The 57,671-nt window shown below is 72.9% G+C and carries 43 protein-coding genes and 2 pseudogenes (2 of these 45 only partly in view); 13 read left to right on the top strand and 32 right to left on the bottom strand.

Features of this window, described 5'->3' with window-relative positions; translation table 11 throughout:
- Positions 1 to 2,030, top strand: the 3' portion of a protein-coding gene (locus tag ACF073_RS25530) for an AAA family ATPase (protein WP_392073719.1). 1,081 nt of this gene lie to the left of the window's left edge; only the last 2,030 of its 3,111 coding nucleotides appear in the window; its start codon lies beyond the left edge, outside the window; its stop codon occupies positions 2,028 to 2,030.
- A gap of 76 nt (positions 2,031 to 2,106) precedes the next feature.
- Here the strand turns inward: ACF073_RS25530 and ACF073_RS25525 are convergent, their stop codons facing one another.
- The 9 genes from ACF073_RS25525 to rimP form a co-directional block, all read right to left on the bottom strand.
- A complete protein-coding gene (locus ACF073_RS25525; protein ID WP_392073690.1) occupies positions 2,107 to 3,054 on the bottom strand; it encodes a bifunctional riboflavin kinase/FAD synthetase in 948 nt (315 codons plus the stop codon).
- A 161-nt stretch (positions 3,055 to 3,215) separates the two neighbouring features.
- Entirely contained in the window at positions 3,216 to 7,490 is a 4,275-nt protein-coding gene (locus ACF073_RS25520; RefSeq protein ID WP_392073688.1) for a hypothetical protein, read from the bottom strand.
- A 295-nt stretch (positions 7,491 to 7,785) separates the two neighbouring features.
- Complete coding sequence (gene truB, locus ACF073_RS25515; protein WP_392073686.1) at positions 7,786 to 8,691, bottom strand: tRNA pseudouridine(55) synthase TruB; 906 nt, start codon at positions 8,689 to 8,691, stop codon at positions 7,786 to 7,788.
- Positions 8,688 to 9,146 carry a 30S ribosome-binding factor RbfA gene (gene rbfA / locus ACF073_RS25510; RefSeq protein WP_392073684.1) on the bottom strand — a complete coding sequence of 153 codons (459 nt, stop codon included), beginning with the start codon at positions 9,144 to 9,146 and terminating at the stop codon, positions 8,688 to 8,690. The genes truB and rbfA overlap by 4 nt, the downstream gene beginning before the upstream one ends.
- Before the next feature lie 43 nt (positions 9,147 to 9,189).
- The gene (locus tag ACF073_RS25505) at positions 9,190 to 9,483 is read right to left on the bottom strand and encodes a DUF503 domain-containing protein (protein WP_392073682.1); all 294 of its coding nucleotides are present in this window, start codon (positions 9,481 to 9,483) and stop codon (positions 9,190 to 9,192) included.
- Between the two features lie 207 nt (positions 9,484 to 9,690).
- Positions 9,691 to 12,771, bottom strand: coding sequence for a translation initiation factor IF-2 (gene infB, locus ACF073_RS25500; protein ID WP_392073680.1), 3,081 nt, complete (start codon positions 12,769 to 12,771; stop codon positions 9,691 to 9,693).
- Between the two features lie 149 nt (positions 12,772 to 12,920).
- On the bottom strand, positions 12,921 to 13,217 hold the full coding sequence (locus ACF073_RS25495; RefSeq protein WP_392073678.1) for a YlxR family protein: 297 nt from the start codon (positions 13,215 to 13,217) through the stop codon (positions 12,921 to 12,923).
- Positions 13,218 to 13,308: 91 nt separating this feature from the next.
- Positions 13,309 to 14,295 (bottom strand): transcription termination factor NusA, encoded by a 987-nt coding sequence (nusA, locus tag ACF073_RS25490; RefSeq protein ID WP_392073676.1) that lies wholly within the window; start codon positions 14,293 to 14,295, stop codon positions 13,309 to 13,311.
- A gap of 2 nt (positions 14,296 to 14,297) precedes the next feature.
- Positions 14,298 to 14,819: a ribosome maturation factor RimP gene (gene rimP, locus ACF073_RS25485; protein ID WP_392073674.1), complete on the bottom strand. Its 522-nt coding sequence runs from the start codon at positions 14,817 to 14,819 to the stop codon at positions 14,298 to 14,300.
- Positions 14,820 to 15,037: 218 nt separating this feature from the next.
- Here rimP and ACF073_RS25480 point away from each other — a divergent pair, with 218 nt between their 5' ends.
- The 3 genes from ACF073_RS25480 (at position 15,038) to ACF073_RS25470 (ending at position 17,125) form a co-directional block, all read left to right on the top strand.
- Positions 15,038 to 15,544 carry a hypothetical protein gene (locus ACF073_RS25480; protein ID WP_392073672.1) on the top strand — a complete coding sequence of 169 codons (507 nt, stop codon included), beginning with the start codon at positions 15,038 to 15,040 and terminating at the stop codon, positions 15,542 to 15,544.
- The gene (locus ACF073_RS25475; protein ID WP_392073670.1) at positions 15,541 to 16,032 is read left to right on the top strand and encodes a ferritin-like domain-containing protein; all 492 of its coding nucleotides are present in this window, start codon (positions 15,541 to 15,543) and stop codon (positions 16,030 to 16,032) included. Before ACF073_RS25480 ends, ACF073_RS25475 begins: the two co-directional genes overlap by 4 nt.
- A gap of 193 nt (positions 16,033 to 16,225) precedes the next feature.
- Positions 16,226 to 17,125, top strand: a complete 900-nt coding sequence (locus ACF073_RS25470; protein WP_392073669.1) for an aminoglycoside phosphotransferase family protein — start codon at positions 16,226 to 16,228, stop codon at positions 17,123 to 17,125.
- 111 nt (positions 17,126 to 17,236) lie between these two features.
- Here ACF073_RS25470 and ACF073_RS25465 read toward each other — a convergent pair whose 3' ends face one another.
- The 6 genes from ACF073_RS25465 to dxr all read right to left on the bottom strand — a co-directional run bounded on the left by ACF073_RS25465 (position 17,237) and on the right by dxr (position 24,444).
- On the bottom strand, positions 17,237 to 18,940 hold the full coding sequence (locus ACF073_RS25465) for a proline--tRNA ligase (protein WP_392073668.1): 1,704 nt from the start codon (positions 18,938 to 18,940) through the stop codon (positions 17,237 to 17,239).
- Between the two features lie 74 nt (positions 18,941 to 19,014).
- Positions 19,015 to 19,545: a GNAT family N-acetyltransferase gene (locus ACF073_RS25460; RefSeq protein ID WP_392073666.1), complete on the bottom strand. Its 531-nt coding sequence runs from the start codon at positions 19,543 to 19,545 to the stop codon at positions 19,015 to 19,017.
- A 20-nt stretch (positions 19,546 to 19,565) separates the two neighbouring features.
- Entirely contained in the window at positions 19,566 to 20,414 is an 849-nt protein-coding gene (locus ACF073_RS25455) for a GNAT family N-acetyltransferase (RefSeq protein ID WP_392073663.1), read from the bottom strand.
- A 130-nt stretch (positions 20,415 to 20,544) separates the two neighbouring features.
- A complete protein-coding gene (gene ispG, locus ACF073_RS25450) occupies positions 20,545 to 21,702 on the bottom strand; it encodes a flavodoxin-dependent (E)-4-hydroxy-3-methylbut-2-enyl-diphosphate synthase (RefSeq protein WP_392073661.1) in 1,158 nt (385 codons plus the stop codon).
- A gap of 169 nt (positions 21,703 to 21,871) precedes the next feature.
- On the bottom strand, positions 21,872 to 23,176 hold the full coding sequence (locus ACF073_RS25445) for a M50 family metallopeptidase (RefSeq protein WP_392073659.1): 1,305 nt from the start codon (positions 23,174 to 23,176) through the stop codon (positions 21,872 to 21,874).
- Positions 23,173 to 24,444 (bottom strand): 1-deoxy-D-xylulose-5-phosphate reductoisomerase, encoded by a 1,272-nt coding sequence (gene dxr / locus ACF073_RS25440; protein WP_392073657.1) that lies wholly within the window; start codon positions 24,442 to 24,444, stop codon positions 23,173 to 23,175. Before dxr ends, ACF073_RS25445 begins: the two co-directional genes overlap by 4 nt.
- A gap of 176 nt (positions 24,445 to 24,620) precedes the next feature.
- Between dxr and ACF073_RS25435 the strand changes: the two genes are divergently transcribed.
- Positions 24,621 to 25,079, top strand: a complete 459-nt coding sequence (locus ACF073_RS25435; protein WP_392073655.1) for a lamin tail domain-containing protein — start codon at positions 24,621 to 24,623, stop codon at positions 25,077 to 25,079.
- Here the strand turns inward: ACF073_RS25435 and ACF073_RS25430 are convergent.
- The 3 genes from ACF073_RS25430 to ACF073_RS25420 all read right to left on the bottom strand — a co-directional run bounded on the left by ACF073_RS25430 (position 25,076) and on the right by ACF073_RS25420 (position 30,626).
- The gene (locus tag ACF073_RS25430) at positions 25,076 to 27,013 is read right to left on the bottom strand and encodes an acyl-CoA dehydrogenase family protein (RefSeq protein ID WP_392073653.1); all 1,938 of its coding nucleotides are present in this window, start codon (positions 27,011 to 27,013) and stop codon (positions 25,076 to 25,078) included. The two genes, ACF073_RS25435 and ACF073_RS25430, sit on opposite strands and share 4 nt — an antisense overlap.
- A gap of 153 nt (positions 27,014 to 27,166) precedes the next feature.
- Entirely contained in the window at positions 27,167 to 29,974 is a 2,808-nt protein-coding gene (locus ACF073_RS25425; protein WP_392073651.1) for a LuxR C-terminal-related transcriptional regulator, read from the bottom strand.
- A 190-nt stretch (positions 29,975 to 30,164) separates the two neighbouring features.
- Positions 30,165 to 30,626 carry an Lrp/AsnC family transcriptional regulator gene (locus ACF073_RS25420; RefSeq protein ID WP_392073649.1) on the bottom strand — a complete coding sequence of 154 codons (462 nt, stop codon included), beginning with the start codon at positions 30,624 to 30,626 and terminating at the stop codon, positions 30,165 to 30,167.
- A 225-nt stretch (positions 30,627 to 30,851) separates the two neighbouring features.
- Here ACF073_RS25420 and ACF073_RS25415 point away from each other — a divergent pair, with 225 nt between their 5' ends.
- Positions 30,852 to 31,640, top strand: a complete 789-nt coding sequence (locus tag ACF073_RS25415; protein ID WP_392073647.1) for a DUF6426 family protein — start codon at positions 30,852 to 30,854, stop codon at positions 31,638 to 31,640.
- A gap of 85 nt (positions 31,641 to 31,725) precedes the next feature.
- On the opposite strand, the gene ACF073_RS25410 is transcribed toward ACF073_RS25415, so the two are convergent.
- The 3 genes from ACF073_RS25410 to ACF073_RS25400 all read right to left on the bottom strand — a co-directional run bounded on the left by ACF073_RS25410 (position 31,726) and on the right by ACF073_RS25400 (position 37,148).
- Positions 31,726 to 33,171 carry an aldehyde dehydrogenase family protein gene (locus ACF073_RS25410; protein WP_392073645.1) on the bottom strand — a complete coding sequence of 482 codons (1,446 nt, stop codon included), beginning with the start codon at positions 33,169 to 33,171 and terminating at the stop codon, positions 31,726 to 31,728.
- Between the two features lie 210 nt (positions 33,172 to 33,381).
- On the bottom strand, positions 33,382 to 34,959 hold the full coding sequence (locus ACF073_RS25405; protein WP_392073643.1) for a PucR family transcriptional regulator: 1,578 nt from the start codon (positions 34,957 to 34,959) through the stop codon (positions 33,382 to 33,384).
- Between the two features lie 95 nt (positions 34,960 to 35,054).
- Positions 35,055 to 37,148: an ATP/GTP-binding protein gene (locus ACF073_RS25400; RefSeq protein WP_392073641.1), complete on the bottom strand. Its 2,094-nt coding sequence runs from the start codon at positions 37,146 to 37,148 to the stop codon at positions 35,055 to 35,057.
- 554 nt (positions 37,149 to 37,702) lie between these two features.
- On the opposite strand from ACF073_RS25400, the gene gabT reads away from it, so the two are divergent.
- Positions 37,703 to 39,037 (top strand): 4-aminobutyrate--2-oxoglutarate transaminase, encoded by a 1,335-nt coding sequence (gabT, locus tag ACF073_RS25395; protein ID WP_392073639.1) that lies wholly within the window; start codon positions 37,703 to 37,705, stop codon positions 39,035 to 39,037.
- Positions 39,038 to 39,472: 435 nt separating this feature from the next.
- Positions 39,473 to 39,997: pseudogene (locus ACF073_RS25390) on the top strand (phosphatase PAP2 family protein); the annotation flags it as partial.
- 52 nt (positions 39,998 to 40,049) lie between these two features.
- Here ACF073_RS25390 and ACF073_RS25385 read toward each other — a convergent pair.
- From ACF073_RS25385 to dnaA, 3 genes are all read right to left on the bottom strand, one after another.
- On the bottom strand, positions 40,050 to 41,858 hold the full coding sequence (locus ACF073_RS25385) for a chitinase (RefSeq protein WP_392073637.1): 1,809 nt from the start codon (positions 41,856 to 41,858) through the stop codon (positions 40,050 to 40,052).
- 85 nt (positions 41,859 to 41,943) lie between these two features.
- The gene (locus ACF073_RS25380) at positions 41,944 to 42,402 is read right to left on the bottom strand and encodes a hypothetical protein (protein ID WP_392073635.1); all 459 of its coding nucleotides are present in this window, start codon (positions 42,400 to 42,402) and stop codon (positions 41,944 to 41,946) included.
- A gap of 108 nt (positions 42,403 to 42,510) precedes the next feature.
- Positions 42,511 to 44,331, bottom strand: a complete 1,821-nt coding sequence (gene dnaA, locus ACF073_RS25375; RefSeq protein ID WP_392073633.1) for a chromosomal replication initiator protein DnaA — start codon at positions 44,329 to 44,331, stop codon at positions 42,511 to 42,513.
- Between the two features lie 124 nt (positions 44,332 to 44,455).
- Here dnaA and ACF073_RS25370 point away from each other — a divergent pair, with 124 nt between their 5' ends.
- The gene (locus ACF073_RS25370; RefSeq protein ID WP_392073632.1) at positions 44,456 to 44,632 is read left to right on the top strand and encodes a hypothetical protein; all 177 of its coding nucleotides are present in this window, start codon (positions 44,456 to 44,458) and stop codon (positions 44,630 to 44,632) included.
- A gap of 4 nt (positions 44,633 to 44,636) precedes the next feature.
- Here ACF073_RS25370 and ACF073_RS25365 read toward each other — a convergent pair whose 3' ends face one another.
- Genes ACF073_RS25365 through ACF073_RS25340 form a run of 6 tightly spaced genes read right to left on the bottom strand, consistent with a single transcriptional unit; the run spans position 44,637 to position 51,827 of the window.
- On the bottom strand, positions 44,637 to 46,067 hold the full coding sequence (locus ACF073_RS25365; protein ID WP_392073630.1) for an NAD(P)/FAD-dependent oxidoreductase: 1,431 nt from the start codon (positions 46,065 to 46,067) through the stop codon (positions 44,637 to 44,639).
- Between the two features lie 38 nt (positions 46,068 to 46,105).
- Positions 46,106 to 46,906, bottom strand: coding sequence for an ABC transporter permease (locus ACF073_RS25360; RefSeq protein ID WP_392073628.1), 801 nt, complete (start codon positions 46,904 to 46,906; stop codon positions 46,106 to 46,108).
- Complete coding sequence (locus ACF073_RS25355; protein WP_392073626.1) at positions 46,907 to 47,836, bottom strand: ABC transporter permease; 930 nt, start codon at positions 47,834 to 47,836, stop codon at positions 46,907 to 46,909.
- Positions 47,836 to 48,996 carry an ABC transporter ATP-binding protein gene (locus ACF073_RS25350; protein WP_392073624.1) on the bottom strand — a complete coding sequence of 387 codons (1,161 nt, stop codon included), beginning with the start codon at positions 48,994 to 48,996 and terminating at the stop codon, positions 47,836 to 47,838. The genes ACF073_RS25355 and ACF073_RS25350 overlap by 1 nt, the downstream gene beginning before the upstream one ends.
- Complete coding sequence (locus tag ACF073_RS25345; protein WP_392073623.1) at positions 48,993 to 50,240, bottom strand: spermidine/putrescine ABC transporter substrate-binding protein; 1,248 nt, start codon at positions 50,238 to 50,240, stop codon at positions 48,993 to 48,995. The genes ACF073_RS25350 and ACF073_RS25345 overlap by 4 nt, the downstream gene beginning before the upstream one ends.
- A gap of 51 nt (positions 50,241 to 50,291) precedes the next feature.
- Positions 50,292 to 51,827 carry a gamma-aminobutyraldehyde dehydrogenase gene (locus tag ACF073_RS25340; protein ID WP_392073622.1) on the bottom strand — a complete coding sequence of 512 codons (1,536 nt, stop codon included), beginning with the start codon at positions 51,825 to 51,827 and terminating at the stop codon, positions 50,292 to 50,294.
- 208 nt (positions 51,828 to 52,035) lie between these two features.
- Between ACF073_RS25340 and ACF073_RS25335 the strand changes: the two genes are divergently transcribed.
- Positions 52,036 to 52,590, top strand: coding sequence for an NADAR family protein (locus ACF073_RS25335; RefSeq protein WP_392073621.1), 555 nt, complete (start codon positions 52,036 to 52,038; stop codon positions 52,588 to 52,590).
- Between the two features lie 948 nt (positions 52,591 to 53,538).
- On the opposite strand, the gene ACF073_RS25330 is transcribed toward ACF073_RS25335, so the two are convergent.
- Complete coding sequence (locus ACF073_RS25330; protein ID WP_392073619.1) at positions 53,539 to 54,270, bottom strand: DUF4190 domain-containing protein; 732 nt, start codon at positions 54,268 to 54,270, stop codon at positions 53,539 to 53,541.
- Positions 54,271 to 54,370: 100 nt separating this feature from the next.
- Here ACF073_RS25330 and ACF073_RS25325 point away from each other — a divergent pair.
- The 3 genes and pseudogenes from ACF073_RS25325 (at position 54,371) to ACF073_RS25315 (ending at position 57,605) form a co-directional block, all read left to right on the top strand.
- Positions 54,371 to 55,496: pseudogene (locus ACF073_RS25325) on the top strand (adenosine deaminase).
- A gap of 58 nt (positions 55,497 to 55,554) precedes the next feature.
- Positions 55,555 to 56,238: a glycerophosphodiester phosphodiesterase gene (locus tag ACF073_RS25320; protein WP_392073617.1), complete on the top strand. Its 684-nt coding sequence runs from the start codon at positions 55,555 to 55,557 to the stop codon at positions 56,236 to 56,238.
- Positions 56,239 to 56,444: 206 nt separating this feature from the next.
- Positions 56,445 to 57,605, top strand: coding sequence for a serine hydrolase domain-containing protein (locus tag ACF073_RS25315; protein WP_392073616.1), 1,161 nt, complete (start codon positions 56,445 to 56,447; stop codon positions 57,603 to 57,605).
- Between the two features lie 52 nt (positions 57,606 to 57,657).
- On the opposite strand, the gene ACF073_RS25310 is transcribed toward ACF073_RS25315, so the two are convergent.
- A protein-coding gene (locus ACF073_RS25310; RefSeq protein ID WP_392073614.1) for a hypothetical protein crosses the window boundary here: on the bottom strand, positions 57,658 to 57,671 show its final stretch. Its footprint extends 520 nt past the window's final position; only the last 14 of its 534 coding nucleotides appear in the window; its start codon lies beyond the right edge, outside the window; its stop codon occupies positions 57,658 to 57,660.

Raw genomic sequence — 57,671 nt, 5'->3', positions numbered from 1 at the left:
AGCCGACGGCGGCCCAGGGCCCCGCCGGCGTGCCCGGCCAGCAGCCGCCGTTCCAACCCCAGGCCCCGCAGCCCGCGCCCGCCGCGTGGCACCAGCCGGGCCAGCCCGGACAGCCCGGTCACCCCCACCAGGCCGCCGCGCCCGGCGGCCCCACGCCGCCGAGCGGCTACGGATTCCCGCAGCCCGGCGCCCCCAACCAGCCGACACCGCCCGGTGGTTACGGCTTCCCGCAGCCCCCGGCGCCCCAGCCGAACCCCAACGCCCCGACCCCGCCGAGCGGTTACGGATTCCCGCAGCCCGGCGTTCCCCAGCCGCCGGCGCAGCCGAGCGGTTACGGGTTCCCTCAGCAGGGTGCCCCCGACTTCCCCGCACAGCAGGGTGGTTACGGCTTCCCTCAGCCCCCGCGGACCCCGGGCGCCGCTCCCGCCCCGACCCCCGAAGCGCCTCAGGCCGGGCAGGCAGGGCAGGGGGGTCACGCTCCGCAGGCGCCGGTCGACCCGCGTGCCGGCGCCGCCTGGCCGCAGCCGGTGCAGCACGACCAGCGGCAGCCGACGAACCCCGGTGCGGCGCCGCTCGGTTACACCGCCGCCGTGGAGCTGTCCGCTGACCGGCTGCTCAACAACAAGCGCCAGAAGGCGCGGAGCGGGCGGCCCACGGCGGCCGCCGGCCGGTTCAAGATCGGCGGCAAGAAGGAGGAGGCCGAGCGGCAGCGCAAGCTGGAGCTGATCCGCACCCCGGTGCTGTCCTGCTACCGGATCGCGGTCATCAGCCTCAAGGGCGGCGTCGGCAAGACGACGACCACGACCGCGCTCGGCTCCACCCTCGCGACCGAGCGGCAGGACAAGATCCTCGCCATCGACGCCAACCCGGACGCCGGTACGCTCGGGCGGCGGGTGCGCAGGGAGACCGGGGCCACCATCCGTGACCTCGTCCAGGCCATCCCGTACCTCAACTCGTACATGGACATCCGGCGGTTCACCTCCCAGGCGCCCTCCGGTCTGGAGATCATCGCCAACGACGTGGACCCGGCCGTCTCGACGACGTTCAACGACGAGGACTACCGGCGGGCGATAGACGTCCTCGGCCGGCAGTACCCGATCATCCTGACCGACTCGGGCACCGGTCTGCTGTACAGCGCGATGCGCGGGGTGCTCGACCTCGCCGACCAGCTCATCATCATCTCCACGCCGTCCGTGGACGGGGCGAGCAGCGCCAGTACGACGCTGGACTGGCTGTCCGCGCACGGGTACGCCGACCTGGTCTCCCGCTCCCTCACCGTGATCTCCGGGGTCCGCGAGACCGGCAAGATGATCAAGGTCGAGGACATCGTGTCCCACTTCGAGACACGGACCCGCGGGGTCGTGGTCGTGCCCTTCGACGAGCACCTGGCCGCCGGCGCCGAGGTCGACCTGGACATGATGCGGCCGCGCACGCGTGAGGCGTACTTCCACCTCGCCGCGCTGATCGCCGAGGACTTCACCCGGCACCAGCAGGCGCACGGCCTGTGGACGAGCGACGGCAACCCGCCGCCGGTGGCCGCCCCGCCCATGCCGGGCCACGCGACACCGGGCCAGCCCATGCCCGGCCAGCCCATGCCCGGCCAGCCCATGCCGGGCCAGCCGTACGCCGCGGGCCAGCCGTATGGTGCCGGTCAGCCGTACCCGCAGGTTCCGGGTCAGGGATACCCGCAGGCACAGCCTCAGGGATACCCGCAGGCTCCGGCGCCGGGCTACCCGCAGGGCCAGGGCCAGGGCCAGCCGTACGCCCCGGGGCAGCCCGGACAGCCGGGCCAGCAGCCGTACCCGCAGCAGCAGGCACAGCAGCCACAGCCTGGTCAGCAGCCCTACCCGGCGCAGCCGGGCCAGCCCGGACAGCCCGGACAGCCCGGACAGCCGGGTTATCCGCAGCCCGGCCAGCCGCACCCCCAGGCCCAGGGCCAGCCTCAACCCCAGCATCAGCCGCAGCCGCACCCGCAGCCGCACCCGGGTCAGCAGCCCCCGCAGGCCCCGCAGACCCCGCCGCAGCAGTAGGGCCCCAGCAAGAAGGGCGGCCGGTGCTCATCGCACCGGCCGCCCTTTCGCGCTGTGAGTCTTCGATCCGACGGGGCTACTCGTCCGCCGCCACGATCTCCCGGCAGCGCTTCACGTCCTCGGCCATCTGCTCCAGCAGGGCGTCGAGCGACTCGAACTTCGCCTGGCCGCGCACGTAGGCGAGGAAGTCGACGGCGACGTGCAGGCCGTACAGGTCGAGGCCGACGCGGTCGATGGCGTACGCCTCCACCGTGCGCTCGGTGCCGTCGAACTGCGGGTTCGTGCCGACGGAGATCGCGGCCGGCATGTTCTCGCCCTGCGCGTGCAGATAGCCCGCGTACACGCCGTCGGCCGGGATCGCGGTGTGCGGGAGCGTCTCGACGTTGGCCGTCGGGAAGCCCAGTTCGCGGCCGCGCTGGGCGCCGCGGACGACGACACCCTCCACCCGGTGCGGGCGGCCCAGGATCTCGCGGGCGCCCGCGACGTCGCCCTCGGCGACCAGACGCCGGGTCAGCGTGGAGGAGAACGGCTGGCCGCCGCCCGCCTCACCGGTGACGTACAGGTCGACGACCTCGACGTCGAAGTCGTAGATCTTGCCCTGCTCGGTGAGGAACTCGACGTTGCCGGCCGCCTTGTGGCCGAAGCGGAAGTTGGGGCCCTCGACGACCGCCTTGGCGTGCAGCTTGTCCACGAGGACCTTCACCACGAAGTCGGCGGGCGAGAGCCGCGAGAACTCGGTGGTGAAGGGGAGGATGAGGCAGGCGTCGACGCCCAGCTCCGTCATCAGCTCCGCGCGGCGGTGGTGCGGGGCCAGCAGCGGCGGGTGGCTGCCGGGGCGGACGACCTCGCTGGGGTGCGGGTCGAAGGTGACGACGACGGCCGGTACGCCCAGCTCACGGGCGCGGTCCACGGCGTGCTTGATGATCAGCTGGTGGCCGCGGTGGACGCCGTCGTAGGAACCGATGGTGACGACGCTGCGCCCCCAGTCCTGGGGGATGTCCTCCAAGCCACGCCAGCGCTGCACTGTGACCGCTCCTCGAACCCTTGTCCGTGTCTACCATGACCTCGTTGTGCAGGTCTAAGGGTGCCATGCCGGGTGCCCGGTGCCAGCATCGGCATGGGGGCTGTGACGGGGCGCACGTTCCCGGCGCTGGTCGGGGCGGTGCGCGTACGCTCAGGGCTCGTTCACGCCGGTACGCGTACGCCCGCCAGGTTCTCGATCATGCGGCGGGTGCTGGGTCCCACCACGGCGGCCCAGTCCTCCGGGGCCTCGGTCAGCCAGCGGGCCATCCGGGCGGCGAAGCCGGGCACGTGCCGGCCGAGATCGACCAGGCCCCGGTCGAAGCGGGTGGCTCCCTCGGGTGTGCGGACGAGGAGCGTGCCGGTGCGGTGGATCAGGCCGCGGATCTCCTCCTCCCGACGGCCCCGGCCCCCTTCCCCCTCGCCTCCGCCCTCATCGCCCGGGCGCCCGCCCCCGTCGTTCCCGCCCCCGTCGCCCCCGTCGCCGACGCCCCCTCCCCGCCCGTCCCCGTCCCCGTGCCCGTCCGCGCCTTCCTGTGCCGCCGCGTGCAGGACGGCGTCCAGGACGGCCGGGTCCTGCTCCCGGTCCAGCAGGGCCTCCAGCAGCTCACGGCGGAGCGGGCGGGACGCGGCCGTGCCCGCGGCGGCGAGGACGGTGGCGAGGGCGGCCCTGACCTGCTCGGAACCGCCGTCGAGCAGGCCGGTGACCAGGGGCAGCAGGACCGGGCGTGCGGTGGGGCCCTGTTCCAGGCGGCGGTCGACGTAGCCGGCGACGTGCCCCGCCGTCTCCGGGCGCAGCCGCACCGCCTCGCGGACCAGCACGGCGACCCGGCGGGCGAGGGCCGGGGTGGTGACCTCGGCGAGGCTGCGCAGGGCCGCCCCGGTCTCCGGTCCGCCCGCGTCCGGGGCGTCCAGCCGGGCCCGGAAGGCGTCCAGGACCGGTTCCGGGTGCGTGCTCAGGGCGGGGACCAGGGCGCTCGGCGGGAACTGGGGGTCGCCGTCGGCGAAGTGGCGCAGGGCCGCCGGCAGGTGCCGGTCGCGGGTGTGCGGGTCGCGGACCAGCAGGGCGAGGGCGCCGCCGTGCAGGGTGCAGTCGGCGGGGCGGGCGAGCACGGCGAGAGCGGCGTAGCGCAGCAGCTCGCGGTCGGCCTCCGAGCCGACGTGCGGGGCCGCGCGCAGGCCGAAGGCCACCGCCGCCACCCGGCGGGCGGGGCGCTCGTCGTGCGCCCAGCGGTCGACCGCCCGGCAGAGGGCCGACGGCTCCTCCTCGGCGAGCACGCCGAGGAGTTCGTCGGCACGCCGGTGCGCGCAGGCCACCAGCACCTCGGCGAGGTCGTCGAGGGCGCCGTTCCGGTGCGTGTGCAACAGCGCCTGCGCGGCGGTGGCCACGGTGGCGTGCGGGGTCGCGGGCAGCGGTCGCTCATCGGCGAACCAGTGGGTGAGGAGCGGCTGTACGGCGGCGGGATCGGCGGCGAGCAGTCCGGCGACGGCGTCCAGGTAGCGGTCGCCGGCCGCGGACGGCGCCGGGTCCGCCAGCACGAGCCGGCGCAGCAGGTCGAGGCGCTCGGCACCGGAGACGGGCAGGGCGGTCCAGAAGACGGGGCGGAAATCGGCCGGTACGGGCCTCCGGCCGCGCCGCCAGGCGACGACCCGGTCGGCGAGCAGGCGCAGCACCTCGGTGTACGGCGTCGCGTCCGGAACCTGGAGCAGTGTGCGGGCCAGCAGCCGCGCGGCCCACCAGGAACCCGGCGCCCGGTCCAGTGTGTCGGTCAACTCCCGTAGATGGAAGGAGAGTTGCCCGGGTCCGCGCTCGCGGGCGAGGAGCAGCAGGGCCTGTACGACGGGGCCGACGCGGTGGTGCGGCACCGGGACGGGGCGGTTCGCGCGCGGTTCGCCGGTGCGGTGCACCAGGGCGCGGAGTGCCTCGTCCAGGTCCAGGTGCATGCCCTGGATCCAGTCGGCCAGTTCCTCGTGGGCGAAGCGGTAGCCGGCGCCGGCCGGCACGAGGAGGCCCTCGGTGAGCACGGCGGAGGCCCAGCCGGTGCCGCCGCCGAGCCGGGCCGGGGCCGGGCCCCACGGGAACACCGCCTCGAACGACTCCCGGTCCAGCTCCCCCTGCCCCGGTCCGAGGCTGCGCCGGGCGGCCTCGTGCACCTGCCCGGCCACCCGGGCGGCGAGCCGTCGTACGGCCGTACCGCGCAGCCCGCCGGCGGCAGCGAGGCGGACCGCGATGCGCAGGCACATCAGATCGAGGTGGGCGGCGAACACCTCGTGCCGGTCGACCGGCCGCGCGGCGGGAAGGTCGGGTACGGCCGCCCGGACCTCGGAGTACAGCCGGAGCGTGAGCGGGTGCCGTGCGTCCCGCCCGTCGAGCTCCCCGTCGGGGATCCCGTGGCGGGCGCGGGCCAGCCGCGCCTCCTCGGCGGTGAAGTCGCCGATCCGTACGCAGGGCGGCAGCGGGTCGGCGGAGGTGCGGGGCGCTGTGCCGGGGCGGCCCGGGACCCCGGCCGGCGGGACGAAGAGGACGGGAGGCAGCTCACCGGGGTCGGACGAGGCACGGCGCGGGGCCGCGGGCGGCACCGGGGTGGCCGCCGGCCGGGGCGAGGGCCCGGGGCCCGCGGCGGCCTCCGGCGACTCCCCCGGACCGGCCGGGCCCTGGCGCGGGACGGCGGGACCGACCGGGGCACCCGAGGACCGGGCCGGCGCGTCTTCGTCCCCCGGGGCCCCGGGAGCGGCCACGGTACGCCCCGGCTCACCGCCCTCCTCCTCCGAAGCCCCGGATGCGACCGAGCCCCCGGACCCGGCCGAGACCTCGCACGCGGCCGAGCCCCCGGACCCGTCCGAGACCCGGGAGCCACCCGGCACCCGCCCCCGGCTGTCGTCCCCTCGTCCCTGCCGGTGCCCCTGACACCCCGCCGAAGCCTCTGAAGCGACCGAAGCGACCGAATCCTCTGGCGCCCCCGAAGCCACCGGATCATGAAGCAGCTCTCTGGAAAACACCCACCCCGTGCGCTCCCAGTACTCCTCCCGGCAGGCGATCACCAGCCGCGCGCCGGTCTCCCGGAGCCAGTCGGCGGTGCCCTTGGTCCACGCGGCGAGGCGGTGGGCCAGGACGGGGGGCATCTCCTCGGGGCCGTCGAGGAGGAGCAGCAACGGGCGGCCGGCCCGCGCGGCGAGCCGGGCCAGGTGTGCGGGGGTGAGGTCGCCGAGGTCGGCGGAGCGGACGGAACGGGAGGCGGCCACGATCCGGGCGGCACGCTCCAGGGTGCGCCGGACGGCGTCGGCCACCGAGGTGTCGGTGTCCGCCAGGTCGGCGCCGCGCAGCCACAGCGTGGGAGCGGGCGTCCCGCCCCGGGCACGGCGGGCGGCGAGCGCCGCGAGTTCCGTCGTACGACCGCTGCCCGGCGAGCCCACCAGGCCCAGCACGGGCCGGTCGCCCGCGGTGAACGCGGCCAGCTCCCGGGCGATGTCCGCGCGTTCGACCGGCTCGACGGCGTCCGGGCGCCCGGTGAGCACTCCGGGCGGCCCGTCCTGGCCCACGGAGGTGGTGGTCAGCTGGAGGATGCCGGCGAGGTTGAGGTCGGCGCCGTAGGCCGGCACGGTGGCCGCGTTGCGGGCGAGCAGGGCGGCGAGGGCGCCGTCGGCGGGGCGCAGCGGGACCGCGAAGCCGGCGTCGCGCTGGGCGGTGTGCAGGGCGGTGCCGAGGACGCCGACGACCGCGCCGGTCAGGGCGTCCCGCACCGGCCCGCCGGCCGCGCCGCCGCCCAGCCTGAGCGCGTCCCGGCCCGCCGTGCCGATGGCCAGTTCCAGCGCGTCGTCGAGGAGGTGGAAGCGGTCCGTGGCGGTGTACGTGACCTGGGTGGCGGCCAGGACCCGGGCCTCGCGCCGGCAGCCGGCGACGACGTGGACGTAACTGCCGGCGGCGATCCGCTCCCGCACGGTCAGCGGCAGCGGCTCCACGCCGAGGCCCTCGGTGCGCACCAGGGCGAGGTCCAGGTCGGGCAGCGGGGTGACCGCGTCGGCGTCGACCACGCAGGTGCGGTCGCCGGCGGCGTGCAGCACCAGCCGGGGCAGGCCGTCGACGGTCTCGTGGCTGGTGATCAGGGTGCCCTGGTGGTCGGCGAGGAAGCCGAGGCCGCGCGGGCGGCCGGCCAGGTCCCGGATCCGCACGAGAGCGGCGTCGGCACGGCTGGCGTCGGCGTCACCACCGGTTGCGGCGTCGGTCTCGGCGCGGATGCCGGTGGCGTCGTCGCCGCCCCTCTCGTCCGCCGCCCCCGGCCCGGTCTGCGGCGCTGGGCCGCCGTGCCTGTCCGGCGCGCGCTCGCCCGGTCCGCCGTACACGCCCTGCGCGTACCCGCTCTCCCCGGACGCGCGGTCCTCAGCCGCTCGTTCCTCCCGCCCCCGGCGCCCGCCCGCGGTGCGCGGGCCCCGTCCCGCCATGGCCGTACCTCCCCGCCCGTCCCCGTGCCCTGTCTTCGACGGTAGGCGTGCGGTGATCGGCGGGACAGATCGTGCGGCGAACGCGCCCCCTTCCGCTCCCCCGGTTCACTCCGAGCGCCTGCCCAGTCGGGTGAATAGGCGGAAGCCGCTGGATAACCCTAGGGGTGGGGGAACCGAGGGGGGACCGTGGAGCGGCGGCAGGGGCCACCCCGTGGCCGGCCGCCGCTCCACGGCAGAGTGCCGAGTCGCGCCCGGGTACCCAGCTCGCGCCCGGGTTGCCCGGGTCGCGCGGGACTCAGGCGAAGACGGCCAGGCTCTTGGCCTTGCCCCGGTGCTCCTCGACGAGCGCGAGAAAGGCGCCCTCGGGGTCGAACACGGCCACGGGGCCGGCGCCCGCGTAGGTCTCCGGCATCTCCAGCCGGACGCCGTTCAGCAGCAGCCGGGCCCGCTTGGCGTCGACCTGCCAGCGCGGGAAGGCCACACCGGCGGCCTCGGCGACCGGCATCACGGTCAGCTCCTGCTGGAGCTGCTCCAGCGTCTTCGCCGCGTCCAGCTTGTACGGCCCGACGCGCGTCCGGCGCAGCGCGGTGAGGTGGCCGCCGACGCCCAGGTCGGCGCCCAGGTCGCGGGCGAGGGCCCGGATGTAGGTGCCGGAGGAGCAGACCACCGAGACGACCAGGTCGACCACGGGGGTGCCGTTCTCGGCGACGACGTCCCGGACGTCGTACACCGTGAAGGAGGAGATCGTCACCGGCCGGGCGGGGATCTCGAAGTCCTCGCCCTCGCGGGCCCGCTTGTACGACCGTACGCCGTCGATCTTGATGGCGCTGACCTTGGACGGCACCTGCATGATGTCGCCGCTCAGCTTGGCGATGCCGGCGTCGACGGCGTCCCGGGTCACCTTGGAGGCGTCGGTGGACGAGATGATCTCGCCCTCGGCGTCGTCGGTGAGCGTGTTCTGGCCCAGGCGGATCGTGCCCAGGTACTCCTTCTCGGTGAGCGCGAGGTGCCCGAGGAGCTTGGTGGCGCGTTCGACCCCGAGGACCAGGACGCCGGTCGCCATCGGGTCGAGGGTGCCGGCGTGGCCGACGCGGCGGGTTCTGGCGATCCCGCGCATCTTGGCGACCACGTCGTGCGAAGTGAAGCCCGACGGCTTGTCGACGATGACGAGGCCGTCGGGCGTGGTGTGCTTCTGGGTCATTCGGGGGCGTCGCCGTCCGTGTCGGTCTCGTCGTCGGCCGGCTTCCTGTAGGGGTCGGCGCCCGCCGCGTACGAGGCGCCCGTGGCCGTCTCGCGTACCTTCTGGTCGGACTGCCGGGCCTTGTCGAGGAGGTCCTCGATGGTCCGGGCGGTGTCCGGCAGGGCATCCGCGACGAAGGTCAGGGTGGGGGTGAACTTCACCCCGGCCGCACGGCCCACCTCGGAGCGCAGGACGCCCTTGGCGCTCTCCAGGCCCGCCGCAGCGGCCAGCCGCTCCTCCTCGTCGCCGTAGACCGTGTAGAAGACGGTCGCCTCCCGCAGGTCACCCGTGACGCGGGTGTCCGTGATGGTGACGTGCGAGCCGAGCCGCGGGTCCTTGATCCCGCGCTGCAGCTTCTGGGCCACCACCTCTTGGATGAGGTCCGCCAGCCTTTTCGCCCGAGCGTTGTCGGCCACTGGTCCGTCTCCCGTTCTTTCTTCTCTTGCTCGTGTTCTGTGGTCAGTCGTCGTCGCCGTGGAGCCGCCGCCGCACGGACAGCAGTTCCACCTCGGGGCGGGCGGCGACCAGCCGCTCACACCGGTCCAGTACGTCGGTGAGGTGCGCCGTGTCGCCGGAGACCATGGCCACGCCGATGATCGCTCGCCGGTGGAGGTCCATGTGATCCACCTCGGCCGCGCTCACGGAGTACTTCCGCTGGAGTTCGGCGACGATCGGGCGGACGACGGAGCGCTTCTCCTTCAGCGAGTGGACGTCGCCGAGGAGGAGGTCGAAGGACAGAGTCCCCACGTACATGTGTGTATCCGGTTCACCCGCCGGTACGGGATCGATGGCCCCGGGTCCGTGTGGCCGGGGACATCAAGAACCGTACAACGAAGGGGCCCGCACGCTCGACGGATATTACGCTCCGTGGAGGGTGCGGACGGACCGCGAACGGTCCGCAAACGCCGCACCGGCCGACGGGACCGGAAGAGTCCCGTCGGCCGGCACGAACCGTGGGTGTCACACCCGCGGCTTCTCCCGCATCTCGTACGTCGCGATGACGTCGTCGACCTTGATGTCGTTGAAGTTTCCGAGGTTGATACCGCCCTCGAAGCCTTCGCGGATCTCGGTGACGTCGTCCTTGAAGCGACGCAGACCGGAGATGGTGAGGTTCTCCGCGATGACCTTGCCGTCGCGGACCAGACGCGCCTTGGTGTTGCGCTTGACCTCGCCCGACCGGACCAGGACACCGGCGATGTTGCCCAGCTTGGACGACTTGAAGACCTCGCGGATCTCCGCCGTACCGAGCTCGACCTCTTCGTACTCCGGCTTGAGCATGCCCTTGAGGGCCGCCTCGATCTCCTCGATCGCCTGGTAGATGACCGAGTAGTACCGGACGTCCACACCCTCGCGCTCGGCCATCTGCGCCGCGCGGCCGGCCGCGCGGACGTTGAAGCCGATCACGATGGCGTCGGAGCCCATCGCCAGGTCGATGTCGGACTCCGTGACCGCACCGACGCCGCGGTGCAGGACGCGGATGTCGACCTCTTCGCCGACGTCCAGCTGGAGCAGCGAGGACTCGAGGGCCTCGACCGAACCGGAAGCGTCACCCTTGATGATCAGGTTCAGCTGCTGGACCTCGCCGGCCTTGAGCACCTTGTCCAGGTCCTCCAGCGACACGCGGCGCGTGCGCTTGGCGAACGCGGCGTTGCGCTCACGGGCCGCGCGCTTCTCGGCGATCTGACGGGCCGTACGGTCCTCGTCGACCACCAGGAAGTTGTCGCCCGCACCCGGGACGTTGGTCAGGCCCAGGACCTGGACCGGCGTCGACGGGCCGGCCTCGGCGACGTTGTTGCCGTTGTCGTCGAGCATGGCGCGCACGCGACCGTAGGCGTCGCCCACGACCATCGTGTCGCCGACCCGCAGGGTGCCTCGCTGGACGAGGACCGTCGAGACGGCACCGCGGCCGCGGTCGAGCCGGGACTCGATCGAGATGCCCTGCGCGTCCTGGTGCGGGTTGGCCCGCAGGTCGAGCGAGGCGTCCGCGGTGAGGATCACGGCTTCCAGCAGGGAGTCGATGTGCAGACCCTGCTTGGCGGAGATGTCGACGAACATGGTGTCGCCGCCGTACTCCTCGGCCACCAGGCCGTACTCGGTCAGCTGACCGCGCACCTTGGTCGGGTCGGCGCCCTCGACGTCGATCTTGTTGACCGCGACGACGATCGGGACGTCGGCCGCCTTGGCGTGGTTGAGCGCCTCGACCGTCTGCGGCATGACGCCGTCGTTGGCCGCGACGACGAGGATCGCGATGTCCGTCGACCGGGCACCACGGGCACGCATGGCGGTGAACGCCTCGTGACCCGGGGTGTCGATGAAGGTGATCTTGCGCTCTTCGTCGTTGACCTCGGTCGCGACCTGGTAGGCACCGATGTGCTGGGTGATGCCGCCGGCCTCGCCCGCGATGACGTTCGTCTTGCGGATGGCGTCGAGCAGTCGGGTCTTTCCGTGGTCGACGTGACCCATGACGGTGACGACCGGCGGACGGACCACGAGGTCCTCCTCGCCGCCCTCGTCCTCGCCGAACTCGATGTCGAAGGACTCGAGCAGCTCGCGGTCCTCCTCCTCCGGGCTGACGATCTGAACCGTGTAGTTCATCTCGCCGGCGAGGAGCTGGAGCGTCTCGTCGGAGACGGACTGCGTGGCCGTGACCATCTCGCCGAGGTTCATCATGACCGCGACGAGCGACGCCGGGTTGGCGTTGATCTTCTCCGCGAAGTCGGTGAGGGACGCACCGCGCGACAGGCGAATGGCTTCGCCGTTGCCGCGAGGCAGCATCACGCCGCCGACGGACGGGGCCTGCATGGCCTCGTACTCCTGGCGCCTCTGCCGCTTCGACTTGCGACCGCGACGCGCGGGACCGCCGGGACGGCCGAAGGCGCCCTGCGTGCCACCACGGCCACCGGGACCACCGGGACGGCCACCGAAGCCGGGACGGCCACCGCCGCCGGCACCGGGACCGCCGCCGAAGCCGCCGCCACCGCCGGGACGACCGGCGAAGCCGCCGCCACCGCCCGGACGGGCGCCACCGCCGCCACCGGGACGACCGGCGAAGCCGCCGCCGCCGGGACGACCGGCACCGCCGCCGGGACGACCCGCACCGCCGGGACCGCGACCGCCGCCACCGGGGCCGGGACGCGGGCCGGCAGCGGGACGCTGCGGCATCATGCCGGGGTTGGGACGCGGACCGGCCGGGCCGGGACGCGGGCCACCCTGCGGACGGGGCATACCGGCCGGGGACGGACGGCCACCGCCGCCGGGAGCCTGCGGACGCGGACCGCCGCCCTGGGCGCCGGGCGCCTGCGGACGGGGAGCGCCGCCGGGACCGCCGGGGCCGGGGCGCGGACCGCCCTGCGGACGCGGGGACTGCGGGCGGGCCATACCGGCGTTGCCGCCGGAGGTGAAGGGGTTGTTACCCGGACGCGGACCGGCCGGACGGCCACCCGGACGCGGCGCGGAGGCACCGGGACGCGGGGCGCCGCCCTGAGCGGCGGGACGCTCGGGACGCTCGGAACGCTGGCCCTGGCCGGGACCGCCGGGGCGGGCACCGGGCTTCGGGCCGCCGGGACGGGCGCCGGGGCGCGGGCCCTGGGCGGCCGGAGCCTGCGGGGCCGGAGCCGGGGCGGCCGGCGGAGCGGTGAACTCCGGGGCGGCCGGCGCCGGACGCGGCGCGGGCTTGGGACCCGGCACCGGACGCGGGCCGGGGGCCGGCGCGGACGCGGCGGGCTCCGAGGAGGCGGCCGGCTGCGGGGCAGCGGGCGCCGTCGGAGGCTTGGGAGCCGGCGGCCTCGGGGCAGCCGGACGTGCCGCCTGCACCGGGGAGGGCGCGGCGGGCTTGGGGGCAGCCTTGCGCGGGGCGGGCTTGCCGGCGGACTTGCCGTTGCCACCGCCCTGGAAGGCGTCGGTCAGCTTACGTACAACCGGCGCTTCGATGGTCGAAGACGCCGAACGGACGAATTCACCGAGTTCCTGGAGCTTGGCCATGACGACCTTGCTCTCGACACCGAACTCCTTGGCGAGTTCGTAGACCCGGACCTTAGCCACTTCGCTCCTTTGAGGTCCGGGTTGAAGCCGGACCGTCGCTAGTTCATGGGCGTACTCATCGCGTACTCATCGAGTGCTCATCGCAATCTCGACCTGCTTTCGACTCGCGAGGTACCAGGGCCGCAACGGGGACTTCCGCGCGACACGTCTTACGGCGTTGCCTGCTCGGCAACTGTTGTCTGCTCGACGTAACGACGCAACGCCTTTGTGTCGAGCGTTCCCGGGGCGCGCAGTGCCCGCGAGAACGCCCGGCGGCGTACCGCCTGGTCGAGACAGACCAGGGCGGGGTGCACATAGGCGCCCCGGCCGGGCAGCGTACCGCGAGGATCGGGGGCGCATGCGTCCTCGATCCTCACGATCCGCAGGAGATCGTTCTTGGCCGCCCGCTTCCGGCACCCCACACAGGTGCGTTCAGGGCATGCTCCGGCGTGCGTCCGGCCAGACACAGTTAAGTCTACCTCCCCGTACCGACCTCACCCCTTTGGGGCAAGAATCGAACGGCTGTTGTCGTGATCTCAGCGACAGATGGTCCGGAATCTATTCCCCGGACTGCTCCGTGTCGGGCCGGATGTCGATCCGCCAGCCGGTCAGCCGGGCGGCGAGGCGGGCGTTCTGGCCCTCCTTGCCGATCGCCAGCGACAGCTGGTAGTCCGGCACCGTCACCCGGGCGGACCGCGCGGCCAGGTCCACGACCTCCACCTTGCTCACCCGAGCGGGTGACAGGGCGTTCGCGACCATCTCGGCCGGGTCGTCCGACCAGTCGACGATGTCGATCTTCTCGCCGTTCAGCTCGCCCATCACATTGCGCACCCGGCCGCCCATGGGGCCGATGCAGGCGCCCTTGGCGTTCAGGCCCGAACGGGTGGAGCGAACCGCGATCTTGGTGCGGTGGCCGGCCTCGCGGGCGATGGCGGAGATCTCCACCGAGCCGTCGGCGATCTCCGGCACCTCCAGGGCGAAGAGCTTCTTCACCAGGTTGGGGTGCGTGCGGGAGAGGGTCACGGACGGGCCGCGGACTCCCTTGGCCACCCGGACGACGTAGGACCGCAGCCGCATGCCGTGCTGGTACGTCTCGCCGGGGACCTGCTCCTGCACCGGCAGGATGGCCTCCAGCTTGCCGATGTCCACGAGCACGTTCTTCGGGTCGCGGCCCTGCTGGACCACGCCGGTGACGATGTCCCCCTCGCGCCCCGCGTACTCGCCGAGCGTCGCGTCGTCCTCGGCGTCGCGCAGCCGCTGCAGGATCACCTGCTTGGCGGTGGTGGCGGCGATACGGCCGAAGCCGGACGGGGTGTCGTCGAACTCGCGGGACTCCTGCCCCTCGGCCAGGTCCTCCGGGTCCTCCTTCGCCCACACGGTCACATGCCCGGTCTCCCGGTTGAGCTCCACGCGCGCGTGTCGGCGGCTTCCCTCGGTGCGGTGGTAGGCGATGAGGAGGGCCGACTCGATCGCCTCGACCAGCAGGTCGAAGGAGATCTCCTTCTCCCGCACCAAGCCCCGCAGGGCGCTCATGTCGATGTCCACGGCTACGCCTCCTCCTCTTCCTTCATGTCCTTCTCGCTGTCCTTGCTGTCCTTGCGGTTGAACTCGACCTGCACCCGCGCCTTGGCGATCTCCGGGAAACCGAGCCTGCGGGCGGTGGGCTTGCGGCCCTTCACCCCGGGCACCTCGACGTCGATGCCCTCGTCGTCGACCGCCAGGATCCGCGCGACCACCTCGTCACCCTCCGTGAGCTGGAACTTCACCAGCCGGTCGGTGGCGCGCACGTAGTGCCGGTGCTCGGTGAGGGGACGCTCGGCGCCGGGGGTGCCGACCTCCAGGTCGTACGCGTCCTCGCCCATCGCGTTGGTCTCGTCCAGCTTCGCCGAGAGCGCACGGCTCACATCGGCGATCGCGTCCAGGTCCGCTCCGGTGTCGGAGTCCACGACGACACGCAGCACTCTCTTGCGTCCGACCGAGTCGACGGCGATCTCTTCGAGATCCAGCCCCTGGGAGACGACGAGCGGTTCCAGCAGCTCGCGCAGCCTCTCGCTCTGGGTGGTGCTCATCCGGGTGACTCCTCGGCCGCGTGTGCTGTTGTGGGATGGGTCGCGTGTCTGGTCAAAGGGTATCCGGTCGCAGGGAGTGTTGCCGTCCACCTGTGGCCGGGCGGTGCCGGTGAGTGGTGGGCGCGGGGCGCGCGGGTACGGTGATCACGGGCGTGCCGCTCACCGGCTGTTCTTCCGTCGCCCCTGCCCCTTCGCACGAGTTCCCGAGGACGTCCGCAGTGCCGTATCCCTCACCGCAGCGCGCCCGCTCGGGGCCGCGCAGAAGATCCCTGCTCGTCTCGGCGGCCGGCGCCGCCCTGCTGGCGGGCTGCTCGGCCGGTCCGGGCTCCGGCGAGGCGGGCCCGTCGGCCGCCGGCGCCGCACGCGCGCGTGCGGCCCGGGACAGCCGGGGGCTGCTGGAGCGCTACGACGCCGTGCTGGCCGCGCATCCGGGGCTCGCGGAGCGGCTGCGCCCGCTGCGGGCGCAGGTCGCGGCCCACGCGGCGGCCTTCGAGGAGGGCGCGACGGCCACCGGCACGCCCACGGCCACGGCGCCGGCCTCCGCCGCTCCCGTCCCGGCCGCCGAGAAGGACGCCGTCGCCGGTCTTGCCGCCGCCGAGCGCGACCTCGCCGGCCGGCGGGCGAAGGACCTGCTGGAGGTGCCGGGCGAGCTGGCCCGGCTGCTGGCGTCGGTGGCGGCGGCCGGGGCCGCGCACGCGTCCCTGCTGACGGAGGGAGCACGGTGAGCGACGAGACGGCACAGGCCGAGGTGACCGCCCTGCAGGCGGCGCTGGCGGCGGAGCACGCGGCGGTGTACGGGTACGGGGTCGTCGGCGGGCGGATCGGCGAGCGGCGCCGGGCCGAGGCGCGGGCGGCGTACGACGCCCACCGGGCGGGCCGGGACGCGCTGGTCCGCGCGGTGCGCGAGCTGGGCGCCACCCCGGTGGCCGCGAACGCCGCGTACGCGCTGCCCTTCCCGGTCCAGGACGGGTCCGCGGCGGTGCGGCTGGCCGCGCGGCTGGAGGAGCGGCTGGCCGGGGTCTACTCGGATCTGGTGCGGGCGACGACCGGCGCACGGCGGGCCGACGCGGCCGGGGCGCTGCGGGAGGCCGCGGTGCGGGCGGTGCGCTGGAGCGGACAGAGCGTAGCCTTCCCTGGGCTCGCGGAGCGCTCCGGCGAGCAGACGGGCGCGGCCGGGACCGCCCCGTCGGCCACCGCGTCGGCGTCGCGCTAGGCGCCGTCGGGCGCCGGTGCGGCGGGATCGCGCGTCGGCGCGCGTCCGGCGGACCGTGGAACGGGCCCGTGCCGCCGGACGGCGGGGCGGGGACTCGGCGGGGACCGCACCGGGCAGGCGCCGGGGAAGGACGGCCGGCACAAGGGCCGGACGGGACGACGGGACAGACCCGACAGGAAGGAACGACTCGCGCATGGCTTTCGAACCGCCGCAGCGCCTGGTGCGTGCGCTCGGTGAGGCGGCACCGGCCGGGGACGACTGGCTGGCGCGGCTGCCCGAGGCGGCCGGAGAGGCCGTCTCCCGGCGCGAGTTGACCGTCGAGCGGGTGCAGGTGCCGGGCGGCCGGAGCAGCCTGGTGGTGCTGGTGCGCCGGGCGGACGGCACCCCGGCGGTGCTGAAGCTGGCGCCGCCCCGGGCCCGCCCGGAGAGCGAGCGGGCGGCGCTGGCGCGGTGGGCCGGTTTCGGCGCCGTACAGCTGCTGGAGACCGGTGCGGGCGACGGGGCGCTGCTGCTGGAGCGGCTGCACCCGGACGTGTCGGTGCGCTCGCTGCCGGAGGCGAAGGCGCTGCTGGAGGCGGCGGGGACACTGCGCAGGCTGTGGGTCGAGCCGCCCGCCGGGCCGGTCTTCGAGACGGTCGCCGAGCGCACCGGGCGGCAGGCGCAGGCGATGCGGGCCGGCGCCGGGACCGCGCCGGAGGCGGCCCCCCTGGTGGAGGCGGCGCTCGCCGCCCGCGAGGAGCTGCTGGCCGAGCCGCCGGAGCGGCTGCTGCTGCACGGCACGTTCCGGCAGAGCAAGGTGCTGGCCGGGGAGCGGATGCCGTGGCTCGCGGTGGGCCCGGACCCGGTGGTCGGCGAGTGCGCCTTCGACCTGGCGCGGCTGGTCCGTGACCGGGTGGAGGACCTGATCGCGGTGGCCTCCGGGCCGTCCACCACCCGGCGCCGGATCAAGCGGCTCGCGGAGTCGCTGGAGGTCGACCAGGAGCGGCTGCGCGGCTGGACGCTGTTCCGGGCCGTGGAGTCCGGGGTGCGGGCGCTGCGGGTGGGGCGCCCCAAGGACGCGGAGCTGTTGCTGGAATTCGCCGGGTGGCTCTAGCCGGACAGCCCCGGCGGGCCCGCCCGGCCGCACTCCGGCACCCGGCGGGAAACGCCGGGACCGGACCGCCGCCCCTCGCCGGGCGGTGCGGTCCGGTCCGTGCGCGAGCGGTCAGGCGGTGAGGCGGGCGATCGCTTCCTCGACCGTCAGCTCCTCGCGCTCACCGGTCTTGCGGTCCTTCAGCTCCAGCACACCGTCACCGGAGCGGCGCCCGGCCACGAGGATCTGCGGGACGCCGATCAGCTCGGCGTCGGTGAACTTCACGCCCGGGGAGACCCCGGCCCGGTCGTCCACCAGGACGCGGACGCCCGCGGCGGCGAGCTTGTCGGCGACGTCCAGCGCCAGCTCGGTCTGGAGCGCCTTGCCCGCGGCGACGACGTGCACATCGGCCGGGGCGACCTCCTTGGGCCAGCACAGGCCCTGCTCGTCGGCGGTCTGCTCGGCGAGCGCGGCGACGGCGCGGGAGACGCCGACGCCGTAGGAGCCCATGGTGACGCGGACCGGCTTGCCGTTCTGGCCGAGGACGTCGAGCTTGAGGGCGTCGGCGTACTTGCGGCCCAGCTGGAAGATGTGGCCGATCTCGATGGCGCGGTCCAGCTTCAGGCCGGTGCCGCACTTGGGGCAGGGGTCGCCCTCCTGCACGACGACCACGTCCACGTACGTGTCGACCTCGAAGTCACGGCCGGCGACGACGTTCTTCGCGTGCGTGTGCTCCTTGTTGGCGCCGGTGATCCAGGCGGTGCCGGGGGCGACGCGCGGGTCGGCGATGTACGTCACCTTCTCGCCCAGGCCCTGCGGGCCGACATAGCCGCGGACCAGGTCGGGGCGCTCGGCGAAGTCCGCCTCGGTGACCATCTCGACGGCGGCCGGGGCGAAGTGCGCCTCGACCTTGTCCATGTCGACCTCGCGGTCCCCGGGCACGCCCACGGCGACGATCTCGCCGTCCACCTTGACCAGCAGGTTCTTCAGCGTGGCGGAGGCGGCAACGCCGAGCGAGGCGGCGAGGGTCTCGATGGTCGGGGTGTCGGGGGTGGGGATCTCCTCCAGCGCGGGCACGGCGGAGCCGTCGACCGGCTTCAGCGTGTAGGTGATCGCCTCGGTGTTGGCGGCGAAGTCGCAGGTGGGGCAGTCGGCGAAGGTGTCCTCGCCGGCTTCGGCCGGGGCGAGGAACTCCTCGGACTTGGAGCCGCCCATGGCGCCGGCGGTGGCCGCGCAGATGCGGTAGTCGAGGCCGAGGCGCCGGAAGATGCGCTGGTAGGCCTCGCGGTGCAGGGCGTAGGAGGCGCCGAGGCCCTCGTCGTCCAGGTCGAAGGAGTACGAGTCCTTCATGAGGAACTCACGGCCGCGCAGGATGCCGGCGCGGGGGCGGGCCTCGTCGCGGAACTTGGTCTGGATCTGGTAGAGGATCACCGGCAGGTCCTTGTAGGACGTGCACTGGTCCTTGACCAGGAGGGTGAAGATCTCCTCGTGAGTGGGGCCGAGGAGGTAGTCGCCGCCCTTGCGGTCCTTGAGCCGGAACAGCTCCTGGCCGTACTCGTCCCAGCGGCCGGTCGCCTCGTAGGGCTCGCGCGGCAGCAGGGCGGGAAGGGTGACCTCCTGGGCGCCGATGGCGTCCATCTCCTCGCGGACGATCCGCTCGACGTTGGCGAGGACCTTCTTGCCGAGGGGCAGCCAGCTCCAGATGCCGGCGGCCGTGCGGCGGACATAACCGGCGCGGACCAGGAGCTTGTGGCTGAGGACCTCGGCGTCCGCCGGGTCGTCGCGCAGCGTCTTCGCCATCAACTGGGACATGCGCTGGACCGGTGCGTTGGCCATGGTTCTCGTACTCCTGCCAGATAAGGGTGATGGCATAGGAGGTTAGCCGGGCTCGCTGTGCCGGTGGAAATCGGTTAGCGGCGGCGCAGCGGCAGCGGGGCGCCCATCACGGCGTAGGGCCGCGGCGCGCTCGGGAAGTGGACCTGGCGGGCGAGGTCGACGTAGCCGAGGGCGTGGTAGAGGCCGCGGGCGGGGCTCTCGGTGTCGATCGCGGAGAGGATCGAGCGGGGTTCGGCGGCGGTGTCGGTGATGGCGGTGATCAGGCGCCGGCCGATGCCGCGGTTCTGGTGGTCGGGGTGGACGTGCAGTTCGGTGATGACGAAGGAGTCGTCCAGCCAGTGGTCGTGGCCGCCGGCCCGGAGGTAGGGCTCGACGACGGTGGACCACCAGTGGGTGCGGCTGTTGGGCATGCCGTAGACGAACCCGACCAGCCGGCCCCGGCTGGTGGCGCCGAGCGCCCGGGCGCCGTTGTACTGCATATGGCGCTGGACGATCTGACGGCGTACGGCGACTTCGTCGGGGCCGAGCCCGAAGGCGACGGCCTGGACCGCCAGAGCCTCGTCGACGCGGGCTGCCAGATCCAGGGGGCCGATGGCGAGGTCCATGCCGGGAGCGTACAGGGGCCTCAGAACAGAACGCTCATGAAGGCTCCGACCTCTTGGAAGCCCACCTTGCGGTACGTCCTGCGCGCCGCGGTGTTGAAGTCGTTGACGTAGAGGCTCACCACGGGGGCCACGTCCGCGAGGGCGTAGCGCAGCACCGCCGCCATGCCGGGTGCCGCGAGGCCCTTCCCCCGGTACTCGGGGGCCACCCACACCCCCTGGATCTGGCAGGCCTGGGAGGTGGCCGCGCCGATCTCCGCCTTGAACACGACCCGGCCGTCCTGGTCGACCCGGGCGAAGGAGCGGCCGGCGCCGACGAGTTCGGCGACCCGGGCCTGGTAGAGCAGGCCGCCGTCGCCGGCCATCGGGGAGACGCCGACCTCCTCGGTGAACATCGCCACGCACGCCGGCATGATCGTCTCCATCTCGTCCTTGCGGACGCGACGGACGTACGGGTCGGGGGCGGGGGCGGCCGGCATCCGGTCGGTGACCATCAGCGGCTGGTGGGAGCGGACCTCCCGGGCCGGGCCCCAGTGCGGTTCCAGCAGCCGCCACAGCTGGGCGGTGGCGGCGGCGGGGCCGACGATGGAGGAGCAGCGGCGGCCGGCCCGGCGGGCGCGGTCGGCGAAGGCGCGGACCGCGCGCGGGGTGGCGCAGATGGGGACGAGGTTGGCGCCCGCGTAGCAGAGGGACGTCAGCATGCCGTCCTCGTACCAGCCCCACATCTCGCCGCCGAGCCGCCAGGGGTCGAGGCCCGCGATCCGGACGCGGGCGGTCACGAAGGCGTTGACGACCGGCTCGCGGTCAAGGACGGCGAGCGCGGCGTCGAGGTCACTCGGTTCGAGCACCCGGGAGGTGGTCTGCGTCAACACGTACGGGGCCTCAGGCTGGGGGTTCTGCTGATCTCCGCACTATAGCCGCGCTGCTTTGGCGGTGCGTCCCTGAGTTCCGGGGCCGGGAACGCGGGGGATGGGGCGCGGTTCCCCGCGCCCCCCTGGACGGTCAGCCCGCCACCGACACCGACGGCTCGCCCGAGGCGATGCCGTCCGCCTCCATCTGCTCGGCCAGCTTCATGGCCTCCTCGATGAGGGTCTCGACGATCTTGGACTCGGGGACGGTCTTGATGACCTCGCCCTTGACGAAGATCTGGCCCTTGCCGTTGCCGGAGGCGACGCCGAGGTCGGCCTCGCGGGCCTCGCCGGGGCCGTTGACGACGCAGCCCATGACGGCGACGCGCAGCGGGACCTCCATGCCCGTCAGCCCCGCGGTGACCTCTTCGGCGAGCTTGTAGACGTCGACCTGGGCGCGGCCGCAGGACGGGCAGGAGACGATCTCCAGGCCGCGCTGCTTGAGGTTCAGCGACTCCAGGATCTGGAGGCCGACCTTGACCTCCTCGGCGGGGGGTGCCGACAGGGAGACGCGGATGGTGTCGCCGATGCCCTCGGAGAGCAGGGCGCCGAAGGCCACGGCGGATTTGATGGTGCCCTGGAAGGCCGGGCCGGCCTCGGTGACGCCGAGGTGGAGGGGGTAGTCGCAGGCGGCGGCGAGCTGGCGGTAGGCCTCGATCATCACGACCGGGTCGTTGTGCTTGACCGAGATCTTGATGTCGCGGAAGTCGTGCTCCTCGAAGAGCGACGCCTCCCACAGCGCGGACTCGACCAGGGCCTCGGGGGTGGCCTTGCCGTACTTCTGGAGCAGGCGGCGGTCCAGGGAGCCGGCGTTGACGCCGATCCGGATCGGGGTGCCGTGGTCCTTGGCGGCCTTGGCGATCTCCTTGACCTTGTCGTCGAACTGCTTGATGTTGCCGGGGTTGACCCGGACCGCGGCGCAGCCGGCCTCGATGGCGGCGAAGACGTACTTCGGCTGGAAGTGGATGTCCGCGATGACCGGGATCTGCGACTTGCGGGCGATCGTCGACAGGGCGTCGGCGTCGTCCTGCGTGGGGCAGGCCACCCGGACGATCTGGCAGCCGGAGGCGGTCAGCTCGGCGATCTGCTGGAGGGTGGCGCCGATGTCGGACGTGCGGGTGGTGGTCATCGACTGGACCGAGACCGGCGCGTCTCCGCCGACCGCCACGCTTCCGACCTGGATCTGCCGGCTCTTGCGGCGCTCGGCGAGCTTGGTCGGAACGGACGGCATGCCGAGAGAAATCGCAGTCATCTGCTGTGCAACCCCAAGTCGTGGATCAAGGTCCGGTCCCGTGAACGGCGGGCTCCAGGCTTCGAGATTACGTCACCGGCCCCGGCGTCAGCACATCCCTCTCGTAAACCCACACGAAGGAAGGCGGCCCGGAACCAGAAGGTTCCGGGCCGTCTGGGACGTCCGGCGGCTAGGAGATCTTGACCGGGTTGACCACGTCGGCGATCAGCACCAGGACGGTGAAGCAGACGAAGATCCCCGCCACCACGTACGCCACCGGCATCAGCTTGGCGACGTCGAACGGACCGGGGTCGGGCCGGCGCAGCACCCGGGCCAGGTTGCGCCGCAGCGACTCCCACAGGGCGCCGGCGATGTGACCGCCGTCGAGCGGGAGCAGCGGGAGCATGTTGAACAGGAACAGCGAGAGGTTGAATCCGGCGAGCAGCATCACGAACATCGCCATCTGCTGGGAGGCGGGGATGTCCAGGGTGGCGATGTCGCCGGTGATGCGGGCCGCGCCGACGATGCCCACCGGGGAGTCCGGCTCGCGCGGGCCGTCGCCGAAGGCGGCGTCCCACAGGGCCGGGATCTTGCCGGGGATCGCGGCGAGGGAGTCGACGGCGTCGCCGACCCGGTCGGTCATCCAGGTGACGGAGTCGCCGAAGTCCAGCTTCACGACGCCGGTGGCGGCGCTGAAGCCGAGGAAGCCGGCCTTGACGTACTTGCCCTGGACGTAGGTGCCGCTGGAGTCCTTCTTGGCGACCAGGTTCGTGGCGATCTTCGCGTGCAGGGTCAGCTGCCTGCCGTCCCGTTCGACGACGATCGGCACGGTCTTGCCGGCGCTGTCGCGGATGAGGTCCGAGAGGGTGTCCCAGTCCTTGGTCGGCCGGCCGGCGAAGGCGACGATCCTGTCGCTCTTGCGCATGCCGGCGGCCTGGGCCGGGGAGGCCTTGTCGGACTTCTTGCAGGTGTCGCGGTTCTCGCTCTGGGCGATGACGCAGGGCGAGACGGAGGCGACGGTGGTGGTCTGCTGCTGGACGCCGAAGCCCATGAGCACGGTGAAGAACAGGGCGACCGCGAGGACCAGGTTCATGAAGGGGCCGGCGAACATGACGATGACCCGCTTCCACGGCTTGCGCGTGTAGAACATGCGCGTCTCGTCACCCGGCTTGAGCTCCTCGAAGGCCGCCGAGCGGGCGTCCTCGATCATGCCGCGCCACGGGGAGGTGGAGCGGGCGGAGACCCGGCCCTGGTCGTCGGGCGGGAACATGCCGATCATGCGGATGTAGCCGCCGAGCGGGATGGCCTTGATGCCGTACTCGGTCTCGCCCTTGTCGCGCGACCAGACGGTCGGGCCGAAGCCGACCATGTACTGCGGGACGCGGATGCCGAAGAGCTTGGCCGTGGACAGGTGCCCCAGCTCGTGCCATGCGATCGAGACGAGCAGACCGACCGCGAAGACCGCTATGCCGAGGATGAACATCAAGGTCGTCATGCACGCGCCTCCGCGGTCGCCGTCGTGGCTGTGAGTTCACGGGCCCGGGCTCGCGCCCAGGTCTCCGCTTCGAGGACGTCCGACACCGTGAGTGAAGTTCCCGTGACCGGGGTGCCGTGTTCCTCGACCACCCGGGTGACGGTCTCCATGATCCCGTTGAAGGGCAGCGCGCCGCCCAGGAAGGCCTCGACGCACTCCTCGTTGGCCGCATTGAACACCGCCGGAGCCGTCCCCGCGAGCTGCCCCACGTGCCGGGCGAGGTTCACCGAGGGGAAGGCGTCGTCGTCCAGCGGGAAGAACTCCCAGCTGGAGGCCCTGCTCCAGTCGAAGGCGGGCGCCGCGTCCGGAACGCGTTCGGGCCAGCCGAGGCCGATGGCGATGGGCCCCCGCATGTCCGGGGGCGTCGCCTGGGCGATCGTGGATCCGTCGGTGAACTCGACCATCGAGTGGACATACGACTGGGGATGCACGACCACCTCAATGCGGTCGAAGGGAATGTCGTAGAGCAGGTGCGCCTCGATGACCTCCAGTCCCTTGTTGACCAGGGTGGCGGAGTTGATCGTGATCACCGGGCCCATCGCCCAGGTGGGGTGGGCGAGCGCGTCCTGGACGGTGACGTCCGCCAGCTCGGCCCTGGTCCGGCCGCGGAAGGGGCCGCCGGAGGCGGTGACGACGAGCTTGCGGACGTCGGCGCGGGTGCCGGCGGCGAGCGCCTGGAAGAGCGCCGCGTGCTCGGAGTCCACCGGGATGATCTGGCCCGGCTCGGCCAGCGCGGTGACCAGCGGGCCGCCGACGATCAGCGACTCCTTGTTGGCGAGCGCGAGGGTGCGGCCCGCCTCCAGGGCGGCGAGGGTCGGGGCGAGGCCGATGGAACCGGTGATGCCGTTGAGCACGGTGTGGGCGTCGAGGGTGGCGGCCTGGGTGGCCGCGTCGGGTCCGGCGAGGATCTCGGGCAGCGGTTCCCCGCCGCCGTACTCGGCGGCGAGCGCCTCGCGCAGCGCGGGTACGACGTCCTCGCGGGCGACCGCGACGGTCCGCACCCGCAGCCGGTGCGCCTGCTCGGCGAGGAGGGCGACCCGGCCGCCGTTCGCGGACAGGGCGGTGACCCGGAAGCGGTCGGGGTTGCGCAGCACGAGGTCGATGGCCTGGGTGCCGATGGATCCGGTGGAGCCGAGGATCACCACGTCCTTGGGGCCGTCCCCCGGGGCGGGGTCGTAGACGAGGTGCGGATCGGCGAGGGGTGCCGGACGGGCGGGACTGTCGGTCATCCCCCCATTGTGGCCGCAAGCGGTGACGGTCCGGACAGTGCGTCCCCCGGGCGGGTGCGTCGGCGGCCCTCGTCGCCCGAAGGAGCGGTTTTCCCGTTGTGAAGTGCCCGTGAAGATCATGTGATAACACTTCCTTCCACATGATTTCGCGGACGACATCCTGGGGGGATCTCTCCATGCGTAAGGTGCGTATTCGCGCTGCCCTGCCCGCCCTCGCCGGCGCGGCCCTGCTCACCGGCACCCTGCTCAGCACCCCGGCCCAGGCGGCCGGCGGGGTGCACATCCACCGCGTCTGGTTCGACAGCCCGGGCTCGGACAACCGCTCCAACAAGAGCCTCAACGCCGAGTGGGTGCAGATCAAGAACTCCGGCGGCTCGGCCGTCTCGCTCAAGGGCTGGGTCCTCAAGGACGCCTCGAACCACAAGTACGTCTTCCCGAACGTCAAGATCGGCGCCGGGAAGTACGTGAAGATCCACACCGGCAGCGGGTCGGACACCGCGTCGGACAAGTACCAGGACCGCCGCGCCTACGTCTGGAACAACGACAAGGACACGGCCACGCTGACCAAGGCGAACGGTGCCAAGGCCGACTCCTGCTCCTGGACGACGCGGGACCCGAGCGACACGTACTGCTAGCCGCCGAAGGGGCGGCGGGCGTTCTCGTGGGCCGAGGGCCCGGGGGTCGCGTCGGCGATCCACGGCCCCTCGCCCGAGGGGTCGAGGACGCCCTCCTCCAGCCAGGTGTAGGAGCCGCCGAGGACGCCCCTGACCACCTTGCGGTCCAGGTCGTCGGTGTTGGACCACAGCCGGGTGAAGAGTTCGTCCACCCGGATGCGGGCCTGGCGGCAGAAGGCGTCGGCGAGCTGGTACGCCTCACGGCCGTGCTCGCCCTCGCGCCGCAGCCGCTCGGCCCGCACACAGGCCGCGCTCATCGCGAACAGCTCGGCGCCGATGTCCACGATCCGTCCGAGGAAGCCCTGCTTGGTCTCCATCCGGCCCTGCCAGCGGGACATGGCGTAGAAGGTGGACCTGGCCAGCTTGCGGGCGGTGCGCTCGACGTACCTGAGGTGGCAGGAGAGGTCGACCCCCTGCTTGAACTGGCTGTAGGACGTGGGGAGCTGGCCGGGGCCCGCGACCAGTTTCGGCAGCCACCTGGCGTAGAAGGCGCCGGCGCTCGCGCCCGCCCTCGCCTTGTCGGACAGGGACTTGTCGGGGTCGATCAGATCACCGGCGACGGACAGATGGGCGTCCACGGCCTCCCGTGCGATCAGCAGGTGCATGATCTCCGTGGAGCCCTCGAAGATCCGGTTGATGCGCAGGTCGCGCAGGATCTGCTCGGCCGGGACGGGGCGCTCGCCGCGCGCCCTGAGGGACTCGGCCGTCTCGTAGCCGCGCCCGCCGCGGATCTGCACCAGTTCGTCGGCCATCAGCCAGGCCATCTCGGAGCCGTAGAGCTTGGCCAGGGCGGCCTCGATGCGGATGTCGTTGCGGTCCTCGTCGGCCATCTGCGAGGACAGGTCGAGCACGGCCTCCAGCGCGAAGGTCGTGGCGGCGATGAAGCTGATCTTGGAGCCGACGGCCTCGTGCAGCGCGACCGGCTTGCCCCACTGCTCGCGCTCCGCCGCCCACTCGCGGGCGATCTTCAGGCACCACTTGCCGGCGCCCGCGCACATCGCGGGCAGGGACAGCCGGCCGGTGTTGAGGGTGGTGAGCGCGATCTTCAGGCCCGCGCCCTCGGGGCCGATCCGGTTGGCGGCGGGGACGCGCACCCGGTGGAAGCGGGTGACGCCGTTCTCGATGCCGCGCAGGCCCATGAAGGCGTTGCGGTGCTCGACGGTGACGCCCTCCGCCGCGGCCTCCACGACGAAGGCGGTGATGCCGCCCTTGTGCCCCTCGGACTCCGGCACCCGCGCCATCACCACGAGCAGGTCGGCGACGACGCCGTTGGTGGTCCACAGCTTCACCCCGTCGAGGACGTAGTCGTCGCCGTCGGGTACGGCCGTGGTGGCGAGCCGGGCCGGGTCGGAGCCCACGTCCGGCTCGGTGAGCAGGAACGCCGAGATGTCGGTGCGGGCGCAGCGCGGCAGGAAGGCGTCCTTCTGCTCCTGGGTGCCGAAGATCTTCAGCGGCTGCGGCACGCCGATCGACTGGTGGGCGGAGAGCAGCGCGCCGACGGCGGGGCTGACGGAGCCGACCAGAGCGAGGGCCTTGTTGTAGTACAGCTGGGTGAGGCCGAGACCGCCGTAGGCGGGGTCGATCTTCATGCCGAGGGCGCCGAGTTCCTTCAGGCCCACCACGACCTCGTCGGGGATGCGGGCCTCGCGCTCGATGCGGGCGGGGTCGATCGTCGTCTCGCAGAAGGCTCGCAGCTTCGCCAGGAACTCCTCGCCGCGCCGGACCGACGCCTCGGCGGGGAGCGGGTGGGGGTGGATGAGGTCGAGCCGGAAGCGCCCGAGGAACAGTTCCTTGGCGAAGCTGGGCTTGCGCCAGTCCTGTTCCCGGGCGGCCTCCGCCACCTGACGGGCCTCGCGCTCGGAGACGGTGGTGCGTTGGGTGGTGGGGGCGGACATTGAGGCTCACCTCGCCGCGAAGAGGAAGATGGGGGACCGTTCGCTGCCGACCGGTGCTACTGGATCGTTGGTACCCGAAACGGGCCGGCCCCACCACCCCTCGCGGTCCGATCGGGTCGGGTGCGGCCGGGCCGGCTGTCGCGCGTCCGGTGGTCAGGCGCTCGGCCGGACGACCTGGGCCAGGGCGAGGCGGGAGGACACGCCCAGCTTGCGGTAGACACGGGCCAGGTGGCTGTCGACCGTGCGGGGGCTGAGGAAGAGCCGCTCGGCGATCTGCCGGGAGCGCAGGCCCGACGCGGCGAGTTCGGCGATCTCCCGTTCCCGGCCGCTGAGCAGCCTCAGGGAGTCCGGGACCGCGTCGCGCTCCGCCAGCTCCGCGCGCACCCGTCTGGCCTGCTCCCGTACCAGGGCGGCGCCGCTCGGCCGGGCCAGTGACTCGGCCCGCTCCAGCAGGGCGAGGGCGGCGGCGGGGCCGTGCACCGCGCGGGCCGCGGGGGCCGCCGCGATCAGCGTCCACGCCTGCTGGAGCGGCAGCCCCGCGCCGCGGAACTGCTCCGCCGCCCCTTCGAAGAGGTCGAGAGCGGTGCCGGGGGCGCCGAGGGCGCCGTGCAGCTGGGCCTGCGCGCGCCGGACGCAGGCCCACTGGAGGGGCAGCCCCAGGCCCTGTGCCGCCGTCTCCGCCCGGGCCAGCAGCCGGCGGGCCGTCTCCGTGTCGCCGCGTGCCGCCAGCGCGGCCGTCGCCATGAGGGCGAGCAGCGACGGCCGGAAGGTCGGCTGGACCTGCGGCAGCCGCTCGCCGCCGCCGCCGTCGAGCAGGGTCCGCAGGCACCCGGCGGCGTCCCCGCCGAGCAACTGGGCGTGGGCGAGCAGGCTGATCGCGGAGGTGGCCCACCAGCCCCGGCCCAGCGAGACGGTGTCGACCGCGCGTTCGGCGAGGGCGACGGCGCGGTCCGCGTGCTGCCGCCCCCGGGCCCAGACCAGGGTCGTGGCGCGCATCGCCGTCGCGAGCTTCACCACGTCGGGGGCGCCGACGGCACGGGCCAGCAGCTCGGCCTCCCGGGCGCTGCGCTGCGCCTCGTCGAGCCGGCCGGCCCACTGGTCGATCATGGTGAGCCCGAGCAGCTGGTGGGCGCGTATGTGCTTCTGGGCTCCGCCGGTGGCGGCGCGCAGTCCCCGGCCGAGATGGCGGCGGGCGTCGGTGAAGCGCTCCAGGTACAGCTCGGCGCAGCCCAGCAGGGCGAGGGTGTCCGGGGTGTGCCCGGCGATCCGGTCGGGCAGGGCGTCGACGAGCCGGGCGCACCGGGTCACCTCGGGTGCGGCCTGGGCGACGCTCCCCGAGAAGACGTCGCAGAAGGCGATCAGGACGCGCAGGGCCGTGGAGACCGTGGCGGGGGCCTCGCTCCGCGCCCGCGAGGCCTCCCGGAGCACCGGCAGGACCTGGTCGTGGGTGCCGCGCAGCACGTGCACGAGTCCGTATTCGAGGATCAGGTCGGTGGCCGCGGCGGACAGGACCGGCGGCAGGGGTGCGGGCAGCAGGGCCCGGCCCGTACGGGCGATGGCCTCGGCCTCCTCGTAGCGGCACAGCAGCCGTTCGGCGGCGGCGCAGACCGCGTGGGCCTTCAGGAGCCGTTCGAGTCCGTCCTGCGGGCCGAGGCCGGCGAGCAGTTCATGGGCGAGGGCGCGGGCCTCCTCCAGCCGGCCGGCCGCGATCAGCGCACGGCAGCAGGCGAGTTCGAGGGACGGTCCGGCGGCGGGGCCGCGGGACGGCCGCGCGTCGAGGGCCAATCGGAGCCAGCGCGCCGCCGTCGCGGGCGTGCCGGTGACGATCTCGGCGGCGCCTTCGGCGAGGACGGCCGCCGCCGCGGGGTCGGCGCCCGCGAGGTGTTCGGCGTGCCGGGCCTGTTCGCGGGCCGGGCCCCCGCGTTCGGCGATCATGGTCAGGGCGTGCCGGTGGGCGCGCAGCCGGAAGGACAGGTCGGCGCTCTCGTGGGCGATGTGGCCGATGACCGGATGGCGGAAGGCCGGCAGTCCGCCTCGGCCGGCAGTCCGCATCAGGTCCGCGCGGACGAGTTCGGCGAACGCGTCGAGCGTGCGCTCGGGACCGAGCCCCGAGATCCGGGCGACGTCGTCGAGCCGGAACGGTTCGCCGAGGACGGCCGCCGTCCGCGCCGCGACCGCCGCCCGCGGGCTCAGCGCGTCGAGTTCGGCGATCACCGCGGTGGCCTCGCGCAGCAGCCCGTCGCTGTCGGCGCCGGCGCGGTCCGGCCACTGGTCCGGGTCCCAGCACGCCGCGACGAGCAGCCGCAGCTGGCGTGGGTTGCCGCCGGACGCGGCGGTCAGCCGGTCCACGAACCGCCCGTCCCCCGCCGGGTGTTCCTCCTCGCCGCCGGCGCCGGGCGCCCGCCACGCGGCGAGCAGGGCGCTCACCCCGGCGGTGTCCAGCGGCTCGGGCGCGAGCCGGGTCACGGTGCCCGTGCGGACCCCGTGATCGAGCGCGGCCAGCAGTGCCGGGGGGCTCTGCCGGGGGCGGTGGACCAGGGCGAGGACGTACGGGGCGGGGGCCGGGGAGCGGATCAGGCGCAGCAGCAGTTCCAGGGAGGCGGGGTCGCAGCCGTGCAGGTCCTCCAGGACCAGGACGCCGCCCGCGGCCCGCTCGACGACCGTGTCGTACCGGTCGCGCTCCCCCGGTCGCGGGTCGGCGCATCCGGCGTCCCGGAAGACCTGGAAGGGCCGGGCGTCGGTGCGCAGGGCGCAGGCGCGGAGCACCGGGAGCCCGCGTCGGGCGGCCCGTTCGGTCAGTTCGGCCGCCAGCCGGGTCTTTCCGATGCCGGGGTCGCCGGCGATGTCCAGGACGGCGCCGCGTCCCGCCGCCAGCGCGGCCACGATGTCGCCGAGCCGCCCGGTCTCCCGGTCGCGCCCGGCCAGCGGGCCGTCGGCCGTCGGTGCGGGCACAACGAACACGGTCACTCCCCCTGGCCGCGACGTCCGGCAGACGCTCCGGAGACCGCCCGGACCCCGCTCGCCCCGGGACGGGCTCACAGCCACCTTACAGAAAGCCGAAAGGTGACTCCACTTCAGTTTCTGAACTCCTCGGGGGCCGGCCACTTCGCTTCCGATGCCCGCAACGCCCTTGCGGTGGCTAAGGGTTGGACTACTCGGGCACGTCCCAGGTGAAGCGGTGCACATGGATGCCGAAGTAGGGGAACGACTCGACGGCACGCACGCCCGGGACGGTTCTGACGTCGTCGTTGATGATCTCCGAGAGCTCGTCCATGCTCCGGCACACCACCTCGGCGAACAGGTCGAAGGAACCGGCCGTGGAGACGAGGTAGATCACCCCCGGGACGCGCTCCAGTTCGGCGATGACCTCGCGGGGGGCGCCGTCCAGCCTGATGCCGAGCAGCGCCATGACGGGCAGCCCGAGGCGCAGGGGGTCGGTGACGGCCGCGAACTGCAGCAGTCCGCTGTCCGTCAGCCGCTGCACCCGGGCCCGCACGGCGGGGGCGGACAGGCCCACCTCCCTGCCGAGGTCGGTGTAGGAGGCACGGCCGTCCTGCTGGAGCAGGCGGATCAGAGTCCGGTCGACCGTGTCCAGTTCGATGCGGGCCGCCACAGGACCGCCTTTCGTCCAGGGGTGATGCGGACGGCGACCGTACCAACGGGCGGGCGCCGCCGGCGCACCGGGCCGCCGGCGCCGCACCCGGCCGTCCCCGGCGCCCGGCGCCGCTGCGTAGCCGGTTGCGCAGTTCTACGGCTACCCGGCCGGGCGCGCGCCGGAAAGACTCCGTGCCGTCAGCACCGAGCCGTCCGACCTGGAGGAACCTTGAGGCTCAGATCCATGGCAGTGGCCGCCGCACTCGGCACCGCCGTCCTCACCGCCGTACCCGCGGTCATCGCCCCGTCCACGGCCTTCGCCTGCGGCGGCAGCACCCTGTGCCAGGACGAGGACACGGGCGACGAGGGCGGCGGGAACGACGACGGAGGCGGCTTCGGCGGGGACTGGGGCGGCGGCGACTGGGGCGGCGGGGACAGCGGCGGCGGTGACGCGGGCGGGGACCACGGCGGCGGCTACGGGGACTACGGCGACGCCGGCGGCGGCTCGGGCGAGGGCCTTCCCAACGTCAGCGAGGGCGATGTCGGCGAGCCGGTCGACGCGACCCTGCCCACCGTGGTGATCACCGGCACCGCCACGCACCCCTCGGCTCCCGCGAGCCCGCAGATCCCCGGCGTCAGCTGGAGCGGGGGCGGCGCGAGCCCGCTGGTCACCGTGTACCGCGAGGGCCGGGTGTGGGAGGACCGGCAGAACTGCTACGCCAACGACACCCCCACCCCGCAGAAGATCTCCGACACCTTTGGCTACGCCGTGTCGTACGAGGTGAGCGCCAACATCTCGGCGAAGGCGAGCGATCTGCTCTCCGCGACGCTGGGGGCGAAGCTCAACACCACCGTCTCGCGGAGCTTCACCGCGGAGGTCACCATCCCGCCGGGCGGCTCCTGGGCGCCGTACGTCGAGTACCAGACCAAGGTGTACGCCGTCACCACGTACAACCTGTTCGGTCAGTACACGACGGAGTACGTGAACGTGACGGCGCCGACCGGCAAGGTGACCGGTCGCGAGTGCCGCTGACCGGACGGCACGCCGGACGGACGAACGGCCGCAGCCCCCGCACAGTGGGCTGCGGCCGTTCTGTTCCTGACCTGTCCGTGGCAGGTCAGAGCGCGAGACCGGTGAGGACCAGCACGCGCTCGTAGGTGTAGTCCTCCATCGCGAACCGCACGCCTTCGCGGCCCACACCGGACTGCTTGGCGCCGCCGTACGGCATCTGGTCGGCGCGGTAGGACGGGACGTCGCCGATCACCACACCGCCGACCTCCAGGGCGCGGTGGGCACGGAAGGCGACCTGGAGGTCGTGCGTGAACACGCCCGCCTGGAGGCCGTACTTGGAGCTGTTGACCGCGGCGAACGCCTCGGCCTCGCCGTCCACCTTCTGCACGGTGAGGACGGGTCCGAAGACCTCCTCGCAGGCGAGGGTGGTGTCCGCCGGTACGTCGGTGAGGACGGTCGGCGCGTAGGAGGCGCCGTCGCGGTCGCCGCCGGTGTGCAGGGTGGCGCCGGCCTCGACGGCCTCCTTCACCCAGGACTCGACGCGCTTGGCGGCGTCCTCGCTGACCAGCGGGCCCACGTCGGTCTTGGCGTCGGACGGGTCACCGGTGACCTGGGCCTCGACGGCGGCGACCACGCGCGGCAGCAGCCGGTCGTACACGGAGGCGTCGGCGATCACGCGCTGCACCGAGATGCAGGACTGGCCGCCCTGGTAGTTGGAGAAGGTCGCGATGCGGGTCGCGGCCCAGTCCAGGTCGGCGTCGGAGGCGTAGTCGCCGAGGACGACCGCCGCTCCGTTGCCGCCCAGCTCCAGCGTGCAGTGCTTGCGCGGCACCGAGTCCATGATCGCGTAGCCGACCTTCTCGGAACCGGTGAACGAGATGACCGGCAGGCGCTCGTCCTGGACGAGGGCGGGCATCTTCTCGTTGGCGACCGGCAGGATGCTCCAGGAGCCGGCCGGCAGGTCGGTCTCGGCGAGCAGGTCGCCGATGATCAGGCCGGACAGCGGGGTGGCCGGGGCCGGCTTCAGGATGATCGGGGCGCCGGCGGCGATCGCCGGGGCGACCTTGTGCGCGCACAGGTTCAGCGGGAAGTTGAACGGCGCGATGCCGAGCACGACGCCCTTCGGGAAGCGGCGGGTGAGCGCGAGACGGCCCTGGCCGCCGGCGTCGGTGTCGAGCCGCTGGGCCTCGCCGCCGTTGAACCGGCGGGCCTCCTCGGCGGCGAACCGGAAGACGGAGACGGCACGGCCGACCTCGCCGCGCGCCCACTTGATCGGCTTGCCGTTCTCGGCGGAGATCAGCTGGGCTATCTCCTCGGTGCGCTCGGCCAGCCGCTTGCTGACGTGGTCGAGCGCGGCGGCACGGACATGCGCCGGGGTGGCGGCGAACTCGTCCCGCACGGCGTACGCGGCGGCCACGGCCTCTTCGACCTGGGCGTCGGTCGGCACGCTCACCTGGGCGACCAGCCGGCCGTCCCACGGGGAGGTGACGTCGAAGCTGTCCTCGCCGGTGACCTGGCGGCCGGCGAGCCAGAAGGCATGGGTGGAAGTCATGTACGAGTCCCGGCCCTTCCGCGTTGGGGGTGTGCTTGTCTTGCGAGCTCCACGGTAGGGCGGCCCCGGCCCGGGGTCGCTTGTCCGAGTAGGAGCAGTCGGGGCGGGGGGTGCGCCGGTTTGGCGGGGTGGCGGGGTGGCGCACCGGGACCGGCGGAAGCCGCGGGAAGCCGTGGCCCGAGGCCCGCCCCCGCCCGCCCCCGCCCCGGCTCACTCGGCCGAGGTCGCCTTCAGGGCGAGCCACAGCTCCATCCGGACGTCGGGATCGTCCAGGCTGCGCCCCAGGATCTCCTCGACCCGGCGCATCCGATAGCGCAGGGTGTGCCGGTGCACGCCCAGGTCGGCCGCCGCGGCGTCCCACTGCCCGTGCCGTGACAGCCACGCCCGCAGCGAGGCGACCAGGTCGCCCCGCCCCGTCGCGTCGTGCTCGCGCAGCGCCCGCAGCAGCCCGTCCGCGAACGCCTTCACCGCGTCGTCGGCCAGCAGCGGGAGGACCGATCCCGCGGCCAGCTGCTCGTGCTCCACGAAGACCCGGCCCCGCCGCCGCGCCACCGACAGCGCCTGCTCGGCCTGCTTGTACGCCGCCGCCGCGGCGATCGGCCCGGCGGGCGCCGAGAGACCAACGGTCAGTTCGTCCTCCTCGGCGCGGCCCTGCTCGGCCGCCGCCCGCGCCGCCTCCAGCGTCGCCGCGTGGGCCGCGCAGGCGGCGACCGCGGCGCCCTCGTCGGCGGCGAGCACCACGAGGCGCTCGCCCTCGGGCACGACGAGCACGGCCTCCCCGGAGCGCGCCGCGGCGGACTCCACGGCCTCCGCGAGTTCGCCCAGCGGTTCGCCCGCCGTACCCGAGGCGGACTCGGCGACGATCACCCGGAACGGGGCGTCCAGCAGCTCGCCGTAAAGGTCCCCGGCGACGGCGCGGGCATGGTCGGGCTCCCCGGCCAGGAGCATGCGCAGCACGGCGGAACCGACGCGCTGCTCGGCCTCGTGCAGGGAGCGGGAGCGTTCGGTGGTGAGGGTGAGCAGGGCGATGGCGGAGTGGACGGCGTACCGCTCGGCGGTGCCGAGCGCGGCGGCCGTGCCGACGGCGAGCGCGGCGCGCGGGCGGCGGCCGGTGCCGAGGGAGTGCAGCTCCACGCGGTCCTCGTGGTCCGGGCCGCCGACCACGGAGGAGGCGGGGGCCGGGCGCTCCCGCAGCCGTTCGACGTCGGCGGTGAGCCGGGCGGCGCGGCGGCCGGCCCACTCCGGCGCGGCGGCGACGACGGCGCCCGAGGCGTCGTACAGCGCCGCCCAGCCGTCGACCTGCGCGGCGAGCGCGGTGAGCACTCCCTCGGGGCCCGCGTTCAGGGCCTGTTTGGTCAGCTCGCGCTGGGCGGCGAAGCCTGCCGTGACCGCCCGGTACTGGTCGGCGGCGATCGCGGCGGAGACGGCCTTGCTGATGGCGAGGAAGGGGGTGCGGCGGGGCACCTCCAGCAGGGGCAGCGGCTCCTGTTCGCAGGCGTCGACGAGCGCCTTCGGGATCTGCTCGTAATTGACGCCGACGGCGAAGCCGAGCCCGACGACGCCGGCGCCGGCCAGCCGCCGCACGTACCGCCGCATCGCCTCCGGATCCTCCGCGTCCAGCTTCAGCGCGGTGATCAGCAGCAGCTCGCCGCCCTCCATGTACGGCACGGGGTCGGCCAACTCGCTGACGTGCGCCCAGCGGACGGGCACGTCGAGACGGTCCTCGCCCGCGCGCACGGTCAGCTTGAGCGCGGAGTGGTGGACGAGCGAGGCGAGAGTCGGGGGCATCGGGCCTTCACGGGGAGGGAGAAATGATCTCTTGGCCGCTGTGTATGAACGGCCTAGCCCGATTCTGCCTCACCGTACGGGCCGCCGCTGGCGTGTCACCCGCGCAGATCGACCAGCAGCGGCGGCGCGTGCTCCCCCCGGACGGTGGTCAACGACAGCACCGCATGCCCCGGCGGCACCCCATGAGCCAACTCGGACGCCGACCACCGCTCCCGCTCCACTTGCCGCACGGTGACGGCGTCGGTGGTGACCGGCTTGCCGGTGCCGAGTTTCCGTACGGCATGGATCAAGCGGGTCAACGGCTGGTCCGCGAACACCGTGTGCTTGGCCACCTCCGTCGTTTCCACCCACTCCGTGCCCCACGCCTGCGCGAACAGCGCGCCTTCCCACGTGGTGATCCCGGAAAGCGCGGCATGACAACCCACTGCCGCGATGAGCGGCTGCCTCAGGTGCTCCGGCACATCGCCGAGCGCCCGGAGCCCCAGGACCACACCAGCGTGGCTCTCCCGCAGCCTGCGCAGGGCACGCACGGACCCGGCGGTGATCGCGTGGGTCGCATCGTCCAGGACGAGGCAGGCGAACAGGGATCGATCGGCGCGGGTGGCCATGCTCGCCGTGAACTGGGCGAGCAGCAGCCGTGCCAGCAGCTGGGCGGCCTCGGGATGTGCTCGTTCGGGCAGATCGATCCTGACCCTCAGGGGACGGTCGAGCGAATGCAGCGTGAAGGGCCGGGCGTCAGCGGAGGTGTCGAAGAAGCCGGCGAAAGCGGGCCGGTCCAGGCATCCGAGTCGATCACTGAGCACTATCCCGAGATCCCCGGCAACACCTGCTTGGCGCGCACGCGCGTCCAGCTCCCGGTGCAGCAGGGAGTGTTCCTGGGGGTCGAGCATCGTCTTCAGTCGGCCCATGGCCGACGGCTCCCCGTCCAGCAGTTCCCTGAGTTCCGGTACGGACGGGAACCGGCCGTGGACGGCCTGGAAGGGCCCCAAGAGCTGTGCCAACACGGTCACCGCGCGCCGGATGTCCACCTCGGTCCAGTCGCCGGCCAGCACGTCCGCGAGAAGCGTGGCCGCCTCGTCCGGTTCGTCCGTCCCACCATAGAGATCAAGATCGTACTCGGATGACCGGTCCCCCGGCCTGATCACGATGTCGTAGGCCTGATCCGGGCCCAGCGGCGTTCCGGAGGCGCTGACCGCGACGAGAGCGGCCTGGCCCGCGAGGGCCTGGAGAGCGAGCGACTCGGTGATGGGCCGCACCAGGCGCGCGGTCTTGCCCGACCCGGACGGACCGAGCGCCAGCAGGCACGTGCCCAGCGTGCCGGGATCCACGGCAGCGCCCGCGGCACGACGGTCAGGCGGTGTGCGCTCGGCGTCCGCGTACCGGCCGATGCGCACTTGCGAGGTCAGCAGGTCATGGGTGGCCATGCGGGTGGGAAGGTCACGCTGCCTGGAAGGGTGCAGACATGCGCGAGCGCCGTCCCTGAGCACGGCCGAGGTGAACGCGTCCAGACGTTCCGGCTCGGCGACCACGGAGCTCCAGGCACGACGGATCCTGGCGCAGTCCACATCGTTCATCCGGCCCGCGCGCGCCTCCTCGGCCAGTCGTTCGGCCGTCGCGCTCTGGCCGTAGGCACGCAGTTCGGCCCAGTCCGCGGCGGGATCAGGCACGGTGGCCGCGCGGCTCTCGGGCTCCGCCCGGGGACGGCGCAGACCGCGCAGCAGCCCCGGCCAGTCGCCCGCAACGGCGAAGACCCACAGAGCGAGCAACGTGAGGATGGTCTTGAACACCTGGAGCCGGTGCACGGTGCCGACGGGGTCGCCGGGCACGATGAACCAGTCGGGCGGGATCAGGCTCACGGCGAGCCGGTAGTACGACAGCAGTCCGTGCCAGACGACCATCCAGACGATGAGCGCCCCGAGGAGGGCGGCGCGCAGCGCGCGCGACGGCTGTGGGCGGGTGGTCACGTACCGCTGGACGACCTCTTTCCAGTTGCCCACTCGCGCGAAGTAGTACAGAACGAGGGTGGCGAAGACGCTGTCGTAGACCGCGCTGGCGGTGAGTGCCGCTCGCGGCGTGTCGCCTCGCCACCAGTCGGTCGGTGTGACCAACTCCAGCAAGATCCTCTTGTGGGGCACGAGGTTGTTGACCCAGAGCGACCACAGGAGCAGTGCCGCCAGCAGTGCGCCCACGGCTCCTGTCAGAAGTGCGCGGTCGGAGACCCGGGCGCTGTCCTCCTGAGGCCGGGGCCGGTACCCGAAACGCCACACCCCGGGTGTGACCGCCGGGCGGGGGGTACGCAGCCAGTGCAGGAACACCGAGCCACCAGATGCCGGCGGGATACCGGGCGGTGCCGCCGGCAACGGAGGCACCCTGCCACCCTCGACCGGCCCCGCCGGTCGCGGTACCGGGTTCGGGTCGGTGCCGCGGGTGTCCCGTGTGCCGTCGCTGTTCATCGACCCTGCCCCCTGACCAGCCGTTCCGTCCACCATCAGCGAGCAATCTAACGCCCCGGCAAGGGGAGTTCACCGCTTACGCGGCCGAGAGCGCGGCCGGGGGCGGTCGCAGCCGCCCGGGTGGGCTATGTCCACGGCGGACAACGGACGGCGCCGACAACGCCCACATGGAGCATGCCCACCCTCCGGAACCGGTCTTAGCCTGCGAGAAAAGAAGGTATGCGTCCGAAAACGCACCGCCCGGAACCGCCCGGGACCGCCCGGTACGCAAGATCATCAGGGAGCCCCCCATGACCGCACTTCCGCAGGAGCGCCGCGTCGTCACCGCCATCCCCGGCCCGAAGTCGCAGGAGCTGCAGGCCCGCCGTACCGCCGTGGTCGCGCAGGGCGTGGGCTCCGTGCTGCCGGTGTTCACCGCGCGCGCGGGCGGCGGCATCATCGAGGACGTCGACGGCAACCGGCTCATCGACTTCGGTTCCGGTATCGCGGTGACGAGCGTCGGCGCCTCCGCCGAGGCCGTCGTGCGCCGGGCCGCCGCCCAGCTCGCCGACTTCACCCACACCTGTTTCATGGTCACCCCCTACGAGGGGTACGTGGAGGTCGCGGAGGCGCTGGCCGAGCTGACCCCCGGTGACCACGCCAAGAAGTCCGCGCTGTTCAACTCCGGCGCCGAGGCCGTCGAGAACGCCGTCAAGATCGCGCGTGCCTACACCAAGCGGCAGGCCGTGGTCGTGTTCGACCACGGCTACCACGGGCGCACCAACCTGACCATGGCGCTCACGGCGAAGAACATGCCGTACAAGCACGGGTTCGGTCCGTTCGCGCCCGAGGTCTACCGCGTGCCCGTCGCCTACGGCTACCGCTGGCCGACCGGTGCCGAGAACGCCGGCCCGGAGGCCGCCAAGCAGGCCATCGACCAGATCACCAAGCAGGTCGGCCCGGACAACGTCGCCGCGATCATCATCGAGCCGGTCCTCGGTGAGGGCGGCTTCATCGAGCCGGCGAAGGGCTTCCTGCCGGAGATCGTGAAGTTCGCCAACGACAACGGCATCGTCTTCGTCGCCGACGAGATCCAGTCCGGCTTCTGCCGCACCGGCCAGTGGTTCGCCTGCGAGGACGAGGGCATCGTCCCGGACCTGATCACCACCGCCAAGGGCATCGCGGGCGGTCTGCCGCTCGCCGCCGTCACCGGCCGCGCCGAGATCATGGACGCCGCGCACGCCGGCGGCCTGGGTGGTACGTACGGCGGCAACCCCGTCGCCTGCGCGGGTGCCCTCGGCGCCATCGAGACCATGCGGGAGCTGGACCTCAACGGCAAGGCCAAGCGCATCGAGGAGGTCATGAAGGGCCGCCTCACCGCCATGGCCGAGAAGTTCGACATCATCGGCGACGTGCGGGGACGCGGCGCCATGATCGCCATCGAGCTGGTCAAGGACCGTACGACCAAGGAGCCGAACCCGGAGGCCACCGCCGCGCTGGCCAAGGCCTGCCACGCGGAGGGCCTGCTGGTCCTGACCTGTGGCACCTACGGCAACGTGCTCCGCTTCCTGCCGCCGCTGGTCATCGGCGAGGACCTGCTGAACGAGGGCCTCGACATCATCGAGCAGGCTTTCGCGCGCATCTGAGCGAGAGGTCTGCACCTCTGAAGGATGCCTGCGGCAGCCGTGTGAAGAACGTGTGCGAGGTGGATGACGGGATCGGAATCCGTCTGCCCAAGCGCCCCTGGCTGCCGTAGGTTCTGTCCAGATGAGAGATACACCCCGCTCACGGGGGACCGTGGGCGGCATCGGGCCGAGGCCTCCCCAGCTTCGACCTGGTCGTGCCCTCGCGCACACAACCGGCGCCTGACGGCTCCGGGATCTCCTCACCGATCGGACGGTCGCCGCCCCAAACCCCCCGGGGCGTGCGACGTTCCGATCCGGACGGCCGCCTCGGAACCACCCCCCCTGTTCCGAGGCGGCCGACCTCCTTTCCCCCCGGCTTCCCCCGGCCGCGCGAAGCGCCGCTCCCGGCGGGCCCCGGAGTACCGGCGGCGAGGGAGTGCCTGACAGGCTGGGGCCATGCTTCTTCTGGTCCTGCCGGCGCTCGTCCTCGCCCTCCTCACCTGGCAGGTCGTCGCCGACGGGCCGCTGCTCCGGCTGGACGCGGACGCCAGCCGGGCCCTGGTGCGTCCGGACCGGTTCGGCGAACTGCTCTCCGACCTCGGCAACATCGAGGTGGCGGTGCCGGTGCTGGCCGTCGCCCTCGGGTACGTCCTGTGGCGGGGCCGGGCCGCCGGTGCGCCGCGGTGGTGGTGGCCGCCGCTCGCCGCCGCCGTGCTGATGGCGCTGGTCCCGGCGGTCGTCGTACCGCTGAAGGAGTGGACAGCGCGGCCGGGGACACCCGTGGTGCCCCCGGCTCTCGGCTACTTCCCCTCGGGCCATACGGCGACGGCGATGGTCGCGTACGGCTCCGCGACGCTGCTCCTCCTCCCCTGGCTCCGCTCGGCCGCCGCCCGCCGGGCACTGGTCGCCTGCTGCGCGGTCCTGGTCCTCGGGGTGTCGTACGGTCTGGTCCGCCGGGGCTGGCACTGGCCGCTGGACGTGGTGGCCGCCTGGTGCCTCGGCACCGTGCTGCTCACCGCGCTGTCCCTGGTGCTCAGCCGAAGTAGGCGTCGAAGTTCTTCTGGAACTCCCAGTTCGCGTACCGGTCCCAGTTCACCGACCAGGTCATCAGGCCGCGCAGGGCGGGCCAGGTGCCGTGGGTCGCGTACGAGCCGCAGTTCGTCTTCTTCGTCAGGCAGTCCAGGGTCTTGGTGACCTCGGACGGGGAGACGTAGCCGTTGCCCGCGTTCGTCGACGCCGGCATGCCGATGGCGACCTGGTCGGGGCGCAGCGGCGGGAAGACGTTGCCCGGGTCGCCGGCGACCGGGAAGCCGGTGAGGAGCATGTCGGTCATGGCGATGTGGAAGTCGGCGCCGCCCATGGAGTGGTACTGGTTGTCCAGGCCCATGATCGGGCCCGAGTTGTAGTCCTGGACGTGCAGCAGGGTGAGGTCGTCGCGCAGGGCGTGGATGACCGGGAGGTAGGCGCCGCAGCGCGGGTCCTGGCCGCCCCACTTGCCGGTGCCGTAGTACTGGTAGCCGTTCTGCACGAAGAACGTCTCCGGGGCCATGGTCAGCACGAACTTGGACCCGTACTTGGCCTTCAGCGTCTTCAGCGCCGAGATGAGGTTCACGATCACGGGGGTGGTCGGGTTCTTGAAGTCCGTGTCGTTCGCGTTCAGCGACAGCGAGTGGCCCTCGAAGTCGATGTCGAGGCCGTCGAGGCCGTAGGTGTCGATGATGCGGGAGACGGAGGAGACGAAGGTGTCGCGGGCGGCGGTCGTGGTCAGCTGGACCTGGCCGTTCTGGCCGCCGATCGAGATCAGCACCTTCTTGCCGGCCGCCTGCTTGGCCTTGACGGCCGCCTTGAAGTCGGCGTCGCTCTCCGCGTTCGGGCATTCGGTGACCGGGCAGCGGTTGAAGCGGATGTCGCCGGAGGTGACCGAGGTGGGCTCGCCGAAGGCCAGGTCGATGACGTCCCAGCTGTCGGGGACGTCGGCGAGCCGGGTGTAGCCGGCGCCGTTGGCGAAGCTGGCGTGCAGATAGCCGACGAGGGCGTGGGCGGGCAGGTCGGACGACCCGCCGCCGGAGCCCGCGCTGGTCGTCGCGGTCACGACCGCGGACTTCGCGGACTCGCCCGCGGCGTTGACCGCGGTGACCTGGAAGCTGTACGCCGTCGACGCGGTGAGGCCGGAGACGGTCGCCGACGTGCCGGTCACCGTCTGGACCTTGGCGCCGTCGCGGTAGACCGCGTAGCCCGTGGCGCCGGTCACGGCCGACCACGAGAGGCCGACGGAGGACGCGGAGACGGCGGTGGTGCGCAGGCCGGCCGGTGCGGCGGGCGGCTGTCCGGTGCCGCTGCCGCCGGGGCCGACCAGGGTGAGGTCGTCGGCGTAGTAGGCGCCGGTGCCGTACCAGCCGTGGGTGTAGATCGTGACCTTGGTGGTGGTGGGTCCGGTGCGGAAGGTGGTGCTCAGCTTCTGCCAGTCGGGGGCGGACTGGGTCCAGGCGGAGACGTCGGTGGTGCCGGTGCCGCTCGCGCCCAGGTAGACGTAGGAGCCGCGGACGTAGCCGGACAGGGTGTACTGCGCGTCGGGCTGGACGGTGACCGTCTGGCCGCACTGGGCGTTGTCGCCGCCGGCCGGGGTCGCCTGCAGCGCGGCGGCGCCGCCGTGCACGGGTGAGCCGACCGTCGTGCCGGCGGTGCAGGTCCAGCCGGTCAGGCCGGACTCGAAGCCGCCGTTGGTCGCGACGTCCGCGTCGGCCGCACGGGCGGCCGACGAGAGCGCGGTGATACCGGGCACGGCCAGCAGGGCGGCCGTGAGCACGGCGAGGACGGATCTGGGACGTCTTGCGCGGTCCACAAGGGCCTCCGTGATCAGGGGAGTTGGAGGGGCGGAGCGCACACAATTTGGTCCAGACCAATCCTGTTGTCAAGGTGTCCGGGCGCTACCCGTCCTCGTCCCGCCGCCCCGCGAGACCCGCCGCCGCCTCGTGCATCGCCAGTTCCAGCAGCGCCGGGTCGGTCAGCGTGCCCGCGCCGTCCGGCGGCACCAGCCAGCGCACACCGTGGGTCGCCCGGCCCGGATACGGCACGACGAGCCAGGTGCCGGCGCCGGCGGTCCGGATGCCGGTGCCCAGCCAGCGGGCCGCGGTACCCGGCGGCACGAGGAACCCGACCCGGTTGTCGCCGAAGTCGACGAGCACCGGGCCGGGTTGGCCGAGGATGCGGGTGAGCACGTCCAAGGTCGGATAGCCGAGGTCACCCGGCAGGATCAGGACGTCCCAGGCCTTGCCCGCGGGCAGCAGGGCGACCCCGAGGGGGTTGCGCTCCCACTCCCAGCGGCAGGCCTCGGGGTCCGGTGCGACGGATGCCAGCCATTCGACCGCCGTCTTCGCCCCAGTCATCGGAAAGCCTCCCTCTCTCTGTCGTACGACGCGCTCGCGCCAGGAGGAGAGAGGGCGGGAGCCCGGGGGCATTACGCGGGTCCCGGGCACCCGTTGGAGTGAAGCGGGTCACACCCACCGGTCGGTGCGTGGTGCGTCGGCCGCCTTGATCCGCGTGGTCAGCTCGGTCATCTGGTTGTAGATGGACCGCCGTTCGGCCATCAGCGCGCGCAGTTTGCGGTCCGCGTGGTCCACGGACGACTGGTCCCGGCCGCCGAAGAGCTGGCCGATCCGCGGCGGTGACAGGTCGGTGAGTTCACGGCACAGGTACATGGCCATCTGGCGGGCGGTCACCAGGGCGCGGCCCCGCTCCCGTCCGCACAGCTCCTCGGCCGTGACACCGAAGTAGCCGCCGGTCATCTCGATGATGCGGCGGGCGGCGTCCTCCTCGCGGGAGGGTCCGCGGTCCGGGATCAGGTCGCGCAGCACGACGGCGGCCAGGCCGACGTCCATGGGCTGCCGGTTCAGCGTGGCGAAGGCGCGGACCCGGACGAGCGCGCCCTCCAGCTCCCGGACGTTGCGCTGGACGTGCGCGGCGATGTAGTCGAGCGTCTCGGGAGGCGCGTCGATGCCGTCCCGTCGCGCCTTGCGGCGCAGCAGGGTGACCCGCACCGCCTCGTCGGGCGGCTGGACATGGGTGATCAGTCCGGACTCCAGGCGGGCCCGCAGCCGGTCGCCCAGCTCGGCGAGCTGTTTGGGCGGGCGGTCCGAGGAGACCACGATCTGCTTGTCCGCGCCGTGCAGCGCGTCGAAGAGGTACCGGAACTCCTCGCACACCCCGCCCCGGTCGAGCAGCGCCTGGATGTCGTCCACGAGGAGCAGGTCCAGGCCCAGATAGCGGCGGCGGAACGCGTCGAGGCGGGGCCCGCGGCCCGGACCGGGATACTCGTCGGCGAGCATCTCGGCCGTCACATAGCGCACCCGGGCACCCGGCCGCGCCCGGCGGGCGTGGTCGCCGATCGCGCTGAGCAGATGGGTCTTGCCGATGGCGGAGGTCCCGTAGACGTAGAGCGGGTTGTACAGGGTGGCCGGTGCCTCGGCGACGGCCCGGGCGGCACCGTGGGCGAAGCGGTTGGCGTCGCCGACGACGAAGGTGTCGAAGCGGAAGCGCGGGTCGAGCCCGTGGCGGGCCGGGGAGCCCCCGGCCGTCCCGGCCGCCCCAGCCGTGCCCTGGGCGGTCTCCCGCGCACCGGCGGCCGGCGCCTCGTCCGCGTCCGGGGTGCTCTCCCGGACGTCCTGCTCCTCGGCCGCGACCAGCTGGCGCTCCAGTTCCTCGCAGCGCCGCTCGGCGCGCACCCGCCGGGCGTGGGCGTCCTTCAGCTCCTCGCCGAGCGCGTCCACCTGCTCCATGAGGTTCTGCCGCTCCCGGAGCAGGGCGGTCACCTGGTCCTCGTACAGCCGCAGGGACTTGTCCTTCTCGGCGGCCGTGCGGTCCTGGTGGCCGTGCAGCTGGCGGATCTGCAGTTCCAGATCGGCGGCGCGGTGCTGGGCGTCGGCGAGGGCCCCCTCCAGCGCCCGGACCAGCGCGGCGGACCTCAGCGAGTGGCGGTCGGCGTCGGCGAGTTCGTCCTCCAGCGCCTGCACCCGGTTCAGTACGGAGCCGCCGCGGGCCAGCGCGCCGCGGTGCAGCCGGCGCATCAGCTCGATGGCGTCGGGGGTGGGGGCGCGGCCCTGCTCCTCGGCGACGTCGCGGAGCAGGTCGTGCACGAACTCCCAGGGCGGGGTGCGGGAGCCGTTGAGGAACCGGGACAGGGAGCCGGGGTCCCGGTGCCGGCGGGCGGCGTAGCGGCGCACGCTGATGCCGAGCCCGCCGAACAGCCGGCGTAACGCCTCCGCCAGCGCCCGCGACTCCTCCGGCAGGTCCTCGCCCAGCGGCACCAGAACGCTCATGTCCTCCCCCTCCGCGCCGGACCGTCCGGTGTTGCGGCAGGTGGCAACTGTGCCGCCTGGCGCAACACCGGACGACCGCACCAGTCTGATCTCCCGCTCCCCACGAGACCAGAAAGGCATACCAATGCGCGGCCCCCGAAGGCGAACCGATCTTGTCGCGTTCCTCGCCGTCCTGCTGACCGGAGTCGTCCTCGTCCTGTCCGGCATCGCACCCGAGGCGGTGTCCACCGTGGCGATCGGGCTCTCCACGCTGTACGCCGCCTGGCGGGGCGGGAGGTCGTCCGAGGACCGGGAACCCTGAGGGCTCAGCTGTCGAAGCCGAGCCCCAGCCGGTCCATCGCCTTCAGCCACAGGTTGCGCCGGCCCCCGTGGGCGTCCGCGCGGGCCAGCGACCACTTGGTGAGGGCGATCCCGGTCCAGGCGAACGGCTCCGGCGGGAACGGCAACGGCTTCTTGCGGACCATCTGCAGCTCGGTCCGCTCGGTGCGCTCGCCGTCCAGCAGGTCCAGCATCACGTCCGCGCCGAACCGGGTCGCGCCGACGCCGAGGCCGGTGTAGCCCGCCGCGTACGCCACCCTGCCCTGGTGGGCGCTGCCGAAGAACGCCGAGAAGCGCGAGCAGGTGTCGATCGCGCCGCCCCAGGCGTGGGTGAAGCGGACGCCCTCCAGCTGCGGGAAGCAGGTGAAGAAGTGGCCGGCGAGCTTGGCGTACGTCTCCGGGCGGTCGTCGTACTCGGCGCGCACCCGGCCGCCGTAGTGGTGGATCGCGTCGTAACCGCCCCACAGGACGCGGTTGTCGGCGGACAGCCGGAAGTAGTGGAACTGGTTGGCGCTGTCGCCGAGGCCCTGGCGGTTCTTCCAGCCGATCTCCGCCAGCTGGTCGGAGGTGAGCGGCTCGGTCATCAGCGCGTAGTCGTAGACCGGGACGGTGTACGACCGCACGCGCCGCAGCAGGCTCGGGAAGATGTTCGTGCCGAGCGCGACCCGACGGGCGCGGACCGCGCCGTACGGGGTGCGTACGGCCATGCCGGCGCCGTACGGCCGCAGGGTCAGGGCGGGCGTGTGCTCGTAGACCCGGACCCCGAGCCTGACGCACGCCTGCTTCAGGCCCCACGCCAGCTTGGCCGGGTTCACCATGGCCACGCCCCGGCGGTCCCACAGGCCCGCCTCGAAGGTCGGCGAGTTCACCTGCTCGCGCACCTCGTCGGCGTCCAGGAAGTCGATGCCGTCGGCGAGGCCCTGCTCCGCCAGCTGCCGGTGCCAGTCGCGCAGTTCCCAGGCCTGGTAGGTCTCGGTGGCGACGTCGATCTCGCCGGTGCGCTCGAATTCGCAGTCGATGCCGTGCCGGGCGACCGCGGCCTCGATCTCGTCGAGGTTGCGCCGGCCCAGCTCCTCCAGCTTGTGGATCTCGTCCGGCCAGCGGGTGAGGCCGTTGGGCAGGCCGTGCGTGAGGGAGGCGGCGCAGAAGCCGCCGTTGCGGCCGGAGGCGGCCCAGCCCACCTCGCGGCCTTCCAGCAGCACCACATCGCGCTGCGGGTCGCGCTCCTTGGCGTTGAGCGCCGTCCACAGCCCGCTGTAGCCGCCGCCGACGACCAGCAGATCGCAGGTCTCGGTGCCGGTGAGGGCGGGCTCGGGGTGCGGCTTGCCAGGGTCTTCCAGCCAGTACGGAACCGGCTGGGCCTCGGAAAGAGAAGCGGTCCAGTTGTCTTTGCCACGGCTCATGGCGCTTGGGGCCATGATTTCAACTCCCTACAGCGGACTTTCCTGAAAAAGGCCTACGCCTTTTGCTTGTTACGGCGATTACTGATGAGCATAGAGGTCAGGACGAAGAGGACGGCGACGAGGAACATGGCCGTGCCGATCACATTGATCTGCACGGGTGTGCCGCGCTGTGCCGATCCCCAGACGAACATCGGGAAGGTGACGGTCGAGCCGGCGTTGAAATTGGTGATGATGAAATCGTCGAAGGAGAGCGCGAACGAGAGCAGCGCGCCCGCGGCGATTCCGGGTGCCGCGATGGGCAGGGTGACCCGCAGGAAGGTCTGCACGGGACCGGCGTACAGGTCCCGGGCGGCCTCCTCCAGGCGCGGGTCCATCGACATCACGCGCGCCTTGACGGCGGTGACGACGAAGCTCAGGCAGAACATGATGTGGGCGATCAGGATCGTCCAGAAGCCGAGCTGGGCGCCCATGTTGAGGAACAGGGTGAGCAGCGAGGCCGCCATGACGACCTCGGGCATCGCCATCGGCAGGAAGATCAGCGAGCTGACGGCGCCGCGCGCCCGGAAGCGGTAGCGGACCAGCGCGAAGGAGATCATCGTGCCGAGGACGGTCGCGCCGACCGTCGCCCAGACGGCGATCTGGAGGCTGAGGGACAGCGAGCCGCACATGTCGGCGACGCCGCACGGGTCCTTCCAGGCGTCCGTCGAGAAGCGCTGCCACTCGTAGTTGAAGCGCCCCTTCGGTTTGTTGAAGGAGAACACCGTGACGATGACGTTCGGCAGCAGGAGATAGCCGAGTGTCAGCAGTCCCGCGATGACGACGAGATGGCGCTTGAGCCAGGTGACGAAGGGCATTTAGACCAGGTCCTCCGTCCCGGACCGGCGGATGTAGATCGTGACCATGGCCAGGATGGCGGCCATGAGGATGAAGGAAAGGGCGGCGGCCGTCGGATAGTCCAGGATCCGCAGGAACTGCGTCTGGATGACATTTCCGATCATGCGGGTGTCGGTGGAGCCGAGGAGTTCGGCGTTGACGTAGTCACCGGCCGCCGGGATGAAGGTCAGCAGCGTCCCGGAGACCACGCCCGGCATGGAGAGCGGGAAGGTGACCTTGCGGAAGGTGGTCCACGGCTTGGCGTACAGATCGCCGGCCGCCTCGTGCAGCCGCCCGTCGATCCGCTCCAGCGAGGTGTACAGCGGCAGGATCATGAACGGCAGGAAGTTGTACGTCAGACCGCAGACCACCGCGAGCGGTGTGGCCAGCACCCGGTCGCCGGCCGTCCAGCCGAGCCAGTTGGTCAGGTCCAGGATGTGCAGCGAGTTCAGGGTGTGCACGACGACGCCGTTGTCCGCGAGGATCGTCTTCCAGGCCAGCGTGCGGATCAGGAAGCTGGTGAAGAACGGCGCGATCACCAGGACCATGATCAGGTTGCGCCAGCGGCCCGCCCGGAAGGCGATGAGATAGGCCAGCGGGTAGCCGAGCACCAGGCACAGGACGGTCGCGCCGGCGGCGTAGAAGACGGACCGCAGGAACTGCGGCCAGTACTCGGACAGCGCGTTCCAGTAGGTCGCGAAGTGCCAGGTGACCTTGTAGCCGTCCTCCAGCGAGCCCGTCTGCACGGATGTCGATGCCTGGTAGACCAGCGGCAGCGCGAAGAAGACGATCAGCCAGAGCATGCCGGGCAGCAGCAGCCAGTACGGGGTGAACCGGCCGCGCCTGCGCGCGGGCTTGCTCTCGGGTTCGGCGGGGGCGAGCGGCGGGGGTGCCTCGGAGAGCGTCGACATCAGGCCGCCGCCTCTTCCTCGGTGCCCGCGTCGATGTCCTGTGCCGCGTCCAGGCCGAAGGTGTGGGCGGGGCTCCAGTGCAGGACGACGTCGGCACCGGGGACCAGCCGGCCGTCGCGTTCGACGTTCTGCGCGTAGACCGCGAACTCGTCGCAGACCGGGGTGTCGATCACGTACTGCGTCGAGACGCCGATGAAGCTGGCGTCGGCGATCTTGCCGGTGACGCGGTTGCGCCCCGCGGGGACGGAGCCGGCGTCGTCGGCGTGGGTGAGGGCGATCTTCTCGGGCCGGATGCCGACCAGTACCTTGCCGCCGGCCGTCGCCGGGGCGGAACATCGGGCCTCGGGCAGCACCAGCTTGGCGCCGCCCGCCCTGAGCACGATGTCGTCGCCGTTCTTCGTGTCGATCTCGGCCTCGATGAGGTTGGAGGTGCCGAGGAAGTTCGCGACGAAGGTGGACTGCGGGTTCTCGTACAGGTCGGCGGGCGAGCCGAGCTGCTCGACCCGGCCCCCGTTCATCACGGCGACCGTGTCGGCCATGGTCATGGCCTCCTCCTGGTCGTGCGTGACGTGGACGAAGGTGATGCCGACCTCGGTCTGGATGCGCTTGAGCTCCAGCTGCATCTGGCGGCGCAGCTTGAGGTCGAGGGCGCCGAGCGGCTCGTCCAGCAGGAGGACCCTGGGGTGGTTGATCAGCGCGCGGGCCACGGCCACCCGCTGCTGCTGGCCGCCGGAGAGCTGGTGCGGCTTCTTGCGCGCCTGCTCGCCCAGCTGGACCAGCTCCAGCATCTCCTCGACCTGCTTCTTCACGCTCTTGATGCCGCGCCGGCGCAGACCGAAGGCGACGTTCTCGAAGATGTCGAGGTGCGGGAAGAGGGCGTAGGACTGGAAGACCGTGTTGACCGGCCGCTTGTACGGCGGCAGCCGGGTGACGTCCTGGTCGCCGAGCCGGACCGTGCCGCCCGTGGGCTCTTCCAGGCCGGCGATCATGCGCAGGGTGGTGGTCTTGCCGCAGCCGGAGGCGCCGAGCAGGGCGAAGAAGGAGCCCTCGGGCACTGTCAGGTCCAGCGGGTGTACGGCGGTGAAGGAGCCGTAGGTCTTGGAGATCCCGGAGAGGCGGACGTCGCCGCTGTTGTCTGGTGTCGTCTTCATCGTCGTCACGCCCCTGTGAGCTTCGCGAACTTCTCTTCGTAGGCCGTCTCTTCCTTCTGGCTCAGGGAGCGGAAGGCATGGGACTTCGCCTGCATGGCCTTGTCGGGCACGATCAGCGGGTTGTCCGCCGCGGCCTTGTCGATCTTCGCAAGGTAGGGCTTCACCCCGTCGACCGGCGTCACGTAGTTGATGTAGGCGGCGAGCGCGGCGGCCTCGGCGGGCTCGTAGTAGAAATCGATCAGCCGCTCGGCGTTCGTCTTGTGCCGCGCCCTGTTGGGGACGCACATGTTGTCCGTCGAGGTCATGTAGCCGCTGTCGGGGACGACGAAGTCGACGTCCGGGCTGTCCGCCTTGAGCTGGACGACGTCGCCCGCCCAGGCGACGCAGGCCGCGAAGTCGCCCTTGGTGAGGTCGGAGGTGTAGTCGTTGCCGGTGAAGCGGCGGATCTGGCCCTTGTCGACCGCCTTCTGGAGGCGGGCGATCGCCGCGTCGAAGTCGTCGTCGGTGAAGCGCGCCGGGTCCCTGCCCATGTCCAGCAGGGTCATCCCCATGCTGTCGCGCATCTCCGAGAGGAAGCCGACGCGCCCCTTCAGTCTGGGGTTGTCGAGCAGGTCGGAGACCGACCTGACCTCGACGCCGTCGAGCGCCTTCTTGTTGTAGGCGATGACCGTGGAGATGCCCTGCCAGGGGTACGAGTACGCCCGCCCCGGGTCCCAGTCGGGATCGCGGAACTGGGGCGACAGGTTGGTGTAGGCGTGCGGCAGGTTGGACGGGTCGAGTTTCTGGACCCAGCCGAGGCGGATCAGCCGGGCGGCCAGCCAGTCGGTGAGGACGATGATGTCGCGGCCGGTGTCCTGGCCCGCGGCGAGCTGCGGCTTGATCTTGCCGAAGAACTCGTTGTTGTCGTTGATGTCCTCGGTGTAGTCGACCCTGATCCCGGTCCGCTTCCGGAAGGTCTCGAGCGTCGGGTGGCGCTTGCCGCTCTTGTCGACGTCGATGTACTCGGTCCAGTTGGAGAAGTGCACCACCTTCTCCCGCGCCGAGTGGTCCTGGGCGGAGGTGCCGCCCTGGCTCTTGCCGGCCGCGGGGATGCCGCAGCCGCTCAGCGCCCCGAGGCCGCCTGCGGCCAGCGCGCCGCCCGCGGAGGCCCGCAGCAGCGACCGGCGGGTCAGCGCGGCCCGGCCGCTGCGCAGGCTGCGCCGCACGGCGGCCACTTGGGGCGGGGTCAGGCGGTCGGGCTCGTACTGGTCCATGCGCGTGGTGCCCTTTCGGGAGGGGTCGGCCTGGTCACTGGCCTGGTCGTTCTAGCGGTCCCCGAAGACGGTGCGGTGCCAGTCCTTCGCCGCAACCGCCGTATTGTCGAACATTACGTGCTTGACCTGCGTGTATTCCTCGAAGGAATAGGCCGACATGTCCTTGCCGAAGCCCGAGGCCTTGTATCCGCCGTGCGGCATCTCGCTGATGATCGGAATGTGGTCGTTGACCCAGACGCAGCCCGCCTTGATCTCGCGGGTGGCCCGGTTGGCGCGGTAGACGTTCGTGCTCCACGCGGAGGCGGCGAGACCGTACGGGGTGTCGTTGGCCAGCCGAATGCCCTCATCATCGCTATCGAACGGCAGTACGACCAGTACCGGTCCGAAGATCTCCGACTGGACGATCTCGCTGTCCTGGGCCGCGTCGGCGACCAGGGTCGGCCGGTAGTACGCGCCGTTCTCCAGCTCTCCCCGGGGAGCCTCGCCGCCGGTCACCACGCGCGCGTAGGCACGCGCGCGGTCCACGAAGGCGGCGACCCGGTCGCGCTGGACGTGCGAGATCAGCGGCCCCAGGTCGGTGCCGGGCGCGAACGGGTCGCCCAGCCGCACGGTCTCCATCAGCGCGGCCGTCCGCTCCACGAACGCCTCGTACAGCGGGCGCTGCACGTACGCGCGCGTGGCGGCCGTGCAGTCCTGCCCGGTGTTGATGAGCGCGCCCGCGACGGCGCCGTTGGCGGCGGCCTCCAGGTCGGCGTCGTCGAAGACGACGAAGGGCGCCTTGCCGCCCAGCTCCAGATGCAGCCGCTTGACGGTGGCGGTGGCGATCTCGGCGACCCGCTTGCCGACGGCGGTGGACCCGGTGAAGGAGGTCATGGCGACGTCGGGGTGGCCGACCAGGCGCTCGCCGGCCTCCCTGCCGGTGCCGGTGACGATGTTGACGACACCGTCCGGGAGGCCCGCGTCCGTCGCGGCCTGGGCGAACAGCAGCGAGGTCAGCGGGGTCAGCTCGGCCGGCTTCAGGACGATGGTGTTGCCGGCGGCGATCGCCGGGAGGATCTTCCAGGCGGCCATCTGGAGCGGATAGTTCCAGGGCGCGATGGACCCGACGACGCCGATGGGCTCGCGCCGCACGTACGAGGTGTGGTCGCCGGAGTACTCACCGGCGGACTGCCCCTGCAGATGCCGGGCGGCGCCCGCGAAGAACGCCGTGTTGTCGATGGTCCCCGGCACGTCGAACTCACGGGTGAGCTTGAGCGGCTTGCCGCACTGGAGGGACTCCGCGCGGGCGAAGTCCTCGGCGCGCTCGGCGAGCACGGCGGCGAACCGGTGCAGGGCGTCCGAGCGCTCGCCCGGCGTGGCGGCGGCCCAGGCCGGGAACGCCGCACGCGCCGCGGCGACGGCCGCGTCGACGTCGTCGGCGCCGGCCAGCTCGTAGGTGTACACCTCCTCGCCGGTGGCGGGGTCGACCACGGCGTGGTGGCGGCCCGATGTGCCCTTGGTCAGCCGGCCCGCGATGAATTGCGCGCCGTCCGCGAAACGGTCCTGGGCGGGAAATCGTTCCGGGGTGGCGGTGCCCGGGTTGTGCATGTCGCTCTCCTCCGCCGTGCGCCCCGTCCCGGGGGTGGGTGGCGTAGCTCCAGCTCGATTTGAGTGCCGATCCTGACAGAGCAATAGGCCTCCAACAAGTGATTCCGTTGTTGCCTTTTGGTTACGCGACGAAATCTGTCGACCAGGTGTCGAGTCAGGGCGGAAAAGGACGGACGGAGTGTCAGTGGTGCCTGCCAGACTCGCGTGCATGGGAAAGATCGACGGAGTGGAATCCCTGATCAGGGAGGTCCGGACGGGGTCCCGGATCAAGTATCTGCACTTCTGGGGGCATCGGCCGCTGCCGGACGGCCGGATCGGCGCGAGCTGTCTGAGCCAGTGGTGGCCGTCACCGTTCGTGGTCGACGGGGTGCGGTACGCGACGGCCGAACACTGGATGATGGCGGGCAAGGCCCGGCTGTTCGGGGACGCCGAGGCCGAGCAACGGGTGCTGGCCGCGGGGCATCCCGCCGAGGCGAAGAAGGCGGGGCGGCTGGTCCGTGACTTCGACGAGCGGATATGGACGCGGGAGCGCTTCCGGATCGTGGTCGAGGGCAGTGTGCACAAGTTCGCCGCCGACGCCGGCCTCGGGACCTTCCTGCTGAACACCGGGGACCGCGTCCTGGTGGAGGCGAGCCCGGTGGACCGCGTCTGGGGCATCGGCCTGTCGGCGGACGACGAGGCGGCCTCGGACCCGGAACGCTGGCGGGGCCACAACCTGCTGGGCTTCGCCCTGATGGAGGCACGGGAGCGACTCGCCGCGTAGCCCTGCGGGGCTTGGCGGGGTGGTTCCCGGTGCGCCGGCTCTGGGGGGGGTGACGGCGTGACCCGTGGAACGACGCACGGCGCAGGCACCAGGAGACAACCGGCCATGTGTCGGGGGCGGCCCCTCGACCGGGCGGCCGAGCACGCCGGGGCGGCGCTGCCACACCGCCGGGGCGAGCAGTCCCGGCGCGGAAGGCACGCGTGCGAGCCGCCGGGGCCGGCCGGGAGGGTCCGGCCCGCCGGGGCCTGCCGCTGAGCCGGATCGGTCCGGTGGGAACGGTGGCTGGGGCGGGGCGGGGGTGGGGCCGGCCGAGCCGGGGCCGGGGCGGGGCCTGCCGCTGAGCCGGATGGTCCGCTGGGACCGGCGGCTGGGCCGGTCGGGGCCGGGGCGGGCCGGGGCGGGACCGGCCGCTGAACCGGATCGGTCCGCTGGGAACGGCGGCCGGCGGCCGTGCCGAGCCAGGGCCGGGGCCGGGGGGCCGAGCCGGGCGCGGGGCCGAGCCGGGGCGGGGCCGGGGGCCGTGCCGGGGCTCCGGGGCGCCAAGATCGCTGGCCGAGGCGAACCGGATCGGTCCGTCGGGATCGGCCGAGCCGGACCGCCCTGGTGGAGCAGCTGAGCGGAACCGGCCGGTCTGCGGGGGGGGCCGCTGAGCGGAACGCGTCTGCGGGGAGGGGCAGCTGGATGGAACCGTCTGCGGGGGGGAGCTGGGTGGAACCCGTCTGCGGGGAGGCAGCTCAGCGGAACCGATCTGCGGAGGCAGCTCAGCGGAACCGGTCTGCGGAGGCAGCTCAGCGGAACCCGTCTGCGGGGGTCAGCTGAGCGGAAACCGGCTGCCGGGGGACAGCTGAGCGGAACTGGGCTCCGCGAGTAGCCGGGTGGGGCGGTCCCGCCAGGTTCAGGCGAGCGGGACCGTCCCGCCCAGGATCCGGGATCCGTCCGGCGGGGCCGTCAGATGCTGACCGCGACGATGACGGCCACGAAGGCCACCGCCATGACGATGCCCGCCACGCCGCAGATGAGGCCGGCCAGGGCCACGCCGGGGTTCGTGGCCTCCCCCCGCTTCGCCTTCCCGCGGCCGATCGCGCCGAAGATGATGGCCAGGATGCCCAGCACCAGCGCCAACGGCCAGAACAGGAAACCGACCGCCGACAGGATGCCCAGCACCAGCGAGGCCGTACCCATGCCGTTGCTCGGGACCGCCTGCGCACCGGTCCAGCCGTAGCCGCCGGCGGGGTAGGGGCCGACGCCGTACGGGGCGGCCGACTGGCTCGGGTAGCCCTGGGCCGGCACGGTGCCCGGGTAGCCGTACGGCACCTGGCCGGGGCCGCCGGGCGCGATCGGCGGCGGGGGCACCGGTTCCGTCGCCCCCTGCGGCGCGTAGGCGGACGGGGGCGGCGCGAAGGGGTTCGGCTGCGGCGCCGCCGAGGAGGGCGGGGGTGCGAACGGGTTCGGCTGCGGCGCCGAGGCCGCCGGCGGTGCGAACGGGCCGGCGGCGGCCGGGCTGGTCCACGGCGCGGGGCCGGCGTCGGCCGGGGCGGCCGGCAGTGCGGCCACGGTCTGCTGGTCGTGGACGGACGCGGGCCGCGGGGCCGCCCCCTTGTCCAGGGAGACCCGGGATATCCCGGAGCGGTGCCCGGCGGTCTGCTCCCCCGGCACGGGCTGCGGCACCTCGTCGGACATCGTGGAAGAACCCCTCTGCTCGCTTTCCCCGCCATGCTACGGGCCGGGCGGGCCGCCGCGGCGCGGGGCCTACGATGATCCCGCGCCACCCGATCAGCCGATCACCGCGCCCGCGCCGCGAACCCCGGTCCGCGGGCGCCCTTCCCGGGGAGGAACCCTTGTCCGACAGCTCCGTACCGGCCGCCGGCACCGCCGACCGCGATCTGCGCGCCTTCATCGCCGGACTGCCCAAGGCCGAACTGCACGTCCACCACGTCGGCTCCGCCTCCCCGCGCATCGTCTCGGAACTGGCCGCCCGCCACCCCGACTCCAAGGTGCCCAGCGACCCCGAGGCCCTGGTCGACTACTTCACCTTCACCGACTTCGCGCACTTCATCGAGGTGTACCTGTCGGTCGTGGACCTCATCCGCACCCCGGAGGACGTCCGGCTGCTCACCTACGAGGTGGCCCGCGACCTGGCCCGCCAGCAGGTGCGCTACGCCGAGCTGACCATCACCCCGTTCTCCTCGACCCGGCGCGGCATCGACGAGCGGGCGTTCATGGACGCGATCGAGGACGCCCGCAAGGCCGCCGAGGCCGAGTTCGGGACCCTGCTGCGCTGGTGCTTCGACATCCCCGGCGAGGCCGGTCTCGCGGCGGCCGAGGAGACGGCCCGGCTGGCCACCGAGGACCGGATCCGCCCGGAGGGCCTGGTGTCGTTCGGGCTCGGCGGCCCGGAGATCGGCGTGCCCCGGCCGCAGTTCAAGCCGTACTTCGACCGCGCCATCGCGGCCGGTCTGCACTCCGTCCCGCACGCCGGGGAGACGACGGGTCCGGAGACGGTGTGGGACGCGCTGACCGACCTGCGCGCCGAGCGGATCGGACACGGCACCAGCTCGGCGCAGGACCCGAAGCTGCTCGCCCACCTCGCCGAGCACCGCATCCCGCTGGAGGTCTGCCCGACCTCCAACATCGCCACCCGCGCGGTGCGCACCCTGGAGGAGCACCCGGTCAAGGAGTTCACGCGGGCCGGGGTGCTGGTCACGATCAACTCCGACGACCCGCCGATGTTCGGCACCGACCTGAACAACGAGTACGCGGTGGCGGCCCGGCTGCTGGAGCTGGACGAGCGCGGCCTCGCCGGTCTCGCGAAGAACGCCGTGGAGGCCTCCTTCCTGGACGCGGCGGGCAAGGAGCGGATAGCGGCGGAGATCGACACCTACACCGCTGCCTGGCTCGCCCGCTGAGTCGCCGCCCGCGCCCCGCGGGCCCGCGCGAGCCCGCGGGGCGGCCACAATGGGGGCCATGCAGACCGTGACCGCCGTGGCCCACCGCGGCGACCCCTACCGCTTCCGCGAGAACACCCTCGGCTCACTGCGTTCCGCGCTCGACCGGGGCGCGGACGCCATCGAGATCGACGTACGGCTCACCCGTGACGGCGTCCCCGTGCTGCTGCACGACGAGACGCTCGAACGGCTGTGGGAGGTCGGCCGGCCGCTCCGCGCGCTGTCCGCCGAGGAGTTGCGCGGGCTGACGGCCGGCGGTGTGCCGACGCTGGCGGAGGCACTGGCCGCGACCGGGGACAGCCGGGTGATGGTGGACCTGTGCGGGCGGGTCGACCGCAGGGTGGCCGAGCGCGTCGTGGACGTGGTCCGGCAGAGCGACGCACGGGAGCGCGTGTACTACTGCGCGCACGCGCAGGCCATGCTCGCCGTCCGCGCCGCCGACCCGGCCGCCGAGATCGCCCTGACCTGGACGACCCTGGCTCCGCCGCGGCCCGCGCTGCTGGCCGCGGTCCGCCCGCGCTGGCTCAACTACCGCTTCTCGCTGGTGAGCCGGGAGCTGGTCGCCCGCGTCCACCGCGACGGGCGGCTGCTGTCCGTGTGGACCCCGGACACCCGCCGTTCCATGGGCCGGCTGCTCGACCTGGGCGTCGACTCGATCACGACGAACCGGATCGACGTCCTGCACGCCCTGCGCTCCCAGTAGGGCCCGGAGATTCCGGCGGCGGCGCGGGACCCGCGGGTGCCGGCCCCGCCCCGTAGGGGTCATCCCCCAGCAACTCCCTCACACGGCGGAGGAGTTGCTGGGGGGCGGGCAAGGGGCGCCGGTCCTGCCTGGTGAGGATCCGGGAGACGGTGACGCGGCCGGAGGATGATCACGCATCGTCCGCCGATCCCTCCGAGGAGTCCTCCATGCGCCCTGCCCGCCGTTCCGTCCTGGTGGCCGCCGGCCTCGTCGCGGCGCTGGCCGCCGGCCCGCTGGCCGCGCCCGCGTTCGCCGCGTCCGCACCGGCGGCCTCCCCCGCGGCCTCGGCCCGCCCGGCCGGCGAGGCCGCGGCCGGCCCGGACGCCGAGGCGCTCGCCGCCGCGATCGCCGGGCTCCCCGACCACGACGCGACCGCCGCGCTGCTCCGCGTCGGCGGCGACGGCACCTGGCGCGGGACCGCCGGCGTGCGGGACGTCCGCACCGGGGCGCCGGCTCTCGAAGACGCGCGGTTCCGGGCCGGGTCGGTGACGAAGGTGGTCACCGCCTCGATCGTGCTGCAGCTGGCCGCCGAGGGCCGGATCGACCTCGACGGCACCGTGCAGCGCTACCTGCCGGGCCTGCTCACCAAGGACTTCGCCCCGATCACCGTGCGGCAGCTGCTGAACTACACCAGCGGCCTGGGCCCGGGGGCCTCCCTCGGCGACACGGTCGAGGAGGGCTATCCGCACCGCTTCGAGACGCTGACGCCCCGCCAGGTCGTGGCGGCCTCGGTCGCCCAGGGCCCGCAGTACGCGCCGGGCACGCAGCAGACCTACGGCAACATCCACTACACCGTGCTCGGCATGCTCATCGAGAAGGTGACCGGCGACTCGTACGCGCACCAGGCGCGGATACGGATCTTCCGGCCGCTGGGCATGCGGCACAGCTCGTACCCGGTGGGAGCGGACCCCCGGATCCACGGACCGCACAACCGGGGCTACGACTGGATCGACGGCAAGCTGGTCGACGTGACCGACTGGAACATGACCGACCGGTTCGCCGCCGGTGACCTGATCTCGACCACCGCCGATCTGGAGCGGCTGCTGGTGGGGCTGTTCAGCGGCCGGGTGGTGCCCGAGCCGCAGCTCAAGGAGATGTTCACCCTGCCCGACGTGCCCGGGGCGCGGTACGGCGCGGGGCTCGAGCGGTTCGAATTGAACGGCAAGGTGATCTGGGGCAAGACCGGCTCACGGCCGGGGTACGCCACGGTGGTCGCCGCGACCCCGGATCTCTCCCGCACGCTGGTCTACTCGGTCGGCGCCACGGACGCCAAGGGCGACGGGCAGGCCGTCGCCGAGCGCTTCGCCTACCCGGCGTTCAACCGCTGACGGACCCGGCGGCCCCGCCGGACCTTCGGCCGGCGGGGCCGCCGCCCGGGGTTCAGCCGGCCGCGG

Origin of the sequence: Streptomyces sp. NPDC015171, assembly GCF_043079545.1 — a bacterium.
Taxonomy (GTDB): Bacteria; Actinomycetota; Actinomycetes; order Streptomycetales; family Streptomycetaceae; genus Streptomyces.
Note: the sequence above shows the minus strand (reverse complement) of the source record. Positions and strands in the feature narration are given on the sequence as shown.

Excerpts from the sequence above, each read along its gene's own strand:
- ACF073_RS25520 (WP_392073688.1), bottom strand. The coding sequence starts at position 7,490 with ATGGCGGGACGGGGCCCGCGCACCGCGGGCGGGCGCCGGGGGCGGGAG.
- truB (WP_392073686.1), bottom strand. The coding sequence starts at position 8,691 with ATGACCCAGAAGCACACCACGCCCGACGGCCTCGTCATCGTCGACAAG.
- ACF073_RS25505 (WP_392073682.1), bottom strand. The coding sequence starts at position 9,483 with ATGTACGTGGGGACTCTGTCCTTCGACCTCCTCCTCGGCGACGTCCAC.
- rimP (WP_392073674.1), bottom strand. The coding sequence starts at position 14,819 with ATGAGCACCACCCAGAGCGAGAGGCTGCGCGAGCTGCTGGAACCGCTC.
- ACF073_RS25470 (WP_392073669.1), top strand. The coding sequence starts at position 16,226 with ATGGCTTTCGAACCGCCGCAGCGCCTGGTGCGTGCGCTCGGTGAGGCG.
- ACF073_RS25465 (WP_392073668.1), bottom strand. The coding sequence starts at position 18,940 with ATGGCCAACGCACCGGTCCAGCGCATGTCCCAGTTGATGGCGAAGACG.
- ACF073_RS25460 (WP_392073666.1), bottom strand. The coding sequence starts at position 19,545 with ATGGACCTCGCCATCGGCCCCCTGGATCTGGCAGCCCGCGTCGACGAG.
- ispG (WP_392073661.1), bottom strand. The coding sequence starts at position 21,702 with ATGACTGCGATTTCTCTCGGCATGCCGTCCGTTCCGACCAAGCTCGCC.
- ACF073_RS25445 (WP_392073659.1), bottom strand. The coding sequence starts at position 23,176 with ATGACGACCTTGATGTTCATCCTCGGCATAGCGGTCTTCGCGGTCGGT.
- dxr (WP_392073657.1), bottom strand. The coding sequence starts at position 24,444 with ATGACCGACAGTCCCGCCCGTCCGGCACCCCTCGCCGATCCGCACCTC.
- ACF073_RS25435 (WP_392073655.1), top strand. The coding sequence starts at position 24,621 with ATGCGTAAGGTGCGTATTCGCGCTGCCCTGCCCGCCCTCGCCGGCGCG.
- ACF073_RS25430 (WP_392073653.1), bottom strand. The coding sequence starts at position 27,013 with ATGTCCGCCCCCACCACCCAACGCACCACCGTCTCCGAGCGCGAGGCC.
- ACF073_RS25415 (WP_392073647.1), top strand. The coding sequence starts at position 30,852 with ATGGCAGTGGCCGCCGCACTCGGCACCGCCGTCCTCACCGCCGTACCC.
- ACF073_RS25410 (WP_392073645.1), bottom strand. The coding sequence starts at position 33,171 with ATGACTTCCACCCATGCCTTCTGGCTCGCCGGCCGCCAGGTCACCGGC.
- ACF073_RS25405 (WP_392073643.1), bottom strand. The coding sequence starts at position 34,959 with ATGCCCCCGACTCTCGCCTCGCTCGTCCACCACTCCGCGCTCAAGCTG.
- gabT (WP_392073639.1), top strand. The coding sequence starts at position 37,703 with ATGACCGCACTTCCGCAGGAGCGCCGCGTCGTCACCGCCATCCCCGGC.
- ACF073_RS25380 (WP_392073635.1), bottom strand. The coding sequence starts at position 42,402 with ATGACTGGGGCGAAGACGGCGGTCGAATGGCTGGCATCCGTCGCACCG.
- dnaA (WP_392073633.1), bottom strand. The coding sequence starts at position 44,331 with ATGAGCGTTCTGGTGCCGCTGGGCGAGGACCTGCCGGAGGAGTCGCGG.
- ACF073_RS25370 (WP_392073632.1), top strand. The coding sequence starts at position 44,456 with ATGCGCGGCCCCCGAAGGCGAACCGATCTTGTCGCGTTCCTCGCCGTC.
- ACF073_RS25365 (WP_392073630.1), bottom strand. The coding sequence starts at position 46,067 with ATGGCCCCAAGCGCCATGAGCCGTGGCAAAGACAACTGGACCGCTTCT.
- ACF073_RS25360 (WP_392073628.1), bottom strand. The coding sequence starts at position 46,906 with ATGCCCTTCGTCACCTGGCTCAAGCGCCATCTCGTCGTCATCGCGGGA.
- ACF073_RS25355 (WP_392073626.1), bottom strand. The coding sequence starts at position 47,836 with ATGTCGACGCTCTCCGAGGCACCCCCGCCGCTCGCCCCCGCCGAACCC.
- ACF073_RS25345 (WP_392073623.1), bottom strand. The coding sequence starts at position 50,240 with ATGGACCAGTACGAGCCCGACCGCCTGACCCCGCCCCAAGTGGCCGCC.
- ACF073_RS25340 (WP_392073622.1), bottom strand. The coding sequence starts at position 51,827 with ATGCACAACCCGGGCACCGCCACCCCGGAACGATTTCCCGCCCAGGAC.
- ACF073_RS25335 (WP_392073621.1), top strand. The coding sequence starts at position 52,036 with ATGGGAAAGATCGACGGAGTGGAATCCCTGATCAGGGAGGTCCGGACG.
- ACF073_RS25330 (WP_392073619.1), bottom strand. The coding sequence starts at position 54,270 with ATGTCCGACGAGGTGCCGCAGCCCGTGCCGGGGGAGCAGACCGCCGGG.
- ACF073_RS25320 (WP_392073617.1), top strand. The coding sequence starts at position 55,555 with ATGCAGACCGTGACCGCCGTGGCCCACCGCGGCGACCCCTACCGCTTC.
- ACF073_RS25315 (WP_392073616.1), top strand. The coding sequence starts at position 56,445 with ATGCGCCCTGCCCGCCGTTCCGTCCTGGTGGCCGCCGGCCTCGTCGCG.